The 54669-nt window shown below is 59.7% G+C and carries 52 protein-coding genes, 1 tRNA gene and 2 pseudogenes; 18 read left to right on the top strand and 37 right to left on the bottom strand.

Annotated elements, in window-relative coordinates; all coding sequences use genetic code 11:
* Positions 1-571: 571 nt before the first annotated feature.
* Positions 572-820, bottom strand: a pseudogene (locus FHW97_RS22190) (transposase); the annotation flags it as partial.
* Between the two features lie 244 nt (positions 821-1064).
* Here FHW97_RS22190 and FHW97_RS20665 point away from each other — a divergent pair.
* Complete coding sequence (locus FHW97_RS20665) at positions 1065-2297, top strand: IS110 family transposase (RefSeq protein ID WP_169042067.1); 1233 nt, start codon at positions 1065-1067, stop codon at positions 2295-2297.
* On the opposite strand, the gene FHW97_RS20670 is transcribed toward FHW97_RS20665, so the two are convergent.
* From FHW97_RS20670 to FHW97_RS20685, 4 genes are all read right to left on the bottom strand, one after another.
* On the bottom strand, positions 2264-2485 hold the full coding sequence (locus FHW97_RS20670; protein WP_054132721.1) for a hypothetical protein: 222 nt from the start codon (positions 2483-2485) through the stop codon (positions 2264-2266). The genes FHW97_RS20665 and FHW97_RS20670 overlap by 34 nt on opposite strands.
* A complete protein-coding gene (locus FHW97_RS20675) occupies positions 2485-4116 on the bottom strand; it encodes an IS66 family transposase (protein ID WP_054132720.1) in 1632 nt (543 codons plus the stop codon). Before FHW97_RS20675 ends, FHW97_RS20670 begins: the two co-directional genes overlap by 1 nt.
* Before the next feature lie 63 nt (positions 4117-4179).
* Positions 4180-4527: an IS66 family insertion sequence element accessory protein TnpB gene (tnpB, locus tag FHW97_RS20680; RefSeq protein ID WP_054132719.1), complete on the bottom strand. Its 348-nt coding sequence runs from the start codon at positions 4525-4527 to the stop codon at positions 4180-4182.
* Complete coding sequence (locus FHW97_RS20685) at positions 4524-4901, bottom strand: transposase (RefSeq protein WP_169042068.1); 378 nt, start codon at positions 4899-4901, stop codon at positions 4524-4526. The genes tnpB and FHW97_RS20685 overlap by 4 nt, the downstream gene beginning before the upstream one ends.
* Positions 4902-4991: 90 nt before the next feature.
* Between FHW97_RS20685 and FHW97_RS20690 the strand changes: the two genes are divergently transcribed.
* Complete coding sequence (locus FHW97_RS20690; RefSeq protein WP_156306760.1) at positions 4992-5132, top strand: hypothetical protein; 141 nt, start codon at positions 4992-4994, stop codon at positions 5130-5132.
* A 205-nt stretch (positions 5133-5337) separates the two neighbouring features.
* Here FHW97_RS20690 and FHW97_RS20695 read toward each other — a convergent pair whose 3' ends face one another.
* From FHW97_RS20695 to FHW97_RS20760, 13 genes are all read right to left on the bottom strand, one after another.
* Positions 5338-5928 carry a hypothetical protein gene (locus FHW97_RS20695; RefSeq protein WP_156306757.1) on the bottom strand — a complete coding sequence of 197 codons (591 nt, stop codon included), beginning with the start codon at positions 5926-5928 and terminating at the stop codon, positions 5338-5340.
* Between the two features lie 92 nt (positions 5929-6020).
* A complete protein-coding gene (locus FHW97_RS20700) occupies positions 6021-6392 on the bottom strand; it encodes a TrbC/VirB2 family protein (protein ID WP_156306755.1) in 372 nt (123 codons plus the stop codon).
* A complete protein-coding gene (gene virB11 / locus FHW97_RS20705) occupies positions 6389-7357 on the bottom strand; it encodes a P-type DNA transfer ATPase VirB11 (protein WP_054132717.1) in 969 nt (322 codons plus the stop codon). The genes FHW97_RS20700 and virB11 overlap by 4 nt, the downstream gene beginning before the upstream one ends.
* 1 nt (position 7358) lies before the next feature.
* Positions 7359-8429: a TrbI/VirB10 family protein gene (locus FHW97_RS20710; RefSeq protein ID WP_169042069.1), complete on the bottom strand. Its 1071-nt coding sequence runs from the start codon at positions 8427-8429 to the stop codon at positions 7359-7361.
* Positions 8419-9198, bottom strand: a complete 780-nt coding sequence (locus FHW97_RS20715) for a TrbG/VirB9 family P-type conjugative transfer protein (protein ID WP_054132715.1) — start codon at positions 9196-9198, stop codon at positions 8419-8421. The genes FHW97_RS20710 and FHW97_RS20715 overlap by 11 nt, the downstream gene beginning before the upstream one ends.
* Positions 9195-10022, bottom strand: a complete 828-nt coding sequence (locus FHW97_RS20720) for a virB8 family protein (protein ID WP_082350268.1) — start codon at positions 10020-10022, stop codon at positions 9195-9197. Before FHW97_RS20720 ends, FHW97_RS20715 begins: the two co-directional genes overlap by 4 nt.
* Entirely contained in the window at positions 10019-11227 is a 1209-nt protein-coding gene (locus FHW97_RS20725) for a type IV secretion system protein (RefSeq protein ID WP_054132714.1), read from the bottom strand. Before FHW97_RS20725 ends, FHW97_RS20720 begins: the two co-directional genes overlap by 4 nt.
* A gap of 3 nt (positions 11228-11230) precedes the next feature.
* Positions 11231-13612 carry a VirB4 family type IV secretion/conjugal transfer ATPase gene (locus FHW97_RS20730; RefSeq protein ID WP_054132713.1) on the bottom strand — a complete coding sequence of 794 codons (2382 nt, stop codon included), beginning with the start codon at positions 13610-13612 and terminating at the stop codon, positions 11231-11233.
* On the bottom strand, positions 13591-13824 hold the full coding sequence (locus FHW97_RS20735; protein ID WP_054132732.1) for a type IV secretion system protein VirB3: 234 nt from the start codon (positions 13822-13824) through the stop codon (positions 13591-13593). Before FHW97_RS20735 ends, FHW97_RS20730 begins: the two co-directional genes overlap by 22 nt.
* Before the next feature lie 60 nt (positions 13825-13884).
* The gene (locus FHW97_RS20740; protein WP_255352228.1) at positions 13885-14208 is read right to left on the bottom strand and encodes a TrbC/VirB2 family protein; all 324 of its coding nucleotides are present in this window, start codon (positions 14206-14208) and stop codon (positions 13885-13887) included.
* Positions 14209-14803: 595 nt separating this feature from the next.
* The gene (locus tag FHW97_RS20745) at positions 14804-19087 is read right to left on the bottom strand and encodes an RHS repeat domain-containing protein (RefSeq protein ID WP_171799657.1); all 4284 of its coding nucleotides are present in this window, start codon (positions 19085-19087) and stop codon (positions 14804-14806) included.
* A 1227-nt stretch (positions 19088-20314) separates the two neighbouring features.
* Positions 20315-23584: an RHS repeat-associated core domain-containing protein gene (locus FHW97_RS20755; RefSeq protein WP_171799658.1), complete on the bottom strand. Its 3270-nt coding sequence runs from the start codon at positions 23582-23584 to the stop codon at positions 20315-20317.
* Positions 23585-24733: 1149 nt separating this feature from the next.
* Positions 24734-24994, bottom strand: a complete 261-nt coding sequence (locus FHW97_RS20760; protein WP_231627932.1) for an RHS repeat domain-containing protein — start codon at positions 24992-24994, stop codon at positions 24734-24736.
* 8 nt (positions 24995-25002) lie between these two features.
* Here FHW97_RS20760 and FHW97_RS20765 point away from each other — a divergent pair, with 8 nt between their 5' ends.
* On the top strand, positions 25003-25245 hold the full coding sequence (locus FHW97_RS20765) for a hypothetical protein (RefSeq protein WP_169042076.1): 243 nt from the start codon (positions 25003-25005) through the stop codon (positions 25243-25245).
* Here the strand turns inward: FHW97_RS20765 and FHW97_RS20770 are convergent, their stop codons facing one another.
* The 4 genes and pseudogenes from FHW97_RS20770 to traA form a co-directional block, all read right to left on the bottom strand.
* Positions 25246-25446: a hypothetical protein gene (locus FHW97_RS20770; protein ID WP_082350301.1), complete on the bottom strand. Its 201-nt coding sequence runs from the start codon at positions 25444-25446 to the stop codon at positions 25246-25248.
* Between the two features lie 69 nt (positions 25447-25515).
* Positions 25516-26331 (bottom strand): annotated as a pseudogene (locus FHW97_RS20775) (IS5 family transposase); the annotation flags it as partial.
* Between the two features lie 138 nt (positions 26332-26469).
* Positions 26470-27210, bottom strand: coding sequence for a DUF6118 family protein (locus FHW97_RS20780; protein WP_054132783.1), 741 nt, complete (start codon positions 27208-27210; stop codon positions 26470-26472).
* On the bottom strand, positions 27207-30179 hold the full coding sequence (gene traA / locus FHW97_RS20785) for a Ti-type conjugative transfer relaxase TraA (protein WP_054132784.1): 2973 nt from the start codon (positions 30177-30179) through the stop codon (positions 27207-27209). The genes FHW97_RS20780 and traA overlap by 4 nt, the downstream gene beginning before the upstream one ends.
* Positions 30180-30783: 604 nt before the next feature.
* On the opposite strand from traA, the gene ltrA reads away from it, so the two are divergent.
* The 6 genes from ltrA (at position 30784) to FHW97_RS20815 (ending at position 35420) form a co-directional block, all read left to right on the top strand.
* Positions 30784-32358, top strand: coding sequence for a group II intron reverse transcriptase/maturase (gene ltrA / locus FHW97_RS20790; RefSeq protein ID WP_211183345.1), 1575 nt, complete (start codon positions 30784-30786; stop codon positions 32356-32358).
* A gap of 302 nt (positions 32359-32660) precedes the next feature.
* Entirely contained in the window at positions 32661-32993 is a 333-nt protein-coding gene (locus tag FHW97_RS20795) for a conjugal transfer protein TraD (RefSeq protein WP_054132785.1), read from the top strand.
* 16 nt (positions 32994-33009) lie between these two features.
* Positions 33010-33225 (top strand): conjugal transfer protein TraD, encoded by a 216-nt coding sequence (locus tag FHW97_RS20800; RefSeq protein WP_054132786.1) that lies wholly within the window; start codon positions 33010-33012, stop codon positions 33223-33225.
* A 75-nt stretch (positions 33226-33300) separates the two neighbouring features.
* Entirely contained in the window at positions 33301-33468 is a 168-nt protein-coding gene (locus FHW97_RS20805; protein ID WP_169042295.1) for a hypothetical protein, read from the top strand.
* Between the two features lie 873 nt (positions 33469-34341).
* Entirely contained in the window at positions 34342-34926 is a 585-nt protein-coding gene (locus FHW97_RS20810) for a hypothetical protein (protein ID WP_054132787.1), read from the top strand.
* A gap of 284 nt (positions 34927-35210) precedes the next feature.
* Positions 35211-35420: an AlpA family transcriptional regulator gene (locus tag FHW97_RS20815; RefSeq protein WP_054132788.1), complete on the top strand. Its 210-nt coding sequence runs from the start codon at positions 35211-35213 to the stop codon at positions 35418-35420.
* A gap of 54 nt (positions 35421-35474) precedes the next feature.
* On the opposite strand, the gene FHW97_RS20820 is transcribed toward FHW97_RS20815, so the two are convergent.
* Both FHW97_RS20820 and FHW97_RS20825 read right to left on the bottom strand, forming a co-directional pair.
* A complete protein-coding gene (locus FHW97_RS20820) occupies positions 35475-35750 on the bottom strand; it encodes a sigma factor-like helix-turn-helix DNA-binding protein (protein WP_054132789.1) in 276 nt (91 codons plus the stop codon).
* Positions 35747-36643, bottom strand: a complete 897-nt coding sequence (locus FHW97_RS20825) for an ArdC family protein (protein WP_054132803.1) — start codon at positions 36641-36643, stop codon at positions 35747-35749. The genes FHW97_RS20820 and FHW97_RS20825 overlap by 4 nt, the downstream gene beginning before the upstream one ends.
* 578 nt (positions 36644-37221) lie before the next feature.
* Between FHW97_RS20825 and FHW97_RS20830 the strand changes: the two genes are divergently transcribed.
* Entirely contained in the window at positions 37222-37431 is a 210-nt protein-coding gene (locus FHW97_RS20830) for an AlpA family transcriptional regulator (RefSeq protein WP_054132790.1), read from the top strand.
* Positions 37432-37735: 304 nt separating this feature from the next.
* Here FHW97_RS20830 and FHW97_RS20835 read toward each other — a convergent pair whose 3' ends face one another.
* From FHW97_RS20835 to FHW97_RS20860, 6 genes are all read right to left on the bottom strand, one after another.
* Positions 37736-38368, bottom strand: a complete 633-nt coding sequence (locus tag FHW97_RS20835) for a tyrosine-type recombinase/integrase (RefSeq protein ID WP_054132791.1) — start codon at positions 38366-38368, stop codon at positions 37736-37738.
* 178 nt (positions 38369-38546) lie between these two features.
* Positions 38547-39704, bottom strand: a complete 1158-nt coding sequence (locus FHW97_RS20840) for a PHB depolymerase family esterase (protein WP_054132792.1) — start codon at positions 39702-39704, stop codon at positions 38547-38549.
* A gap of 286 nt (positions 39705-39990) precedes the next feature.
* Complete coding sequence (locus FHW97_RS20845; RefSeq protein ID WP_171793583.1) at positions 39991-41016, bottom strand: sensor histidine kinase; 1026 nt, start codon at positions 41014-41016, stop codon at positions 39991-39993.
* 195 nt (positions 41017-41211) lie between these two features.
* On the bottom strand, positions 41212-41598 hold the full coding sequence (locus FHW97_RS20850; protein ID WP_169042211.1) for a PRC-barrel domain-containing protein: 387 nt from the start codon (positions 41596-41598) through the stop codon (positions 41212-41214).
* Between the two features lie 69 nt (positions 41599-41667).
* The gene (locus FHW97_RS20855; protein WP_022674602.1) at positions 41668-42114 is read right to left on the bottom strand and encodes a PA2169 family four-helix-bundle protein; all 447 of its coding nucleotides are present in this window, start codon (positions 42112-42114) and stop codon (positions 41668-41670) included.
* Between the two features lie 64 nt (positions 42115-42178).
* Complete coding sequence (locus FHW97_RS20860) at positions 42179-42763, bottom strand: DUF4142 domain-containing protein (protein WP_054132794.1); 585 nt, start codon at positions 42761-42763, stop codon at positions 42179-42181.
* A 331-nt stretch (positions 42764-43094) separates the two neighbouring features.
* On the opposite strand from FHW97_RS20860, the gene FHW97_RS20865 reads away from it, so the two are divergent.
* The 7 genes from FHW97_RS20865 to FHW97_RS20895 all read left to right on the top strand — a co-directional run bounded on the left by FHW97_RS20865 (position 43095) and on the right by FHW97_RS20895 (position 47279).
* On the top strand, positions 43095-43352 hold the full coding sequence (locus FHW97_RS20865) for a GlsB/YeaQ/YmgE family stress response membrane protein (RefSeq protein WP_028657400.1): 258 nt from the start codon (positions 43095-43097) through the stop codon (positions 43350-43352).
* 52 nt (positions 43353-43404) lie between these two features.
* On the top strand, positions 43405-44265 hold the full coding sequence (locus FHW97_RS20870) for a transglutaminase family protein (RefSeq protein WP_054132795.1): 861 nt from the start codon (positions 43405-43407) through the stop codon (positions 44263-44265).
* A gap of 227 nt (positions 44266-44492) precedes the next feature.
* Positions 44493-44804 carry a hypothetical protein gene (locus tag FHW97_RS20875; RefSeq protein ID WP_022674598.1) on the top strand — a complete coding sequence of 104 codons (312 nt, stop codon included), beginning with the start codon at positions 44493-44495 and terminating at the stop codon, positions 44802-44804.
* A complete protein-coding gene (locus tag FHW97_RS20880; protein ID WP_156306778.1) occupies positions 44801-44962 on the top strand; it encodes a hypothetical protein in 162 nt (53 codons plus the stop codon). The genes FHW97_RS20875 and FHW97_RS20880 overlap by 4 nt, the downstream gene beginning before the upstream one ends.
* A gap of 2 nt (positions 44963-44964) precedes the next feature.
* Positions 44965-45270 carry a hypothetical protein gene (locus FHW97_RS20885; protein ID WP_148291587.1) on the top strand — a complete coding sequence of 102 codons (306 nt, stop codon included), beginning with the start codon at positions 44965-44967 and terminating at the stop codon, positions 45268-45270.
* 128 nt (positions 45271-45398) lie between these two features.
* Positions 45399-46715, top strand: a complete 1317-nt coding sequence (gene nhaA, locus FHW97_RS20890) for a Na+/H+ antiporter NhaA (RefSeq protein ID WP_156306780.1) — start codon at positions 45399-45401, stop codon at positions 46713-46715.
* Between the two features lie 426 nt (positions 46716-47141).
* Positions 47142-47279, top strand: a complete 138-nt coding sequence (locus FHW97_RS20895) for a hypothetical protein (protein ID WP_156306782.1) — start codon at positions 47142-47144, stop codon at positions 47277-47279.
* On the opposite strand, the gene FHW97_RS20900 is transcribed toward FHW97_RS20895, so the two are convergent.
* Complete coding sequence (locus tag FHW97_RS20900; protein WP_054132798.1) at positions 47280-48479, bottom strand: IS91 family transposase; 1200 nt, start codon at positions 48477-48479, stop codon at positions 47280-47282.
* 4 nt (positions 48480-48483) lie between these two features.
* Complete coding sequence (locus FHW97_RS20905; RefSeq protein ID WP_054132799.1) at positions 48484-49392, bottom strand: tyrosine-type recombinase/integrase; 909 nt, start codon at positions 49390-49392, stop codon at positions 48484-48486.
* A gap of 369 nt (positions 49393-49761) precedes the next feature.
* Here FHW97_RS20905 and FHW97_RS20910 point away from each other — a divergent pair, with 369 nt between their 5' ends.
* Positions 49762-50184 (top strand): DUF4826 family protein, encoded by a 423-nt coding sequence (locus FHW97_RS20910; protein WP_082350281.1) that lies wholly within the window; start codon positions 49762-49764, stop codon positions 50182-50184.
* A gap of 245 nt (positions 50185-50429) precedes the next feature.
* Here the strand turns inward: FHW97_RS20910 and FHW97_RS20915 are convergent, their stop codons facing one another.
* The 5 genes from FHW97_RS20915 to FHW97_RS20935 form a co-directional block, all read right to left on the bottom strand.
* Positions 50430-51905: a serine hydrolase gene (locus tag FHW97_RS20915; protein WP_171799659.1), complete on the bottom strand. Its 1476-nt coding sequence runs from the start codon at positions 51903-51905 to the stop codon at positions 50430-50432.
* Positions 51906-51976: 71 nt separating this feature from the next.
* On the bottom strand, positions 51977-52600 hold the full coding sequence (locus FHW97_RS20920; RefSeq protein ID WP_054132801.1) for a hypothetical protein: 624 nt from the start codon (positions 52598-52600) through the stop codon (positions 51977-51979).
* The gene (locus FHW97_RS20925) at positions 52597-52863 is read right to left on the bottom strand and encodes a PadR family transcriptional regulator (protein ID WP_054132802.1); all 267 of its coding nucleotides are present in this window, start codon (positions 52861-52863) and stop codon (positions 52597-52599) included. Before FHW97_RS20925 ends, FHW97_RS20920 begins: the two co-directional genes overlap by 4 nt.
* 296 nt (positions 52864-53159) lie before the next feature.
* On the bottom strand, positions 53160-54389 hold the full coding sequence (locus tag FHW97_RS20930) for an integrase arm-type DNA-binding domain-containing protein (RefSeq protein ID WP_169042212.1): 1230 nt from the start codon (positions 54387-54389) through the stop codon (positions 53160-53162).
* Between the two features lie 187 nt (positions 54390-54576).
* Positions 54577-54653 (bottom strand) — tRNA-Met (locus FHW97_RS20935).
* Between the last annotated feature and the right edge of the window lie 16 nt (positions 54654-54669).

Raw genomic sequence — 54669 nt, forward strand, 5'->3', positions numbered from 1 at the left:
GCTCAGACCCTCGCCAAGCTCGCCAGCAGTCATCCAGCCAACGCCGTCGGCGAACTCATGCCCTGGATCGCCGTGGCCTGAGAACGTCGCTTACCTTGAGACTTCGCGACTCGGAGATAAGCTACGGAAAAACGGCACAAAAAATCCGCCTCGGGCTGACCTGAGGCGGTTTGGCATGATTGAGAGATGGTTGCGGGGGCAGGATTTATCCGGTCATTCAATAATCCACATATTATTGATTTTTTAAGAATATTCCAATTTCCTTGGACAATACCCCAATTTGTACCCCACTATCGGCCGGATCGTTGGAGCGCCCGAGATGCACGACGAAGCGCTGGCAGGGAACTCTGGCCGCAGGACAACCTCTGTTTCGCAACGTGTACGCTTATGCGTACCCCAGTGGCATTGCCCAAGCCGATCCTTGAGAGAAGGTCGATGCCGCGCTGAAGCCGATGCCGAAGAAAAGCCGCCAACCCGCAGTTACGGAGTTGCGCCGGATGCCGGCGAAGGTGGATGACCTGCCCCCCGCTGGTCCCGCGGTCATAACGAGAGTCCACCGGTTTGTGCTCTGCTACCCAACCTTGGACCGCTCGGGTCTAGAGTTTTCGGCCTGATCCGGGGCCGGAGGGCTGGTGGCTCCGGCCGGGTTTGCCAGCATGAGCGGGGGAATATTCCCGATCGCGCTGTGCGCTCTCTCTTCGTTGTAGTGTCTACGCCAGCGGTCCAGCTTCTCGCAAGCGTCTTCCAGCGACAGGAACCAGTGCGTGTTCACGCATTCGCTGCGTAGCTTGCTGTTGAACGCTTTGATGTAGGCGTTATCCGGCATGATGCATGTCGGTGACTCGTTCCTGAGGTCAGCACGACCTGCTAGGTTCTGCTGATCCGGGCCATGGGGCACCGGGAGCACGGAAAGTGCGGGCAGGCCGTCGCACAGACATGAGCTGCGAGCTCGAGGTCGTTATCTGGCCGCCCCTGCGACTAGCCCGGATGCGCTGCGAGCGCGGATCCGTAATTGTCGTGTCGCCCGCCAGCTCCCTGAACCTTGTTGGACCAAGGAGGAGGCTATGCGGATTGTCGGCATGGACATTCACCGGGTAGCGGCAGAGGCCGTGGCGCTGCTCGATGGTAAGTTGGTGAAGCTCGGCCGCATTCCCATGTTACGCGAGCGCCTGGCGGAGTTCGCTAGGACGCAGCTCACGCATGACGATCACGTCATCGTCGAGGCGACTGGCAACGCTGCAGCCGTGGTCGAGGTCCTTGCCCCGCACGTCGATCGCGTCGTCATCGCCAACCCGAAGCAGGTCAGACTGATTGCGCATGCCAAGGTCAAGACCGATGCGATCGATGCTGCGGTGTTGGCCAAGCTCTATGCATCGGGCTTCCTGCCGGAAGTTTGGGTTCCCGACGGAGCAACACTCGCCCTTCGACGACAGGTGGCCCGCCGCACCCAGCTGATCCGCCAGCGAGTGCGCCTGAAGAACCTCATCCAGTCGATCCTGCATGCCCATCTGATCCCGCCGTGCCCGCACGGCAACCTGACCGGCATAAGCGGCCGGAAGTGGATTGCTGCCCAACGCCTTCCCGAAGACGAACGCGCTGCCGTTCAACGTCACCTGGCCCAGATTGATCTCATCGAAGGGTCCCTCAAGGACGTAGAGGCCGATATAGCCAAAGTGGCCATGGCTGACCCGGCCATCCGACGCCTGATGACGCTACCCGGCGTCGATATGACCGTCGCATCCGGCGTAGCGGCCGCCATCGGCGATGTGCGACGCTTTAACGATCCCACGAAGTTGGTCGGCTACCTCGGATTGAACCCAAGTACGCGTCAGTCTGGTGAGGGGCCTGCCTATCATGGGCGGATAACCAAGCAGGGCCGGGGCCAGGCTCGCGGAATGCTCGTTGAAGCTGCATGGGCAGCAGCGCGTTCGCCGGGCCCGCTACGCGCATTCTTCCAGAGGGTAGCAGCCAAGAGGGGGAAGCCGATCGCCGCCGTCGCCACGGCACGCAAGCTCGCCATGATCATCTGGCATATGCTGACCAAAGGCGAGGACTACATCTGGGTGCGACCGGCGCCGCTGGCCCGCAAGTTCCGCAGCATCGAGCTCAAGGCAGGATTGCCGCCAGAGCACTCCAAGCGTGGTGCGGCCTACGATTACAACATCCCGGAGAGGCGGGCCGCCGAACGGGTGCGCGTTGAGGAGGCTGAGGAAGAGTACGCTGGCTTCACCTCGAGGTGGCGAGCCAAGCCTCGCAACCGGCCTCAGCGGGAGAAGAAAATGCCTGCACCTGCTTGAAAGGGCTTTTCTACAACATCCGTGTCGGTCAGTGCGGTGCGCCATTCGTCCGGACCCAAACCAACGGAGATGATCGAGCCGTAGGTCAGATTATCGTCATTGCTGACGATGGCGTCGATGAGTTCAGGGTGCTCGCCCAGGATGTCGGCGACATAATCGAGCATGAAGACATGGCGGACGGTGGGCATCAGGCAGCAGCCTTTGCTGCCGGCAGCAGCGGGCTCCAATTCCAGGGTAACAATTCGTCGAGCCGGTTGATCTTGTGATCGTTGATGCGCGCCAGCACGTCGGCAAGGTAGGCTTGCGGATCGAGGCCATTCATCTTGGCAGTTTCGATGATGGTCATTGCCCGCGCGAGAGTTTCGGCGCCGGTGTCGGCCCCGGCGAACAACCAGTTCTTTCTGCCGATTCCAATGGGTTTGAGCGCCCGTTCCGCCGCATTGTTGTCGATGGCGACGCGGCCATCCTCGAGGAACAAGCAGAAGGCCGGCCAGCGTGCGAGCGCGTAGCGGAAGGCATTGGCGAGGTCGCCCTTGATGGGAAGTCTGGTCAGTTGGGCCTGAGCCCATGCGTGGAAAGCCTCGACCCTGGGCTTGCTCTGGGCCTGACGCGTAGCGAGCCGATCGGCGGCGCTTTTCCCCATGATCTGCGCCTCGATATCGTAGAGGGCACCGATGCGATCGAGAGCCTCGCGGGCGATTGGCGACTTGGCACCGACCCACAGGTCATGGAAATCACGGCGCAGATGCGCCCAACACGCCGCCTCGCGGAATGGCGCGGTGCCATTAGGTCCCGGCGCGTAAAGTTTGGCATAGCCCTTGTACGCATCGGCCTGGAGGATACCGCGTGCATCGCGCAAGTGCGCGAGCACGTGTTCCTGCTTCCAGTCGGCGGCGAACTTGTAGGCGATACCTGGCGGGGCCAGCCCGGCCCACGGCCGCTGGTCGAGGACATAGGCCCAGATGCGCCCTTTGCGCACGCCTTTGCCGATTTGCCCGCCAACCCCGGCGGTGCGCAGGCTGCGATCGAGCACCCGGATCGGCGTATCGTCGGCATGCAGCAGGTCATGCGCCAGGACGTGACCCTCGATCCGCTCGATCAATGGCAGGATCAGCTTCATGGTACGCCCACACCAGTCGGCCATCGTGCTGTCGGGGATATCCGCGCCCATGCGCGCGAAGATCTCGTTCAGCCGGTACAGCGGCAGGTGATCATCGAACTTGGAGACCAGAATATACGCCAGCAACGAGGCGGTCGCCATGCTGCCAGGGATCGGCCGGCTCGATGCCGGCGCCTGCACCATCCGCTCGCAGGCGCGACAGGACTTCTTGATCCGCGCGATCTCGATGACCTTCAACCGGGCGGCGATCAGGTCCAGCATCTCGCTGACGTCCTCGCCGACCACGCGCAGGGTGCCGCCGCAATCGGGGCAGGCCGCACCGGGATCGAGTTCGCGGCGTTCGCGCGGGGTCTCGGCCGAGACGCGGGGACGGCGGCGCGGCGCCCGCGCTGCCGCCGCGGGCCGGGCCGGTTCGGGCGCGTCATCATCATCGCTTGCCGGGGCCAGACTGGCCTCGGCCCTGGCGATCAGCAGGCCTTCGAGCGCGAGTTCGAGTTGTTCGATCTCGCGCTCGACTTTCTCGGACTTTTTGCCGAACGCCTGCCGCTTGAGCTTGGCGATGCGCAATTGTAGGTCGGCGATATGTTGCTCGAAGACGCGCACCGTGGCCGACAAGGCGCTGTTCTGCGCCTGCAAAGCCGCCACCATCGCCTTGAGCGCGATGGGATCATCGGGCAGTGATGCGGCGATCGATGGCATGCCCACGGGATAGCAGAATTGTCGTCAATCCACCAGAAAAATACCCAAAATCAGCCTGATAGATCACCCAACGCGTGCCGGCGGCGCCCCCCATGACGGCCGCCGCCAGTCGATCCCTTCCCACAGCATGGCCAGTTGCGCCGAGGTCAGCCGCGCCACCGCATCGCCGCTGCCGGGCCAGGGAAACCGGCCCTTCTGCAGGATCTTGTAATAGAGGCAAAAACCCTGCCCGTCCCAGTAAAGCAACTTGATCCGATCGCCCTTGCGGCCGCGGAACGCAAAGACCGCGCCGCTGGCGGGGTTCTGCCGCAAGTGTTCCTGCGCCAGAACGGCAAGGCCCGTGATGCTCTTGCGCATATCAGTCGCGCCACACGCCAGATAGACCCGCGCGCCGGCGCCAGGCCCGATCACGCCGCCCCCAGCACGCGCAGCAACCGGCTCAGCTCGGCATCGCCGATCGTCTCGCGGCACCGTAGTTGCCGGCCGTTGCCCAGAATGATCGTCACCTCGGACGTCGACGCCTCGCACGTTGCGGGCCCACCCGCATCTGCGGGCACAGGCAGCAGCTCGACCGCCACAAACGCCTCGCCGCCGCGGCCAGGCCACACCCCCTTTTGCCGCAAATCCCGCCGCCACTGGTACAAATGCTGCCGCGTCACGTCGTGACGGCGCGCAACATCGCTCACCGTCCAGCCATCAATGCCAACCTCGGACAGGATCGACGCCTTCGCCGCATCCGACCAACGCCGCCGCCGTTCAACATTCAAAACCTCGAGCACCGCCACGCCGGCCTCCATCGCTCATGACGTACATAACGACGTCAATAACGACATGGCTTATCCATGCGAGGCGGTAGCAATCGGGCGGTTACCATCATGCCGGATAATGCCATCGACGAATTACGAAGCATGATCGCCGACGCACGGCGATCTCCTGACGAATGGGAGCAATTCCTGCAGGACCTTGTCTCCGATCCTGCCACCATCGAAATCGTCAAGGCCTACAAGCTGCGGTAACAATCGGGCGATTACTTTTCAGGTGGCAGAGCACTCCCAGCCAGGGAGAGATTACGGCGGAAAACTCTAACTCAAAACGATCCAGTTTTCCGGGATCAGATCAGCGCATCCCCAGCGCCCTTTATAGAGCAACCGTGGCGCTGTGGAATTTGTCCACGCCGCCTAGCCATAATAAAATTTGCAATAAAATATGTTCAGAACATTCTTACTGGGGAACGTAACCTAAAATTCCTTCGTACACGTAACCCGCATTTACACCCTCATCATATGTTTCGGTAGTCAGAAAATCTGTGGCACTGGAATTGTGAAATCGATATAGCGGAACCAATCCTGAAGAGGAGTTGTCAGCCGCATACCCAAAAGCCCCCTCATTACTCAAACCTTCACAGTTCTGCTGAACGGAAATTAAGCGAACCTGATTTGATGCGTTGTAGCAACGGTATAGTGGATGCATTCCAGATGCAGAGAACTTATAAACAAGGAAACCATATCCTTCAAATTTGAACCCAACATTGGCACCCTCTGGATAATAATTTGTATAGAAATGTGAAGGACCTTGATAAAATCTATAAACCAGTAAGCTTGCACCACTCGTATCAACTACAGTTATTACATTTCTATTTTCAGCTTGATCGTAACTATAAGCCTTTTGATTTCCACCAGAATTACCTTGATTTTCTGAATATATCAAACTCCCTTTCGAGTCATAGACATAAGACATATTTTGCGCCGCACTTGCATTATCAATGATATAACAATTAATTAAAACTACCAAAGCAGCGGTAAATTTCTTCATTCTTAATTCCTTTTATTTTGAAAAATTACATATTTTCGGGAAAGAAAAAATTTTAATTTAACTTTTTTCTCAATTTAACCTATATGCCAAAATTATTGCATTGGCACAGATGCGCCAGCGTAGGGATCGAATCCATTAGGAGACAATGCAGGTCTGTTTTGAGAAATCGCAGGCGGAGGTACGAACGTTGTATCTGTGCTGGCAGGCAACGCCGGATGCAGATTTCCGATGATACGAGCGCTGATCATCGGTGCGCCCAGCAACAGGAATATTCCCACAACAACCAAAGCTGCGCGCTGCAAGCGCAACCGTCCCTGAAACAGAGAGAGCCCGACCAAACTTATCGCTACAACACACAGCGCCGTTGCCAAGCTGCCAGACAACACTTCCCGCAGCCAATCTGCTACGACGCCAAAAGCTTGAATGTGGGCCGGTTCAAACAGTGACGCGGTTCCAGCGTTCATGTCCGATTGCTCCAAATGGCGGCGATATGCCGACGCCCAGCTATGCGTTCGAGTTGCACGATCACGTCGACGGTCGATTGCACATAATGGACGATGTTTTCCCAGCTCAATCGCGCGCCCGTCTGCAGAATTAGGAGCGCGAGTTGCTTGATGGCCCCTTCTGGACTGTCGGCATGGATTGTGCTCATCGAGCCAGGATGGCCGGTGTTGACTGTGCGCAGGAATGTATAAGCCTCGCGACCGCGCAGTTCGCCAACGATGATGCGATCGGGACGCATGCGCAAAGCTGCGTTGAGCAGATCGTCCGTGCTCACGGCAGCTTCGCGCAATTCGTTGCGCGCTGCCAGCAATCCAAGGCTGTTGGGCTGGTCCAGGGCGATTTCCGGCGTGTCCTCAATAGCAATCAAGCGCTCCTTGCTATCAATCTCCCGCATCAGCGCATTGAGGAATGTTGTTTTGCCCGTCGACGTGCCGCCTGAGATGAGAATGTTTCTCCGGGCTCTTACGGCCTGGCGCAATCGCGCTGCGTGACCACGTCCAACTTCATGGCCCCTGTCGGACGCCGTCGTTTGCCTTGAGCGAGTTGGCATAAGGCTATCGACCATGGGATAATTGTCCAGCGTCAAGCTCTGTATGACGTGGCGGCGGATAGCTAAAGCCACGCCAGTACGCGTTGCCGGCGGCATCACGACCTGAATACGCGAACCATCGGGCAGGCTCGCGGCCAGCAATGGATGCTCACGGCTGATGCCTTGGTTCGACCAGGCCGCTACCTGCCGAGCCATTCGCAGCAACGCAGCCTCGTCCAGGTCTGCCACTTCGTGCCGCTCGATTTTGCCACCCAGAGTTTCGGTCCAGACTTCGCCAGCCTGATTGACATAAATATCGGTCACGTCGCTCTGATTGAGGAACGGCGCTAGCGGCGCCAGCGACGCGGTCAGATAGTGTCCGGCCCGACCGTGCATATCACGGTCTCTCGTCTATCGACGAAAAATCCAGGTCACGGGCGACGAAGACGGAAACGCTCGCCCCCTGCTTGACCGTCACGGTGCTCCGCACGTTCGCTCCGCCGGTCGAGCCGGTGGTTGGCGTGGTTACCCCTGGCCAGCCGACGATATAAGTGCCGTCGGCCAGCTTGCTGGTAGCCACATTCATGCCAACGTTGAGTGCCGATTGGAGGATTGCCCCACCGTAGCGCTCCAGAAAGTGACTGTTGACCTTACCCTTGACCCCGGCACGGCCAAGCGTATCGGCCGAGGGCGATTGTAGCGCGATCGTCACGCCATCGGGACGGATCAGCCGTGTCCACCGGATCAAGGCGCGGCTTTGTCCGCTGGCGACATCGGACTGATATTCGCCGATGAGGCGGCTGCCACGCGGCACCAGCACTTGCGAGCCGTCAAATCCGCGCACATCGCGCGAGACGATGGCGCGGGCGAGGCCCGGCTTGGTCGTGTCCAAGGCCGTTTCAAGCACGCATTGGATCACGGAACCTTGCGTGACGGTGGTGGCGGGGTTGAGCAGGCGAGTGGCCTTGACGCGCTCGGGACCACTGGTCGGGCTTGCGCCTTCCCCCGCTGCGGATGGAGCCGAGGGTGCACTGGACGGTGGTGGCGGGGCATCGAACACAGTGGTCGGGCCCGTGACTGATGAACCGCCGGAGCCAGACGCAATCGGCGGGTGTAGCGGCGCGTTATCCCATCGCGTACGTGAAGGTGTTGCCGCAACGACCGATGGTGAGGTGGGAAGCATTGTTGGTTGCGCTGTCCCGATGGGCATCGCCGTTGCCGGAGGCATTGCCACGAGAGGTGCTGGTTGTGATTCGGCATAAGGCACCTGAAGATCGGGAAACGCGGTTCCGGGCACCGCCATGTCCTGCGGGGAAGCGCGGGTTGCCGGCGCGTTGAGCGCCTGGCGATGCGCGTCGAGTGTCATGAACAGCATTGCGCCGCCGACCATTGCCGCTGCGCCGAATGCCCAGATGCCAAGATTGCCAGACCGCACCGCAACCTGTGGCCGGATGTCGTCAGTGGCCATTGGCATTCTCCCCCGCCTTGGGACCGGTTATAGTCAGCCGCACGGCTACCGCCTTGTGCCGGTCTATCCGAAAGACCAACTCCGGCCAGACCCGATCGATGGTATAGGCACCATCGCGCATAAACCCGTCGATCGTCATTTCGCGACCGGTCTCGTCCACGGCAAAGACAGCCGGCAACGCCTTGTCTTCCGACCAGCGAATGTAGGTGCGCTGACCATCGTCCGCGATGGAATCAGGCTGAAGCGCCTTATCGCCCGTCACACGATAGCGCTGTGCCGCCGCTTTAGCTTTCGCAGCCTGCAATTGCGGGAGGAACTGGGCTTGCGGGGCGAACTGCCCTTGCGATTGCACAGGCGGCGGCGACGCATTGGCAACGACCGAGAAGCGCAGCATGGTCGCCGCGAACGCATCACTGGGTTCCAACTCGAGCAGATAAGTCCTGCGATCGGTCCGCACGATCATGGTGGTCATAACCGCGCTGGATAGAAACCGCACGGTAAGGCTGCCGGCATCGCGCGCCACGGTCACGGCCCATGGTCTGGCATCGGCCAAGGTCACATTGGTGATATGCTCGTCTTGTCCGAACTGCATGGTCAGCGGCGTGGCCGAGCCAACTCGGACATGGACCATCTCGTCGCGATGCCAGATGGCGGTCTGTATCCGGGAATCGCCCGCACTCGGCACAGGCCAGGCGCGGGCTTGCGCATAGGCGTTCATGGGCACTGCCAGCGCCAGGGTCAGCAGGCATAGTGCGCCGCGCGCGCTCATGGTTTTTTCGCCGAAGCGCCGGCCTTTGCCATCGGAATGACAGGCGGCGGCGCTGAGGTCGCCACGCCGGGTGTGGGCAGGGCAGCGGGCACAGTCGGAACTACCGTTGGTGCAGGCACCCTGAGCGAGGCAGGCGCCGTATCGGGAATGTTCTCGGCATCGCGCCGATAGCGCGTGACCTGGAAGCCGAGCGGATTGATCAGGCGATCCTGCACCGTCATCGGATCACCCGAATAGCGATAGCTGATCACCGCCGCCCAGTCCTGATCTGCCGCCGCAGAAGCCGCAAGATCGGCACGATGCGTGCGGAAGCGCACCAGCGATGTAGCCGGCCCGAGCGAAGACACGCTCTTTACCTGCACTTCGATCTGTGCGGTGCGCGGCAGCGACGCCAAAGGACTGGTGGGATTGGTCGCCTGCGTGGCGGCGATATAAGCGGCGCGCGCCTCGGGCGCAGACCACAGCGCAGTCTTGCGGTAGTTCGCCTTGATACTGCCCAGATCAAAGCTTTCGCGGGCGATCACATATTGCACCAGGAAAGACCGCGTCAGCGCAGCATCGGGAGCGATCGATTGGCGTTCCAACGGCTTGAGGGCTTCGACATAGCCGGTCTGGCGGTCGACCAGCAGCGTGTATGGCTCGACAGTCTTGAGCGGAGCCAAGGCAACCAGCGCAAACGCCTCGGCAATGGCGACGAACGAGGCTCCGCCCGCAACCCACCACGCGATACGCCGCGAACGCTGGTCGCGTGCATCGCGATCTTCAGCCCAGGTCGCTGCCTCGCGATAGTAGGCGTCCAGGTCTTTCTTGCGTTCCGGTTTCATCGTTTCCCATCTCGCCGCTGGCCTGCGGCCGTGACGCGGCGCGTAGCGCGCCGGTACGTTTCTCCAAGTGCGGGTTCACCAGCACGCACGGGTTGCGGCTCTCCAGTGCCGGAACCCGTGGCGGTACGTTCTCGCTCGACCAGGATCGGCACGCGCGCCGGTGGCGCGGCGCCGCCGCTAACTCCCACGCTGCTGCTTTCTGCCATCAAGAGGGCAGGACTATCGCTGACGGTGGTGCGTCCTGAGAAGCGGCCTCGTTGCCCGAAAATAGACGAGCCGAAAACATGCGATCGTGTTTCGCCCGCCACGGCCGGTTGCATATCGGCCCATCCCCGCTGAAACGCCACGCGTCCCAGGATGCTGATCAGTATCAACGCTGCGATGGCGAACGAAAGGGTGATGACCAGCAGTTCGGTAGGCGCTGCGGGCGTGGCATAACCCGCATCGCGCAATTGCAGCGCGCCGGCCAGCCAAGGCTCGAGCACGGCAAGTTCAGCAGCATAGACCACCGTCAAGCCTAGTGACCCGATCAGGCATAGGACCAGACCGCGCGCCCAGCCGGCGAAAAGACCGCGCGTCGCTCCAAGCCATAGCGCCCCGGCCATCACAGGTGCCAGTGCGAGGAGCAACCCCGCAACGAGGCGAATGGCTACCAGCGGCCCCAAAGTGCCGACCAGAAAGGCCACCCTCGCCCACCCCAGGGCGGGATGGTCGTCGAGGGCAATCGCCTTGAACGTCGTGCCACCGTCCGCGACCGGAGCATAGACTTCGCGCCCGGTGCCTTGCGTAGTCAGCGCCATGATCCCGTCGTCGGCCGCCTGAAGCCGCATGGCCATGCCCTGCCCCATGCCCGGCAGCTGGTTGTCGACATGCAAACCGGCTGCCAGTTCGGCCGGGCCATGCAGCACCAAATCATAGATCACGATGCGGAACGCAGGCCAACTGGCCGCCAGCGTAAGGGCAATGCCGACCTTGAGCGACGTGCCGATTAGATCGCTGCCGGACACGCCACACCCCGCCAGCAAGCGGATCGCAAACGTCGCGATGAGCAAAGTGAGCAAAGTCGTGACAACCGTTTGCCCCAGGCCACCCGGTTGAGCCAGGGACTGGAACCCAACCGAACCCAATGTCGTCGCCTGGCAATCCACATGCGCCAGCATCGAGGAAAGAAACTGCTGGCCGGTGGTGACGGAAGGGCAAGCCATCGCTCAAGCCGCCCTTTCCAGCAAAGGCGCCAGCCAATCCTGCGGATCGTCGCCCAGATCACTGCGCAAGGCGTCCAACAGGCGCACATTGGCTTCCCGCCCTGACAGGATCGTGAGGATATCCTTCTGCCCTGAGAGATCGAGCCGCGCCACCACACTGTCGTTACCGTGCTTGATCAGGAAACAGCGCTGGCTGTCAGGCATCGCGCGGATCAGGTCGAACTCGTGCTGGGTCAGGCCAAAGCCGCCGATGTAGTCCTCGGCCCGCGCCTTGGGATTGACCATGAAGATCTGCGTCGCCGCCTGCTCGATGATCGCGCTGGCGATGCGGCTTTCCAGGGCATCCTGCGCGCTTTGCGTGGCAAAGCCGACGATGCCGTTGCGCTTGCGGATGGTTTTTTCCCAATCCTTGATGCGGCGCACGAAGACTTCATCGTCCAAGGCTTTCCAGCCTTCATCGACCACGATGATCGCGGGCGATCCGTCGAGCCGCTCTTCCACGCGGTGGAAGAAGTAGAGCAAGGCCGGCGTGCGCAGCACCGGATCGTCGAGGATCGCAGTCATGTCAAAGCCGACGGTTTCCGCCGCCAGATCGGTGCGGTCCTCGGGATTGTCGAACAGCCAGGCGCGCTCGCCATCGCCCCACCAGGGCCGCAGACGGGACCACAGATCGCGGGCGTGCGGACGGGCATAGCCGCGGAACAGTTCGACCAGATATTGCAGCCGCCGGAATTCTGCAGGCTGGGCAAAGTTGGCGTCGATCGCCGCGCGCACCGCTTCGGCTTCCTCGGCATCGATCCCGCCGGCCAGCAGCGTGATCCATTCGGTCAGGAATGCCCGATTGACCGCCGTATCGGGCAATTGCAGCGGATTGAGCCCGGATGGCAACCCTGCGCGCAGTTGATCGTACTGCCCGCCGATGGCGCGGATGAACAGTTCGGCACCGCGATCCTTGTCGAAGAAGATAATGCGCGGCGTAAACTTGCGCGCCTGGGCAAGCAGGAAATTGAGCACCACCGTCTTGCCCGAGCCCGAGGGGCCGATGATTGTGAAATTGCCCAGGTCGTTCTGGTGGAAATTGAAGAAATAGGGCCCGGCCGCCGTCGTCTCGAACAGGGTGACGGCATCGCCCCAATGATTGCCCTTGGCCTGGCCAACGGGGAAATTGTGCAGGCTGGCAAGCCCCGCATAGTTCCGCGCCGAGACCAGCGCGCGCCGGCCGATATAGCGGAAATTGCCGGGGAACTGTGCCCAGAACGTGGGCTCGAGCGCGATATCCTCGCGTACGCCGACCATGCCGAGATCGCCCAACACCGCGAGCACTTCGGCCACCTGCTTGTCGAGCGTGGCCAGGTTCTCGGCATAGAGCACAATCGTCGCATGATGCTCGCCGAAGGTTGCCCGGCCGGCCGCGACCTCGTCCTTCGCCACGCGCAATTCCTCGCGCAGGCTGACGGCTTCATCCTCGGTCGAACGCATGCGCCGCAGCGCCAGGTTCATCCGCCCGAGGGTTTCCTGTCGATCGACAAAAGCGAAGGACTGGCTGACGGTCATGTCGAATGGCAGGCGATAGAGTTCGTCGAACATGCCGGGCATGCTTTGCCCCGGATAATCCTTGATCGAGACCACCGCGCCGAACAGCCTCGCCTGGTCTCCGGCCTGACCTAGTTCGAACGCATCCTGGCCAAAGCTCACGCGGCGGTACGGCAGATAATGGCCGATATCTCCTTGCGGCAGACCGACCGGGCGTAGATCGCCGTTGTAGAGGCAGGAGAGGAATTCCAGTGGCTCGGAGCGGAAGCCAACGGGGGTATCGTAGACCCGCAACAATTTGGGGCTATAGCTGGAAAGCGCCGCCATCAAGGCATCGCGCGCCGCATCGAGTTGGCGCACTTCGCCGGCGACCTGCGCGCTGGTGCCGCCTGCCTGCTTCTGCCTCTGCAATATGCCGCCCAAGCGCTCGAACATGCCAAGCCGGCCACGGACGGGACGGCGCACAATCGTCAAGAATAGCTCGTTGACGTAAAGTTCGCGGGTTTCGAGCAGATTGCTCCAGCGTACGTGGAGATCCTGGGAAAACGCGTCGCCGAACTGCGCATCCAGATCGGGCTGTACCTTGCGGCGAATGACATGGTGATAGACGGCGAACCGCGACGACCCGATCGCGCGCAGCATCGCGTCGCGCATCTCGGCGCGATAGTTGATGTCCTGCGTATCGGCCGTCTCGAATAGCAAGCCACCCAAGCGGATCGTCTGCATCAGCAGACCGTCGCGCGTCTCGATCGTGACATCGTCGACATGCCGCCCATAGGGCAGATGCACGCCTGCCGAGGCCTCACGCGCAATAACTTTGGGATCGACCGTCAGGGGCGGTAGGAGTTGCATTGCCACAGCTTATGATTGTGCACCCGTGGACACCGGCTGACGCGCAGAATCCACAGCTCGAGGAAGCGCGGCTCATGCCGGCACAGCACCATTCCTGCCAGATGGACCGCCACACAAGCCAGCAATGCCAGAACGGACCGAAAAATCAGGAAAAGCTCGGCACACAGGATGCCGTTGATGACGAAGAAGCTGTAGGTCACCCCGGCAAACATCTGCGGCCGCGTGAGCGCGACAAACACCGTGTCACGGCGGAGGTTGCCCGACACGACGGATCAATACTGCCCTGCGGTCGCTGCAGCGCGGATACCCCCGACGATGCTGGCTGCACCGAACAAGATGAAGCAGCCGAGCACCACGACAGCGCCGTGACGCCAGTTGATACGTCCAGTCAGCATGCCGAAGCCAACGGCCGCAATGGCGATCACAGCAACGACGGTAGCCACGGTCCCCATCAATGTCCCTTGCAACCAACTCACCGCCGATATGAGCACGCCCGAACCCTGTGGATCTCCCGGCACGGCAGCCAGAGCCCGCTGCCCAAGCAGCATCACGAAAACAGCCAACGCAAAGCCAAAGCATTCCATCTGACGCGTCATATTCGTCCCCATTTACCCTGTTGATGACACCCCTTGAAGAAAAGCAATATCTGTCCGACAAAGGGAGACGCTCATAGCAAGATTTACCTCACCCAAGATTTTTACGACACTGATCGCCCCACAAAGCTGGACGCCTTCGCGTAAAAGTTTGACCTGAAAGTCGGACGCCTAGGCAAGAACGGTCAAGCCGTGAATTTTCGGAGACTCCGCGAAATTCTAGGTGTCTGACGAAGATTATTTTAACCAAGATCTAGAATACGCCTCATAAAATCAAAAGCAATTATCTCCGAAAGCAGAAACGGATAATATATTATATAACTATTTATTTCATATAATGAAAAATAAATGACGATCGCGGCATTCAACGTTATGACAGCAAACATAAACAATGAAAACCAAATTTTTCTGATAAATTTCTTATAAATTAGGCAAAATGACACCAAACTAATACTCAACAAAAAAAATACTTTTGGCCATTTGCTATAAAAGTATACACAAAGAATGCTGTATAATCCATACAGGACAGCAACTGATATGATGGCTTGTATGCCAAGATAATTATCGTTGGAAAATATTTTTCGAATGATTTTCATCATCACTTCCCCGCAAGACAGTTCTCATAATCTTCCTTGGCGCTCATAGCGTCTTTGATTGTTTGCGCTCCAGCCAGCAGAGCACCAACTACAGGAACAGCCTTCGCAGCGATTGACCCCTCCTTGGTTGCAAAGCCGACCATTGTAATTGCATAACCGCCGCCTGCAACGCCCAGAGCTCCTTTGTTAACGGTGGCCGCCGAGTAAATTATTGCCCCAGCGGCAAAACCTAGCTGCGTTAAGGCCAGCCCTTGAGAAAATCCTGGGACGGCGCTGGCAACAGTTCCACCAATATCTAGCCCAAGACCAAGCCCGACTTTAGCCGCACAAAACGTTCGACTTTGCCAAAAATTCTTGTTCCCACTTTGGCGTAATCCAGCACTAAAATTAGATGAAAGGCTGAGACTTGATATCGAAATTACTCCGCCAGAAACCGAAATTTTTCCCTTAATTGCTGTGACAACAATAGGCTTGTAGAAACTTGATGAATTTGCCTTATCGATATCATTTGCTGGAATAGCACCACCACCTCCTCCTGTTGAACCGCCTGTTGAATCGCCACTCCCGCTATCTTGGCTTCCATTCACGACGATGTCCACAAGCCCACTGGGATCTGTACCATTAACCGGATCTCCGCCGACGTAGTTATACCAGTTGATCCCATCGTTATATCCGATGGGATCGGTTTGCATGAAGCGACCGAGGCTGGGGGAGTACCAGCGGGCCTTGTAGTAAGCGAGACCAACCTCAGGGAACCAAGCCTGGCCGGTATACTGGAAGCGGCCGATGTTGTTGGCACGCGGAATGCCGAACTCGTCATAGGCATTGGTGCCCAGGACGTTGCCCGAGCCATCGGTCACGGCAATGATCGAGCCGCGCTCGTCGGCCTGTAGGAAGCGCCGATCGGTCAGGCCCGAGCCTTCGTACCACACCACCGGCTCATCCGTGCCAGGGCCTGGCACATAGCGGCGCAGCGTCGCTCCTGAAGAACCCGATACTTCCGCCAGAATGGCTGTGCCATCATAGACAAACCGCGTCGAGGCGGGAGCGTTATATTCGATCAGGCGCCCCGCCCCGTCATAGCGCATCGTCGCGGAGGGACCGGAGGTCATCTCGTTGAGCTTATCGTAGCCGTAGCTTGAGTTGCCCGAAGAGGTCAGGTTCCCACGACCATCGTAGCCAAACGCGACCCCGCCCGCGGCAGTGTACTGGTTCAGCCCGTTGGTCGTATAGGCGCGACTGGTGTTCACGGCTCCGGTCCAAGCGTAGGCATCATTGCTGCGAACGAGGCTAGTAATTTGCGAAGCAGGATTGTAGCCGATCGCAGTCCCGGTCCCGCCCACAGCACCAATGAGATTATCGTAGGCCGTCCCGCCCAGGTCAAGCTTCAGGCCGGCAAGGCGGCTGACACTATCATAGGCATATGTGCGCGTCGTACCGTTGCCATAGGTGACGGAACTGCGGCGTCCCAATGTGTCGTAGCTATAGGACGCCAGGACGCCCACGCCCGAGGTGGCACCATTCTCGCGGATTGCGGTGACATTGCCGGCGAGATCGTAGTCGTATGTGACATAGTTGGTATCGCCCCAGGTCAGGCGAGTCCGGTTGCCGGCAACGTCATAGAGATAGCTGACCGACCCGAATGGCTGCGTCTCGCTGCTCAGGCGGCCCAGGCCATCGTAAGCATAGGACAAATTGACCCCGTCGCCAGGACGCTGCACATTTGTCACTTGGCCCAGCAGATTATAGCTGAAGTTTACCGCGTTTTCGCCGTTCGGCGTGCGCGAGGCCATGCGCCCGAGGTTGTCGTAGGTGAAGGTGATTGTATTGCCGTCGCGCAAGCGACGCTGGGTCACGTTGGAATTGGCATCGTAGGTCAACTGCTCGTAGTCGGTCGTCGAGCTTGAGGCAGCGCCCTGCGTCGGAGAAGGGTAGCGCGTCTGCGACAGGCGATCGAAGCCATCATACACGTAGGTCGTCAGATTGTTCTGACCATCCTTCACCGACGCCAGTTTGCCGTTAGCCGTGTAGGTATTGGTCTGGGTGGTGGATTGGGCAGAAGTGCCCACACCTTCCGTGACCGCCAAAACCCGACCTACCGGATCAAAGCCCTGCTTGGTCACCCGGTCTGCCCCACTGCTGCCTGTCGTCTGGCTTGGCGCACAGCTTGATGCCACCGTGGAGGGAATGGCCGACAGGTTCATGTACTGTATGGCGCAGTACGGCCTGCCCAAGCTGTCGTATACTTGGTCGCTCGCGGCGTAGGTCGTTGTTCCGGCGACCAAAGTCGAGCGCACCGGCCGCTCGTAGGTATCGAGCGTTATGGCGGAGTGATAGCTCTCACTGAAGTTGCTGAGGTCGGTCGCTTGGCTGGGAACCGTTCCAACCGCAGTCTGCGTCAGCACTCCGTCAGCGTTGTACGTATACTTCTTCGCTACGGGCAACCCAGTACCCGAACCGTCCGGATCAGGTCCAATCTCGCCCACAAGACGGCGATCGAGATCATATGAATAAAATGAATTATCGGATCGAGGTCCAGTCAGGGAATTCACGTCACCAGCATCATTATAGGAAAACGATGTAGTTGATGAAACAGACCCTGTCCCATTAGAGTTCGTGTACGATATAGGCAAGGCATTGCTTTTGCTCGACGATGATCCAGACTGATAAGATATCGAAGATCTTATTTCATCACTCGTTCCGGAACATGACGACATACTGACGCATTTAGATATGGCCGCCACACGGTGGATTGGCGCCGCCGCCTGGGTTAATACACCAGTCGCGCTAAGATACCAGGGATAGATATCTTGGTAGGAATAATTTACCTGAGGCCTCACACCATTGCTGGAAGAAGCTGGAAACAATACGGATTTTACAAGACCGGTCGAAGCATCATAGCCGTAATCTGTCTCGTTCGATAGTGCGTCTTTTTCCCACAGAGGCTTATTACAGCTAACCGCATTACTGCAACTTGCGGAAAATCCTTTTGTCAGAACAATATCCGCATCGACCGAAGGATTCTTAGATACTTTCCTTATTTCCGTAACATTTCCACGGGCATCATATGAGTACTTGATATATCCAGTCACCGGAACAGACCCCGAAAATGATCCTTCCGGCATCACAAAATATACCAAACGAGAGTTACTATCATATGTGAAATAATAAGATTTGGCGTTTTCATCTGTGTATTTTGTCGGCAAAATTAAATTTGTGTCTATCGTAATTGATTTTGAACTACCATCAGGATTAGTTATGTTATATAATCTTGTTGCCCCTGAAACGGTATATTGATAATTCCAGACGTTGCCATTTATCGAAACCGAAAATGGATTAGAACCAGTTGTCGTATAATATTTTATATTTTCGTTCGAACTCCCTGCAGTTTTTACCCCTATATAATTTGCGTGATTAGTACCAATGGTCTGATTTCCAAGCGGGTCAGTAACCGTAAAAGTATAATTACCCGCTGAATCCGGTCCGGCATATGCATAATGAACTGTCTGCGGCGCCGAATTGCAGGTATTGTCAGAAATTCCACATGAGTATGATCCAAGATTAACAGCTGATACCGAAGAAAGAACCCCCCAATTTGCATTAGTATCACTATTAACATCAGAAACGTAGCTATATTTTAACATATATCCACGACTATCAGTTACAGATTTTAGTCTATAGTAAAAATCATCTCTGCCTGCAGCGCCAGACCCAGAGTGAACCCGAAAATTATTGTAATCTAAGTTGACAACTCTACCATCTGGATATGATATAGATCTTCCTATTAGAGCTGGCCAATACCCAAACCCCAAATAGTGTGTGTATGACGGACTTGCTTGAAATACAGCGTAAAATTGGTACACTACACCATCTCGGTCTACAAACTTACTTCCGTCAAAAGATGAACCATCCGCGTATTGAGCGACCCAAGCTCCATTTGTATAATTAAATGTATACGCCTTTTCATCAATCATAACTGTAACAGGGGAATTTAGTTTTCCCGTTGTGGCGCTATAAGTTCCAGCGACAGCAATAAGAAAATTTCTGGCATCGGCTGTATACGATGAACGAATAAGCTGGAGGGGAGCGTCACTCGGGCCTATGCTGAGATCGACAATATGCGGACGAACCTGCCCGTTGGAGAGATCGATTCCGTTGCTGTCCACCGTGGAATTATAAGTTGGTGCAGGAGCAGTGCTTTGCGCAACCGCAAGCGCGGGAAACACAATGCAGCTCGCGGCGGACCCCAGCAGCACGGCGTAAAGAGAATTTTCCCGCTTCATCATATAATTACCCCCCCAGAAGACACGCCAAACTAAATCGAAAAAGTCGGAGGAAGTAATTAACTTTCTGTAATTTTTTACAGTATATTACCAATACGTTTCTCGAGCGAGCGTCTGCCAAAATGGTGGTACCAACCCAAGAGACCTAGCTGTCTAATTGTGAGACCTTCTCGCCGACCTCCGCAGCTCACCCGACGTATGGGACGACTTCCTGCACGCCAATTTCGACGATCCCGAAACCATCGAAGACATCAAACGCCACAAGCCGCGGTAACAATCGGGCGGTTACGGACGAATGGCGCACCGCACTGACCGACAATGCCATCGACGAATTACGAAGCATGATCGCCGACGCACGGCGATCTCCTGACGAATGGGAGCAATTCCTGCAGGACCTTGTTTCCGATCCTGCCACCATCAAAATCGTCAAGGCCTATAAGCTGCGGTAACAATCGGGCGATTACAAAAGAACCCCAGCGCTTCACATCATACCCGCACCATCAATTCCCGGGACCAAACATCTAATGTTTTGGACATAATCTCGCAAAGCCAGGCAGACTGCCTCAGGATCGCGGGAGACGGTCGTTTCCAGCACTTTTCCGCCCTTCTCGTCGACGATGCACAGGCATGAGCTTTACAGGGCAACATCTATTCCGACATGCAACTCCATGGTCCGACTCATCGGTTTTCGCAGGGCTCGCCCCGCGCACAAACTACCGTCTCACAGTCCCAGCGTCGCGTTCGCGACACACCTGCACGATTACGAGACCCATGCTTCCGATGTCCTACAAAGACCGGTTCAGCAGTTATAGAAATCCGGCTGCTGACGCTCCTGCCCCGGATACCCCGCTATCCCCCGCAGATATGACTGGATAATCCTTCGATCAGGCTGCGAGCAGATTTCGAACTTATCGGATCGATTGATTTCGTATATCACGCCAAGGTAATATCTACTATGATCCCCCCGCTTAATTCTATTTATAAGCGCTTCATATGTTTCAGACGGCTGCTTAGAAAACGCACCCTCTATGGTCATCTGGGGATTTGCGCCAGAACGCTCCATTATTTCTTTTTGTAGATCAAGGCGCTTCTCAATAGGGAGCGAGGCCGCATATCGGTCCCATTCGGAATACGGCAATTTCTCGATTTGTCGATAAGCAGGAGAGCCACGATCGCACCCAGCTGAGCAACCTACCATCGCCAAGACAAAAAGCCCATGCTTCCAATTTCTTAGAATGGACATGTCTTGTCCAATCCCGCAGCCTTGTAGGCATTGTAAGCGTCTTGGGCGAACTTATCCGCCGCCTGCTCAAACGGCGACGCATCATGGCTGCCAAAAGCAGCATAGGCGAAGGCTTGGTTGAAGGTGCTATAACCTCGAGCACCTTGGCTAGTATGCTGAATTTCGTGGAATTTATGAATCTCAGCCGCTCGGTCCGTTCTTCCAAATATATCTCCTACGAGATATACGTCATTTCCAATAGTAACTGAGTTCTCGGTCAACTCGAAGGGTGATCCCCGGTGTAGCGTGATGTCAGCCGGATTACTTTTAATCCTTCCCCTCAAAAAATCCTGAAGGCACGGTGGCAAACTTTTTTCATCTCGACGCCTGCTTACCACAATAGTTGACCCATTGCTTGATTCAGATTTTTTATCGCCACCTCCTTGTGTTACGGTATCAGTCCTATCATCTACATGTACGCATTCTTTTTCATTGTTGAATTTCGCATCAGAACCCGCCAAAGACGCTCCATATTTACGATACCAGCAAAAATCAAACATTCCGCTAGGATCTGTACCATTAACCGGATCTCCGCCGACGTAGTTATACCAGTTGATCCCATCGTTATATCCGATGGGATCGGTTTGCATGAAGCGACCGAGGCTGGGGGAGTACCAGCGGGCCTTGTAGTAAGCGAGACCAACCTCAGGGAACCAAGCCTGGCCGGTATACTGGAAGCGGCCGATGTTGTTGGCACGCGGAATGCCGAACTCGTCATAGGCATTGGTGCCCAGGACGTTGCCCGAGCCATCGGTCACGGCAATGATCGAGCCGCGCTCGTCGGCCTGTAGGAAGCGCCGATCGGTCAGGCCCGAGCCTTCGTACCACACCACCGGCTCATCCGTGCCAGGGCCTGGCACATAGCGGCGCAGCGTCGCTCCTGAAGAACCCGATACTTCCGCCAGAATGGCTGTGCCATCATAGACAAACCGCGTCGAGGCGGGAGCGTTATATTCGATCAGGCGCCCCGCCCCGTCATAGCGCATCGTCGCGGAGGGACCGGAGGTCATCTCGTTGAGCTTATCGTAGCCGTAGCTTGAGTTGCCCGAAGAGGTCAGGTTCCCACGACCATCGTAGCCAAACGCGACCCCGCCCGCGGCAGTGTACTGGTTCAGCCCGTTGGTCGTATAGGCGCGACTGGTGTTCACGGCTCCGGTCCAAGCGTAGGCATCATTGCTGCGAACGAGGCTAGTAATTTGCGAAGCAGGATTGTAGCCGATCGCAGTCCCGGTCCCGCCCACAGCACCAATGAGATTATCGTAGGCCGTCCCGCCCAGGTCAAGCTTCAGGCCGGCAAGGCGGCTGACACTATCATAGGCATATGTGCGCGTCGTACCGTTGCCATAGGTGACGGAACTGCGGCGTCCCAATGTGTCGTAGCTATAGGACGCCAGGACGCCCACGCCCGAGGTGGCACCATTCTCGCGGATTGCGGTGACATTGCCGGCGAGATCGTAGTCGTATGTGACATAGTTGGTATCGCCCCAGGTCAGGCGAGTCCGGTTGCCGGCAACGTCATAGAGATAGCTGACCGACCCGAATGGCTGCGTCTCGCTGCTCAGGCGGCCCAGGCCATCGTAAGCATAGGACAAATTGACCCCGTCGCCAGGACGCTGCACATTTGTCACTTGGCCCAGCAGATTATAGCTGAAGTTTACCGCGTTTTCGCCGTTCGGCGTGCGCGAGGCCATGCGCCCGAGGTTGTCGTAGGTGAAGGTGATTGTATTGCCGTCGCGCAAGCGACGCTGGGTCACGTTGGAATTGGCATCGTAGGTCAACTGCTCGTAGTCGGTCGTCGAGCTTGAGGCAGCGCCCTGCGTCGGAGAAGGGTAGCGCGTCTGCGACAGGCGATCGAAGCCATCATACACGTAGGTCGTCAGATTGTTCTGACCATCCTTCACCGACGCCAGTTTGCCGTTAGCCGTGTAGGTATTGGTCTGGGTGGTGGATTGGGCAGAAGTGCCCACACCTTCCGTGACCGCCAAAACTCTGCCTATCGCATCCAAATCCTGCCTGGTCACCCGATCCGCCCCGCTAACTCCGGTCGTCTGGCTCGGCGCGCAACTCGATGCGGCAGAACCTGGGATGGCAGACAGATTCATGTATTGAATGGCACAGTACGGTCTGCCCAAGGTGTCATAGAGCTGATCGTTGACAGCATAGGTTGTGCCACCAGCAACAACAGTCGAACGCACCGGACGGTCGTAAGCGTCCAGAGTCACATCTGTATGATAACTTTCGCTGAAATTGCTCAAGTCGATCGCTTGGCTGGGCACCGTTCCGATTGCGGTCTGAACCAAAGTACCATTGGCATTATACGTGTATTTCACCGCCACCGGTTGGCGCGTACCAGAGCCATCGGGATCAGGACCAATCACACCAGTCACACGGCGATCAGCATCGTAGAATGCATAGGAGATCTGACCTGCAAGCGGGCCTGTTGCTGAAATGACGTTGCCGACGTTGTCATAGGCAAAGGTCGTGGTAGCGCTGATCGACCCGTCCCCGGTCGCGACGGTTCGCGAGATCGGCAATAGGTTGTTAGCCACACCAGTGGTCTGGGGGCCGTAGTTGATCGTCGTCCGAATCTCGTCGGCGCTATTGGCGCAAGTGGCGCTTCCCGAAAGCGAGAAAGGTCCCACCCCCGCTGTCCCGGTCAATGCTGTCCCAGCTTGCGTACGGCACGAAGAAATAGACGTCAGCATGTAGACATTCTGTCCGGACGCCACAATCGAGCCGGAGCTGTTCTTGAAATAGGCCTGCATCGTCGTATAATTATAGCGCGTCTGTGGACGCACACCATTAGCATCAGCCGGCCCCGTAACCGATGTCACCAATCCTGTCGAACTATCGTAAGTATAATCGGTTTCGTTTCCTTTGGCGTCCTTCGTCCAATTTGGCTTATCGCACAGCACTCTTGAAGAACAGCTCGACAGATATCCAGATGATTGCACGATGTCCGACAGACCCGATGCCACCTTTGCAACACTCCGCTGCTCGGTCACATTCCCGTTGGCGTCATAAGAATATTTCGTATACCCCGACGTTGGCGAACCAGATGTGATCACGCCTTCGGGAGGAACAACATAAGCCAACAACCCGGAAGAATTGTATTGGTAGGTATTTTTCTGATTCAGTGCATTCTGGAATGTCTGCAATGCGCCCGACGGAATGTCGGCCGTAGCTGTATATTGCGTTGCCCCAGATGCAGATCGCACGCTTGAAAGTGTCGATCCACTAGCGGAAAAAGCGTACGTATAGTTTACGCCATTTTTTGAAAGTCCAGTAACTCTACCGCTAGAGTCATAAGACAATGCAACGGTGTTTGTTGCGTTTGAGCCAATTTGTATAGACGCAACTTTCTGACCAGATGCGTCGCTCTTAATTGTTTCTACACGCCCGGACGGGGTGGTTAAAATCTCTGTATAGACACCAGATGACTGAGTAACATTGTAACTAGCGTAAGGCCAATTTTGCGTAAAAGCAACACAAGATCCACTGGATGAACATGAATCAATTGTATTATTTACGCCATATACTGACGATATGGAAGACCATGATATTTGGCTAGCCCCAGACACTGACAGAGTATTAGTTGCGTATCCAAATTTTAAAGAATAACCTGTAGACTTTGCAACAAGTGACAACCTGATAAAGTTATAGCTATTCGTCACAGTTCCAGCCGCAGACCTGACTGACTGCGTCGTGTAATATAGCGCTTCCGTCGTACCGTCAGCACGAGTAACCTTAGTGCAATATGCAACGTAAGGCCCAACTGGATCATAAAGATTGCGCTGAACCACACTTGTTGTCGGTGGAATTGGAATATCAACGCCAGTAAAAGCTTGGCTAAAGTTGTATATATCACCGTTATCATCGGTATATACAAGTGCAGTTGTGAAAATCCCGCCGCCACCGTCAACATTTACATATTTACCCGTAGAACTATTATATGAAAAATTTATAGTTCTACTGCCAATAATTACCTGGACATTCCCGCCAAGTGTGCCGGTAACAGCGATTGTATAGTTATGAATCCAATATCGATTTCCAGTAATAGTCCTTATATGCTCAAGGCCATTTTGGGAGCCGCCGATAGACAGGACTTTCTCCGAAATTACCGGCAAGCCACTTGAGTAGCTTATACTATTATCATCTGAGTCTAGATTTTTTGGCAAGCCAACAGCAACTTGTGCAAGTGCAGATGGCACGTAGAAGCCTATTGCCGTCGTTATCAGAAGCGTTTTATGAACTGCCTTGACCGCAGATCTACCTTTTCCCGAAAAATTGCGCACGTTTACCAAATTATTCATACCACGCCACCCTCATAAATTTACTAATGGCTTCATACTTATGCGAATAAGCCATTAGCTACCGGTAGTGGTGACGTTTACGCGGTTGTCGGCCTTGTCAGGATTGTAAGATGTATTGAGGCCGTTATTGACTGAGCCAGCGTGGGTAACTTGGACCAACCGGCCGAGAGCATCATACGTGTAGGCGACGGTCTCCGTGGCATGCGCCGGTTTGGCCACAACCAATGCGAAAGCTGCAGCATGCAAAAACGACTTCATCGCCCCACCCCTCCAGTTCGCCGGAAATGTTTCCGGATGATTGCTGTTGGTTTCCATGTTTTGACATGGGAGTCAATCTGGAGTCTTCAAAACTATCCTGTAATCAGCACGTTGAGGGTGATGGCCAGCTGCTTGAAAGATTGCTGGGCGCGGGACTTCCGCATCCAGCAGAGGCGCTGCCTCTACAGTTCGTAAAAGCCTTCAATGGAAACCTGCTGCCGCCAATTGCCGTAACGCCGACGACTTTGTCGACATCGTCAAGGGCGTCAAGCGGCACCCAAAACTGGTTTTATATCAGGGCGCATTGATCAGAACCCGTGGGTCCTTTGACGCAATCTGAGGGGCACGATGCGCCGCAGGTGCTCGAAGAGCTTGTTCCAGGCGAAGCGACTGTAGACGACGATGTCATCGTATAATTTGAAATTTTGGTTCGACAGCCAGTTGTTGCGCACGAACTGCCAGACAATCTCCACTGGATTGAGGTAGGGGCACTTCGGTTGCAGCAGCATCAGCCTAATCTTAGGCGCACGACATGGAAAGCGATTCCGGCAAGATGCATGTTCATCGCGCCGTGCCCAGCAATATGTTGCTGTTCTGTGGCTGAGCATGTGGGTGTAAGCGATGATGGCCCATGCGGTTGAAGAAGCGATGGTGGTTTCCCAATTCTTGGTCAGGCCGCAGCAGCGGCAGAGCCATGCAAAGGTCCGCTCGACCAAACACCGGCGGGGCAGGATAGCGAAGCCTTTGCGCGTCCTAGCGCTTGATGATCTGGATTGGTCAGTCGCCCATGGGCTCCAGCGCCGTCTTCAGCTTGTCCCCGGCGCATCACCACCACGACACGTTCGATGACGGGAAGCGACCAGGCACCGCCTTAAGCACATCGACAGCCCCGTCACGATCCTGAATATCAGCCGTTTGGACCAGAACGGAAATCAGGAATCCAGAGGTGTCGGTGAGGATGTGAAGCTTGCAGCCGTTGATTTTTTACCCGCATCATAGCCGCTATGTCCCCCGGAATAGGTGGTTTTGACAATCTGACTGTCGATCACCCCCGCGCTGCGCGAGGGCTCGCGACCACCGGTCTCGAGCAGGCTCATGACCGACAGCGTGTTGATGGTCTCGAACAGACCGGCGTTGCGCCAGGCGTAAAAATACCGCCCGACCGTCGAAACCGGCGCGTAGCATTTGGGCAGCAAACGCCACGCGGAACCGGCTGACGCCAGATAGACCAACGCATTGACCACATGGCGCATGTCCGTCGTGCGGCGGCGACCGTCCGTCCTGGCCGGCGGGATAGAGGGCGCCAGCAAATCCCATTCCCGATCCTTCATGTCGGATGAATAACGCAGCGCTTTCCGGCTATGGTCTTCCCCAGCCGTATCAGTCCATGCCATGATCCAGGCCATCTCTTTGAAAAGATAACTAGATTATAAAATAAGCGTATTGCTTAGCAAATTTCGGATCGAGGTCTCAGTCGGACCCTATCAAATTTCAGCCATAATTAGGCTAAGGAAGCCACGAAGTGTGCTCCGTCACCGGGCATAACCGACCTTGGGCTGGCTTATGGGGATCACTACCGAGATCGAGCAGCTCACGCCCTTTCGCACCTTCGCTGCACGCTTCTTGCAATCCTCCAACGCTTTGGCATTGCTCGCCCAAACGCTAGCGGCTTCCCGCAAGGCCTGCCACCGCTGCGGATCGGACACCTGCAACATCCGCTCCCCAGCTGCCCAGCCATCACGCTGGAGAAGGCTGGCCGCACGCTCCTCCGGCCAGTGCCAGCTTTCAGGTACCGCTTTGTCGATGAAATCCGGAACAACCCAGCCCAGCAAGAAGCCGGCGATCACACCTGCTGCCGCTGCGATACCCAGCCAGCGCAGTTGCTGAAGCCCCCTCAGGATGGATTGCACGATCTTGTTGATCGTGAGGACGGTGCGATCCAGGTCAATCCGCGCAGCGCCGAAGTGCTGTCGTTCAACCTCACTGGCTTTGGCCGTCGCGTGATGGATCTGGCCGGCAATGGCCTCCGGCGTCAGTTGCAGCGCGGGCCTGCTGGCCAGCGTCTTGATAGCGTGGTTTGCTGCGTCCTGGCGCGCATGGATACGAGCCAGGTCCTCGGTGTAGTCCCGGCTGTGCAGTTCCTGCTGCCGCGCCGCAAAGCCTTCGACAGCGGCGATGAGAACGGCCAGCTTGTGCGTCATCGCCTCGAAGGCCACTTCGGGGCGGTCGAGGTCGGCCTGGGAGTTTGTGCGAGTGGCGGCAGCGTCAGTCACAGGCCCAGCCCCCGGTCACGCCCACGCTCAAGCGAATGGGTCAGTTGCTGGGCGATGGACCTGGTTCTGGCCGCTTCGGTAATGTCATGGCCACTGACGCCCGGCGACCATTCCCGCGACCACTGTTTGCCGATCAGCTGGCTGCCGCGCTTGCTGAGTGCATTGCCCAGTTCGTGGTCCTTCTCCAAGCCCTTGGCCATGGCGCGCATCTGGCCTTCCACCTGCTGGCGTGCCTCACGGTTGCTGGAGCCGCTGAGACTGCCACGCTGGGCCTGCAACTGCTGCCAGGACTCGACGAAGCGGTCGGCGCGCAGTTCGGGATTGGCGCGGATTTCGGCTTCGAGTTTCATAGCACGGATGGCACTGCCGATGCGGCCGGCGGCGGCCTCAGCCATGAGGCCAGGATTGCGCTGGAACGCGGTGTCGAGATCGCGCGCGCTGCCGCCAGGCAGCGCATCGAGCGCCTGAGCCGCACGGGCCTGCGCGGCCTTCTGGTATTCGAGCGCGGGGAGCTGCTGTCCGGTCATGCGGTCGATCTCCGCCGTGGCGCGGGCATAGCGCTCGACCGCCTGGTCGAGGCTGGGCCTGGTCTGGATGTGATGCGCTGCTGCCAGAGCGGGCTTGGTGTGTTCGTGGGTCGCCTGCTGGTCCTGGACCGACGGTCTGGCAAAGCTGGGCACGCTGAGCCGCAGCCCAGCAAAGCGTCCCTGCTTGCGTTCAGTTTGTTCTGTGCCGGCTGGTCGCTGTAAGGCCGGCTCGGCTTTGCGGTCCTGTTCCTGGCCAGTGTAGTCGCGCGCCATGTCCTTGGACCGGTCCCGCGACATGCGCTCGGCCAGCCGCTCACGGTCAGCATAGTCAGCCTTGGCGTAATGCAGCTCGACATGATCACGATGCCGTGAGAGCGCGACATAGGCGCCATGGCGATCGAGCCCTGGCGTTGCCAGAACATGGACCCGGTCGAGCGTGGCGCCTTGCGACTTGTGCACCGTGGCGGCGTAGCCGTGGGTGAGGTCGGCATAGTCCTTGTGGTCAAACGCCACAGTGCGGCCATCGTCGAGCCGCACGGCCATGCCGGTGCGATCAACCCGCTCGATGGTGCCCAACATACCATTCTTCACACCCAGTTCGCGTTCGTTGCGCAGGAACATGATGCGGTCCTGGTCGGCAAACAAGCGGGTGCCGCGGTTGGTCTCGACCGCCACATCGGCACCCAGTGTGCCATGATCGCGCAGGCGATCCCGGGCCTGCGCATTCAGTTCATCGCATTCTGCATTGGTGTGGGTGAGAATAAGCCGGCTGGCCTCGGGATGGGCCTGCCGATCGGCATCCCAGCGCGCGATCAAGGCATCGCGTGCCGATTCGCGGGTGGGTGATTCGACCACCAGCCCAGCGGCATGATAGGCCTTGATGGCCTCGCCAGTCCTTCCCGTGGCCAAGTGCCGCGTGGCCTCGCGCTGCCATTCCTCGGCCTGCCGGCGCACTTCGGTAATCTCGACGGCGCCATACTGCTCGGCCATGCTGCGGAAGGCAGCGCCCGCTTCAATCGCCTGGAGCTGCTGCGGATCACCAACCAGCACGACCTTGGCGCCTTGCTTCTCCGCTTCGCTGATCACGCGTTCCATCTGGCGCGTGCCGATCATCCCGGCCTCGTCGATCACGAGAATGGAATTGGGCCTCAGGGTCTCGCGTCCCTGCGCCCATTGATGCTCGAGACTGGCGATCGTGCGCGAGGCAATGCCCGAGCCGTTTTCCAGGTTCTCGGCGGCAATGCCGGACAGGGCAATGCCGCGCACCTCGTAGCCGGCTTTCTCCCAGGCCTCGCGCGCCACGCCAAGCATCGCGCTCTTGCCAGTGCCGGCATAGCCGATGACGCTGGCAAGACCCCCACGCCTGGTGACATGCTCGAGCGCATGGCGCTGCTCGACCGACAGCACCAGGCCACGCGCTTCGGCGCGGTCCAGCGCGGCGGCGAGATGGCGGTCAGGGACGGCATGATGCCACTGCGCGTCGAGCTTGGCCGTCGCACGTTCCAACCGCTGTTCGGTATCGAGCATGGCGCGCGAGGTGAAGCGCTCCTCGCCGCGTCCGTCAGGACCCAGTCGGACAAGATCGGGCGAGCCTCGCACCGCCGCCAGCACGGCGTCGAACTGGTCCTTCCCCTCGCTGTGGCGGTGCACGAAGGTGGCAAGGTCTCGTGCCGTGAATGTCGCCTGCTGGTGGGTGATGGCATCGAGCGCGATGCCGGGGTTTTCGAAGATCTTCTCGCCATTGCTCCGGGCGATGGCAAAATGCTCTTCCAGCCGCTCGCGGACCAGGCCTTCCTGCGCCATGCGCGCCGCGGCCGGACCGATCTTGTTCTGAGGCTCCAGGTCAATGCCCTGGGCCTCCAGACTGCGATGATCGATCCGCGCGTCGATATCGAGCTGGGCCAGCCGGCCATTAACGTGCTCGGCCCAGGCTTCGCGCCAGTGGGTGAGCAGCTCGGTCTTGTTCCACTCGCGCACTTTGGCGCCGAAGCCATCCGATCCAACTTCGCGCATGCTCAGCATCACATGGGCATGGGGCTTCGCGAGGCCGTCGGGTCCGACATCCCAGTGCACATTGAGATCGGCAACCATGCCCCGGCCGACGAATTCCTTTTGCACAAAGTCCCGCGCCAGTGCGATGCCATCGGCCTGGCTCATCTCACGCGGAATGGCGAACTCGATCTCGCGGGCCAGTTGCGCGTCCTTGCGCACCTCCACCGCTTCGACCTCGTTCCACAGCTTCTCCCGGTTGCGCCATTCTTCCGGCGCGCCTTCGGGCAACATGACTTCGCTGTGTACGACGCCGGTCTTGTTGGAGAAATCGTGGTGCCGGTCGAGCCGCTGATCATAGAGCCGATCGGCCGAGCGATAGGCAGCGGCGGCCACGGCGCTCGAGCCGGCACCGCGAGAAATGACTTTGGCCGAGAAGTGGTAGATCGCCATGGCGACGCACCGTGCGTCAGGTTCTGACGTTGAAAGAAAGGAGGTTCTTCAACTTCATGCTCCTGATGATCTCGTGGGGTGAGATGCCCCGCGCGTCATGTGACGCAGCACGCGACGACAAGCAGATGGGTGAGGTGAACCGGGTGCTTCCGGGGAGCCATAAATCAGCAGAACCCGTCAAAGCCGGACGGGCGGGAACTTCCGATCCCGTGAGCGGTCCGGCCAGCGAGCTTGCCATGGCAAGGGCAACCGAACCGATGGCGGACGCCTCGTCAGAATATGGAACTCGCCGACTCGGAAGTGGGCGGGTCGGTCGGCGGCGCAAGCCGCTGACCGGTGAAGCGTTGGTCCGCAGTGGTCGAATGTGGACTGGAGGCACGCGGCTCGCCGCGCGCCAGCCCCGGCATGGGTTTGCGTGGTGCCGGGGCCGGATTTCACACGGGGTATAGTCGGTGCCTACAGCAAGCGAGAGATCATTGGGGGAACCTGAGAACCTTGTCATCACTTCCGGCGCTTTCGGACGCCGGATGGCTGAAGCGACCAGCGACCGTGGTGAAGAGGGGCGGAGCCTTCGTAGTAGTCTGAGGACGGGAAAGCCGTTTACATGGCGAAGGAAGGCAGTGGATACGGCATGCAAGCAGGAGGCGGGCATATGCCCGGCGCGGTGAATACCGCGTTCGTCCTCGACATGCAGCGCAAGCTGTATCGGTGGAGTAACGAAGACCCACACAGGGTCTTCGACGATCTGTTCAATCTCGTATGCGACCGCAGAACCCTGTCCGAAGCCTGGCAAAAGCTCGCCCGCAATAGCGGCAGCCGGACACCGGGAACGGATGGAATGACGCGGCGCTCGGTCGAGCAGCGCGCCGGTGGCGCCGCAAGGCTCCTCGATGAAATACGCGAGGCGCTGCGCAACGGAACCTATGTCCCGCAACCAGTCAGGCAACGGCTCATCCCAAAGCCCGGCAAACCGGGGCAGTTCCGGCCACTCGGCATACCCACGCTGATCGATCGTGTGGTGCAAATGGCTTTGAAGCTGATTCTGGAACCCGTCTTCGAGGCGGACTTCTATCCGACCTCCTACGGGTTCCGGAGGGGACGCAGCACCCATGATGCTCTGGAACGCATCCAGAAATGTCTTCATCCGTCGAGCCGTGGATCCTCCGTCTACCGGTTCGTCGTCGAGGGCGACATCAAGGGCTGCTTCACCGCAATCGACCACCACGTCATGATGGGGCGCGTGCGACGGCGCATCAGCGACCGCAAGGTGCTGAGGCTGATCCACGCATTCCTGAAAGCGGGCATCATGGTCGAAGGGACTCTTCGTCATCCCGTCACCGGCTCGCCGCAAGGCGGGATCATCTCGCCGATGCTGTCGAACATTTATCTGACGGCACTCGACGAGCGGTACGGACGATGGTCCATCCATCCTCGTGAACCGGGTAAGCGGGCGGCGGCCCGCCGGCTGCTCGATCGCAAGAAGGGCAAGCCGACCTACTATCTGGTCAGATACGCGGACGACTTCGTCGTTCTCGTGGAAGGCACGCGGGAGGATGCGGAAGCGGAAAAGGCCGCGCTGGCGGAGTTCCTGAAAACGGAGCTTCGCATGGAGCTGTCGATGGAAAAGACCCGGGTCACCGACGTCAGGGAAGGCTTCGACTTCCTCGGCTATCGGGTGGCGCAGACCAAGGCGCTCCGCACAGGGCGTCTGGTCGGCAATCTCTTCATCCCGAAGGGCAAGCTGACCGATCTGCGCCACAGGCTCAAGGTCATGGTGAAGAGCATCCCGACCGGACGCCCCCTCGCCTATGTCGTCGACAAGCTCAACCCTATCCTGCTTGGGTGGCGGAACTACTACCGTTACGCCACACTGGCCTGTCGGGATTTCTCCCGGCTCGATAGATGGATATGGGAGCGCGTAGGGCGTTGGCTTCGGAAGAAGCACCGAAAGACGTCGTGGCGAACGCTGCGACATCGCTTCACCACCAACGCTCGGGGGCAACGGCTGCGATGGGCCGATGGGTCCAAACGGCTGCGCATCCTCCGGGAAGGAGGGACAATGCGATACCCACACCGCAGCATCGAGAAACCGAACGGATGGAATGCGGTCCAGAGGCGCGATCAACGCGAGAGCATGAAGGGCTTCTGGGACGCATTTGGTCGCCTCAATTGGGGTTGACGGCCACCCTCGCGTGTCCAAGCGCGCGAGCATGGAGAGCCGGATGCAGGGAAACTTGCACGTCCGGTTCGGCGAGAGGGATGAAGAGACTCGTCACTGTAAAGTGATGGAGCGCTTCATCCCTACTCTTCAGATACGCCTAAAAGCGCACGTCGGCACGACGTATAAGCGCGCCCTCAAAAGATTTCATCATTCTCGGGACGGCAGAATCCCATGAGGTTTCAGGGAATTGGCATTGATCGTCAAGGCCGATAACTGGGAGGCCGCACGGCGCAACAGACCGCCGTCACAGGACACCAGACATGCGCAAGCCCCGCAACTATGATGAGGACCTCAAAGCTCTCACCGCCAAAGCCAAGCAACTGAAAGCACGCAAGCAGAGCCAACTCGGCGAACTGGTCGAGGCAACTGGCGCCGACGCACTGACCATCGAGGAACTGGCGGGCGCGTTGCTCTCGATCGTCGCCATCTCTGATCCGCAACGACGGGAGGGATGGCGCATACGCGGCGCCGCGTTCTTTTCTGGCGAGCGGACCGAACACACGTCTGGCCAACGCGCTGGCGACAACGCGCAACCAGAAGCGCTGCACGACCAGCGCCCGCCATCGCCTGGCCCTGCAACAGGCGCGCCATGACACAAGGGCGTGGCAGGTGAAGCGGCGAGAGCGCACGCGGCAATTGATCGAACTCGGCGGGCTGATCGCCAAGGCGGGGCTCGTTGAGCTGACCGATGATGATCGCGCCGTCATTCTCGGCCTGTTGATCGAGGCGGCGGCAAAGCTGCGTTCTGACGAGACTGGCACCCAACTCACGCTGTGGCGGCGGCGGGGACAGCGGGCATTTGCCGATGCCGGCGACGAAGTTTGAGCAACCGGCAACACCGCTTCCACCGTCCATCGCCAGCGCATTGCCCCGCGCCAGCCACGCCGTCATGGGGAAGGCATGGACGACAAGACCAAGACCCGCATTCTCGGCGTGATCGAACGCGCACCGCAGTGGCTTCGCAACGATCTGGCCGCCAAGGATCCGGCGGCATGCGCAAGGGCGGAAGAGGCGCTGGCCGCGATGCTCATCGATGCGATTGGAGAAAGTCAGGCGGCGGCCGACTGAACGGCCGCGCCAAGCAAGTAGCCACTTCGTGTCGGCACATCCTATAATGCAGCGGCACGTTGGCGGCAGATAGAAGTGCTGACGCCCGCACGGCTTGCTGAATGTCAGCCAAACGTCAGGCAGGATCCTGCTTGCTCAAATCACCATCCCGTACCGTAACCTTTGGCTGTCTTATAACAGGGGCGCCGAACCGATTCTAATCAACAGACAACACGGCTGTTTGGAGACGTCGTCGTTCGATCGGGCGACAAACGGATTGCTCTCCTAGACTGCTCCGCTGATCTCTTCCCGGTGTCACCACTTCGGAGGAAACCAATTCACAGACGCGCGCTATCTGCTAAAGCTTTTGCTGTACCGGCAGTCACAGGTTACGCGACACGTCTTGTGACTGCCGGTGCAACTGCGGACCGCAGGGCTCCCGTCAATTCGCGGCGAAGATTTCCAATGCGCTGAGCGATGGGGCCGGCGAGACGCGCAGGGCTTGAGAACGTCTGCCCGCCCGCAGCTTTGACAATGGGCTGGCCGGTCGAGAGCTTCCTACTTTCGTCGCCCAAAGCGGACGGAGCAGACCCGCTTTTCCATAATTCACGCAAAAACTTGGCGCGCGGATTGGCGTCTGGTATCGTGGGAACGCGCTGCGCAAAAGGCGGCGCCGGGACTGGTAATCCCGCCAATGGCTCAACTCGGAAAACATGGTTTTCCGGGGTGCCGCCGCGCATGTCCAAACCTTCGGGTTAAAGGCGGCGGCGCATGTCATTGGCATGTTACCAGCTCCGGCGGCTCCCGCGCGCAAACGTGCGGGAGCTCGGGGTCAGTCCGCGTGATGACCTGAGCCCTTCCGCTCCCCGCTTCTGACGCGGACCGGAGGTACATATGGACACGATCGTTCCTGCTACTTCATCCCACCTTGGCGCCCCCGCGCTTGGCGCAGCCATCATCAACTTGCCGAGCGAGAATTCTGAACTCGGTGCGCTGTGGCGGCGTTATGATGCTCAACCCGTCCGGCTCCTACGCACGCGCGAAGGCCGAGCGCTAAGCCTGGACCGTTATCAGCGCGCGGGCGAGTTCATGGGGTCGCTGGCCTCGCCCATGGCCGATGACACTGCCTATCTGTTCTACTCGGCCGGCATCGTCGCGCAGCTGGCGATGTCGTCGCATCTGCTCGACGTGGGTTTCCCAGACGCGTGGTGCGCCAAGTACATCGGCCTCCATGTCGATCGTTCCCTGGCCTACGCCAACGCCACTGGCTTCGGCTACGAGGACACGGACACCCAGCGGCTGATGGATGTGCTCTCGCCCTACTGGAAATGGAACGACCTCAGTCGGGCGCACGGCATCAAGCCTGACACCGGAGGCTTTGCCGCCCGCGAGGTTCGCGACATCATTACCGCGCTGGTGGACCATGTCGCCGAGGTGACCGGGCACGGCCGACGCAAGCAGCGCCGGGCGCCGTCCTGATCGGTCTCGCCGCGCGAGGCTGATTCGCGCGGCAAGATCGGTTGCGAGCAGTAGATCTCGTGATGCCGCTGACCTCGGCGGTTTTGCCAACCGCGCAGCCCCTGCGCGCAAAATTTTTTTGGTGTTCGTGCGAGATCGTGCCGGTGCGCTTCGGTATACCGGGCTGCGTGCTCGCGGCAGATGCCGCATTCCCTGAATTCTCAGGCGCTTGCGCTTTTCCCGTAACGCCCCAATTCTACTCGTGGCCGGCCAATCCAACCCATCAAACTGGAAGGATGTGCCACATGAATACCGCCTCGCCCAATTCGTTCGTGCGTCTGCCCCAGGTGCTCAAGGAAACCGGGCTCTCGCGCGCGACGCTCTATCGCAAGGTCCAGGATGGGACCTTCCCCAAGCAGTCGCGCATTGCCACGCGCTGCGTGGGCTGGCGCCGCAGTGCGCTCGACCAGTGGCTGCAGAACCCGATGTTCTATTCCGTCGACGACTTTACCTGATGGGACCCACACAACGGTGCCGCCCAATGGCTAGCCATCGGGCGGCCTGAATTTTCACCACGGCCACCAGCGCTGCCACCAGTGCCCATAGACCGCGCGGGCCAGGGTGGAGAGGGCCTTGGCCAGTTCGGCCTGCACCGCCTCAACACTTATGCCATGGTACTGGGCCAGCTCGCCATAGCTGGCGCCCTCGAAGCGCACGGCGGCGAAGATCGCCCGCTGGCGCTTGGTCATGCGGCGCAAACCACGCTGGCCCCGCCGCCAGAACGCGCGGGGCGATATGGTCGGCAGGACGGGCGTACCCCATTCGGGCGGGAGGGGCGAGTTCATGGCCGGTCCTCCCCCCAGGCCAGCAGGAAGTCGGCCGCCTTGCTCGCTGCACTGGCCGCGCGGAAGATCGCCTTTTCGTCGGCGCACAGCACTTCGAGCCAGGCACCGATGTAATCGGCGTGCCGCACGGTCGGGACAATGCCCAGCGCCGCACAGGCAAAGGCACTGGCCATTTCCGCCACCATTTCCTCTTTTGCATAGGACGCAGAGCCAAACTTGCCTGTCTGGTCCCGGTCCAGCCGGGACGTGTGGCCTGTCGCATGACCGAGTTCGTGCAGGGCCGTGCGGAACCAGTTGATCGGCTCGAGGAAGGCAGCCTGGGGCGGCACTTGCACCACGTCATGGGTGGGGGAGTAGAAGGCTTCCCCGCCGCCGATGCGGAACGTCACCCCGCTGCCCTGGATCACGCGATCCGCACCAGCAATCGCCAGTTCGGGCGCAATCGGTGCCACCGGGGCAATCATGTCTTCGGGCAGGCCCTCGCACTGGTCGAGGTTGAACACGGTAAAGCGCTTGAGAAAGGCCACGGTGCGCGCTTCGCGGTCTTCGTCCCTGGCCTTGGCGGCTTCCTCACGCGGGGTGAAGCGATCGGCATAGCAGACCACCGTGCCCTTCTCGCCGCGCCGGACATGGCCCCCGGCTGCTTCGGCCTGGCGATAGGTCAGCCAGCGCTGCGAGGAAAAGCCCTGCTCGATCGCAGAGGTCCAGAGAATGAGAACATTTATTCCGGAATAGGTCCGGCCAGAACCGGCATTGTGGGGCAGCGTGCAGGGACAGCGGCTGGCGTCCCATGGCTGCACCCAGGGCAGGCGCCCGGCTTCGAGTTCGGCAATGATCCGGGACGTCACCTCGGCATAGAGGGACTGGCGTTCATTCGCGTTCACGGTGCTCATGATCTTCAAGCTCCTTAAACCGCCATGGCCCGGCGCCGGGGTGGCGAGGGGGCGGCAGGAGCGGACCGACAGCCCCGCATCAGGCGGCGGGGTGCATCCGAAGGAGCGCAACAGCGTGGAGCACCCGGCCCCGCGCAGCGGGCCGGGTTGCACCCCGTCGCGGCGGGGCTACAGGGCCGTGACGCCCCCCGTCACCCTGGAGCCGAGGCAAACACCGCCGCGCGCCCAATAAGCGCGGCGACAACCGGAGGGGAGCTGAAGGCGTACCGACAGGGCCGGCCAGATGGCCGGGCCAAGTGTCAGCGATCGTACCGGCTCTGCCGACGAGACGGCACCGCCGGCTCGGCTGGAACGCAGCGGAAGGAGAGCGCGGTCAGGCCGAGACGGCCTGAGACACAATCTGCACGACCATCAAAATTTCTTTTTCGCAGCCTAGCGTACAATCGGCGGCGCCGGCGCAATCAGGCGTAGATTCAGCGCTTTGGCACCGTTTTCGGCACTCTTGACGCCGACCGTAGACCAGCAAATCTCACAGCGAAGGAGCAAGACAACCAACCACAGCACAGGAAGACCACGCCATGACCGAACAGCCCCCGGACCGCATCCTGCGTCTCAATGCCGTGCTCGATCGCACCGGCCTGACCCGCGCCACCCTCTACCGCAAGATCCAGGCGGGCACGTTTCCCAGACAGGTCCGCATCGCCACGCGCTGCACCGGCTGGCGGGAATCCGCCATCCGAGAATGGATGCGCAATCCCATGTTCTATCGGGTCGACGAGGCCAGGTAGCGGTGCATTCCCAATGCGGCCTCCAACACCGGCGCGCGGCGGTGATCTGCCAAAAGCGGCCCATCGGGAATGCCGGGGATTGAGGACGATCCGGAAGGGCAGGTTACAAAATGCAAACGGCGGAAAGCTGCCGTTCCAACGCCGAAGCGCTGGGGGCAGCACCCGACCAAAGTCGGACTTCCGCAGATCTTCCAGTGATGACGGCTTTTGACCAACTCTGCCGTTCGATAAGCGGCTTGGGAAGGGCAGCAATTTTCCCAAGCGCGTTAAAATGGCCCCTCGCGGGACGCGAGGAGCCATCGAGTCAGATTTCGGTGTTTTCGGCTAAGGTGAGCGCGTCTTCCACGTCGATCCCGAGATAGCGCACCGTATTCTCGATCTTGCTATGACCGAGGAGGATCTTGACGGCGCGAAGGTTGCCGGTTGCCCGGTAGATTATTGATGCCTTCGTCCGGCGAAGTGAGTGCGTGCCGTACTCGTTTCGCATCAGACCGACCCCTGTCACCCATTCATCGACGAGCCGGGCATACTGTCGGGTGCTGAGATGCCCATTATGATCAACCCTGCTCGGAAAGATATAGTCGTCCACCGTGCCGCCCCGCCGCTCAAGCCAGGCCAGTAGACTGGCCCTAGCGTCTGGAAGCAGCTCGAATTGAACAGGCCGACCTGTTTTCTGCTGCATCACGATCGCACGCGTTCGAATTTGTCCGCCGCTGACAAGGTCGCCGATCTTCATCTGCACCAAGTCGCAGCCCCTGAGTTTGCTGTCGATCGCCAGATCGAACAGCGCTCGATCTCGCAAACGGCGGCGCTGATTTAGGTAAAATCGAATCTCCCAAATCTGCTTCGGTTTCAGTGCACGCTTAGCGCCAACGGCCCTTCCGGCATTCCAGACCTGGCGCTTGGTGGCGGTGAGTTCAGTTTCAGGCGATTCCATGATCGTTCTCCGATGGCCACAGTGGCCGCTCGAAGAACGCTTTGGCGCTCGATAAACAGGAAGACCCACGGCGCCTAGCGACCCCCTGAAGCCGTTCCCGTTCCCGCTTGAGTGGATGACCGGCACGAAACCGTCACAGATCCAGTGGGTCATGGCGTGCGTTGAGTTTTGTGAGCCGCTAACGCATGAGCCCGGCTGCCCGAAGTGCATCCTCAATTACTTTGCCCACTCCGCCGATTGCGGGCACGTCGATCAGCGGGCGCGCCGTCGGGACACCGGCACCTGGGGTCTCATTCACCGCGTTCGATCCAAATGTGAGAGCAAGGCTTTGTCTCGTAGGTGCCGCTTCGGCAGGTCTAACATGAACAGCATGCTTATCGCTACCCACTAAACCCCAGAATCGGCAGATGTGTCGTGTGGAGCAAATGCTGGCTTCGAGCATGTAGGCACCGCTCTTGCCGCAGCCGTTCTCGCCCGCTGTGTCGAGCGGCGTACCATGGCCCATGCCGGTGATGCTGTATTCCTCGATTACCTCATGGCCAGTGGCGTTGCACCAGACGCGCCTGGGATATCCATCGACGGCCTCGGTCCGCGCGGGATCGACACCGACCCCATGCAGAGCACGCCACTGGGCTATGATGGCGTCGGCGTTGTTGGGGTTCACCGTTGGGTCCGCGCTGCCATGCCAGATCGAGAGGGTAGGCCATGGACCCGGATGATCGGAGGCGCCGCGAACCAGCGCCGCAAGCTCCGCTTCACGCGGGACGCTGTGCCCGCGCATGCGATCAAAAGCTTGCGGGATCGTGCTCGCGCAGCCGTAGGGCAGGCCGGCGATGATCGCGCCGCCGGCGAACACCTCCGGATAGGTCGCCAGCATGACCGAGGCCATCGCCCCTCCCGCGGAGAGGCCTGTGACGAAGATGCGCGCCGGATCGATCGGGTGGGCACCGGCGACGGCGTCGATCATCTTACGGATCGAAAGCGCCTCGCCGGAACCACGGCGGCTGTCCTCCGGCGAGAACCAGTTGAAACACAGATTCGGGTTGTTACGCCGCTGCTGCTCAGGAAACAGGAGGGCAAAGCCGTACCGATCGGCCATCTCGGACCAGCCCGCCCCCACGTCGTAGCCAGCCGCCGTCTGGGTACAACCATGCATGACGACGACGAGGGCTGCTCCATCGCAGAGAGTTGGCGGTACATAGATATGGGCTTGGAGAGCCCCAGGGTTCGAGCCGAAATTCGGAAGGCTTTCGAGGCGGCCGCGGGGCACTGCACTCATATCGGCCGCATTACGCAGTGAAGCAAGCCGTGCTATAGTGTCGGAGAGTTTGCGCATGACAATCACCTTGGATGAAGATAGCCTGCGAAGGCGTGGTTATGACCATCTTGCCGCACCGCACAATGAATGGGGTGTCAGACCATTGATGCAAGGCACCCAAGTACTTCTTTCAGTCCGGTTGCGAAGAATCGTCCGAGTTTCCGACGCTGACAAGTCGGACCGGCGGTCGACACCCGCGCGGCTTCACCTCCAACCGGGGGACGTCAACGTGTCATCGAACAGGGCCGGCTTGCCGTAGGTGATCTCATGTTGTGCGATCTCAACCTGCGTTGCGAGGGCTGTCTTAGGACGATGGAGATTTTGTATGCGTAACCGAAACGGTCGTCCCTGGGTATCCACCCTCGGTCTCAACGGTCGCATGCAACTGACTGGCCAAAGCTTCGACGATGCTGGTGCCCAGGCCCGGCTTCGCATCGGCCAGCGTCTCGGGCGTGCCAATGCCGTTGTCGCTGACCGACAAGGTCCAGCCGACATCGTGCATGTGATAATCGACGAGAATCCTGCCATCGCGCCCTCCGGGAAACGCATGCTTGAGTGCATTGATGACCAGCTCGGTGACGATCAGCCCCAGGCTGACCGAGATGTCGGCATTCACGCTAGTGCCGTCGGCGGTGACCACGATCAACACCTTGTCATGATCGTGGATCATCGAGGCGCCCAGGCTTTTGCACAACTGGGTCAGATATTCACGCAGTTCTACCTCGCCCAACCTTGATGCCGCGAGTTGCTGCTGCAACGTCGCGATCGACATCACCCGATTGTGCGCATCGTGGAGATGCCCGCGCGCTTCGTCCGATTGCACCCGGCGCGCGCTCTGCATGAGCACGCTCGCAATGATCTGGAGGCTGTTGGCAACGCGGTGCTGAAGCTCCTGGAGCAGGATCGCCTTCTCGCGGAGCAAGTCATCCTTGAGCTTCACGCTGAGCCGGGCTTCGGTGACGTCGGAAATGGTCAGGAGCAGGCGGACATGATCCGCCTCGCCATAGTCGAGCTTCTGGGCGCCCAGAACGAGGCGCCGCGGCGGCGCCTCACCCTTGAGATCCATTTCGTAGGCTTCGATCCTGGCATGGCCCGAGAGGGTAGCGCCGAGCAGCGAACGAAGCTGGGGTACGTTCCACTCCCCCGCGCCGAGCGCAAACACCGACTGCCCGCTGACACGCGACGGATCGAGACCGAAAGCGCGGTAAAAGGATGTGCTTCCGGCGATGACGGTGAAGTCCCCGTCGAGCAACAACGCGGGCGCGGCGGAAGATGTCAGAATCGCCAGCGCGAGGCCGTAAGCGACATCAGGGTGGACGGGCGGATTCATGATGAAGGCCCCCTTTCCGGGGAAACCAGAAAGCCCGCGGTGATGAGGGCTGTATCCGGCAATCGCGAACAGCGCGCTTCTTTGAGGAGCGCATGAACTCGAAACCGCATCATAGCACGATTGCGCGCAAGCCCGGCATCTATTCGACGCCGGGCAGATGTCGCCGTCCCTGAACCCGGACAAGGCCGGTCCGGATCAGCCATTGGTTGCCGGCGCTGTCCCATAATAGTCGATCACGCGCCGACCATAGGTTTCGTCGAACACGGGCGCCGAATCCGGCCGGAAGCTGGGCGCGCCTTCCAGCAGGCGCTTGTCTATGGCCGCCACATATCCGCCCTCCGTCTCGCTGTAGTGAAACGCCGACCAGGGAATGGGGTGATAGCTCTGCCCCAATCCGAGAAATCCCCCGGTGGACACGATGACATAGGCGAGCTGTCCGGTCCGTTCATCCAGAATTAGCTTGGCGATCGTGCCCAGCTTGTCGCCATCGCGGCCCAGGACGGCCTTGCCGCGAATGTCGTCGGCGGAGGTCAGGACAACAGCGCCCACAGGCGCGGCCGGTGCTTCTGCATTGGTGGCCATGGCCTGGCTCCTTTCGGTAATAAAAAGGGGCGGCAAGCCCATGCGGCCGCCGCCCCCGGAAATGCATTCTCAGGCAAGGCTGTGCTTCAAATCGCGCATCTGGTCGTGCCCGGCCTTCACCGACACGAAAGCGTCGCGAATGACGTCACGCGTCGCGGGTTGAAGCTCGGCGTCCTTCGACGCCTTTTCGAACTTCGCCTTGATATGATCCTCGCCGCGTTCGACTTCGTCGATGATCGCCTTGTCGTTCTTGCCGGTGAGGGCCTGCTTGAGGTCCATGAAGCTGCGATGCGCCGCGCCCAGGAGGCTGGAGCTATCCTCCGGCTCTCCACCAAGGTTGCGCACTTCCGCCTGCAGGGTAGCGACGATCTGTCCGCGATCATGGACGAAACTGGTGAACAGCGTCGCAAAGCGCGTGCTCTTCGCGTCTTCGGCGGCGTCCTCGAAGCCTTTCAGGCTGTCGAGGGTCGTGGTGATCAGTCCGTTCAGAACCGAGATGTCATGCTGGTCGTTCATGTCCGTATCCTTTCCGATAGCGTCAGGAGCCGGGAGATCTGCATCTCCCGGCCCGTTGTGACGGTCAGTTTCCCGAGAGCGCCGAAGGCAGCAGCGCGCCGCCCTGCTGCAGCTGCTGCTCGATGATGTGCACGCCATTGCCGGCGACCTGTTTCAACGACTGGTCGGCGCCATCTTCGGCATATCCCTTGTACGTGGCCCAATTGCCCTGCTGAACCTGGGCGGACTGGGTGAGGTACAGGTTGTCGAACGAACTGCGCGGCGTGCCGCGAAGCATTTTGAGCATCGAGGCGCGCTCGGCCGACAAGCGCGTGGTGGGCTTGGCGATCTTGCGCTGATCGTTGTTCAGCGAGGCGAGCAGCGTCTGCTGGGAGGTTTGCGACTCCGAGATGATGCGCTGGGCATAGGCCTTTACATCGCTGCGCTGTGAGCGTGCGAGGCTGAGCCGGCTTGCCGCGATCTGAAACTGGTTGGCATCGGATGCGGCAGCCGAGAAGGCCGGAGCATCAAGGCCATGGACCGGCCCGACGCCTACATTCACGCTGGAATAGCTGCCGGTCATGGCAGGTGTGGCGGACTGGGCGGAGGTGACTGCGGGGACGGCGAGCATCGCCGTGCCGAGCAGGAGGGAGATCATTGTCAGTTTCATGGTAGTGTTCCTTGCAGGCGCAATCCCACCGGTCATGCCGGTAGAAAAGCCACGCCCGCTCTTTGGCAGGAAGCGCACCTTCCAAGATGGACAGGTATCGCTTGGAGCTATCTGACAACGATCAAAAGTGGATATCGTTGCGTCCATCCCTTCAATATTTGCATAAATATCTGCTTACATCTGACAACCGTGACAAATATTAGGATAAATATTTCATATGTTAAATATTTAACGGGTTGTGGAACGATTATATCGGATCGACCGTTCGCATAATTCCGGTTGCGATATGTCGATAAGGCCCGATCGTCTTCTGGATCACAGGAGAATGATTATGGGAATTATCATGTGGCTCATCGTCGGCGGCGTGATCGGCTGGCTCGCCAGCGTGATCATGCGCACGGACGGCCAGCAGGGCATCATCCTCAATATCGTGGTGGGCATCGTCGGCTCCTTCATCGGCGGCCTGATTTTCGCCAAGGGCGACATCAACAACGCGCCGCTCACCGTCACGACGTTCCTGGTCTCGCTCGCCGGGGCCATCGTACTGCTCGCGATCGTCAACCTGATCCGCCGCGGATCGCTACGCTGAGCTTCTCATCCATGGGGCTGTCGCGGCGATGCGGCGCCGGCGTTGAAGTCCTTTGAGCACGCTCACCATCCGGCATCGCACGTCCTATTATTACCGGCAGCCGGTGCAACTTGGTCCCCACCGGCTGATGCTGCGCCCGCGCGAAGGGCATGACATCGACCTTGCGTCCTTCGATCTAGACATCACGCCCGATGCCGGCATTTCCTGGGCGCGTGACGTGGCGGGCAATGCGGTTGCGACGGCGATCTTTCCATCCATCACCGACCGCCTGGTCATCGAAAGCCGGTCGGTTCTCCGCGTCGGCGCGGTGGCGTGGCCGGTGTTCGCCATTTCCGCGTCGGCGATCGCCTATCCGTTTCGATACAGCGACGACGAATGGACGGACCTCGGCAGCCTGGCCGTCATGCAGTATCCGGACGCGAACCACCGGCTGCACGACTGGGCGCAAGGGTTCGTGCGCGGGAACCCGACCGACACGCTGGCCCTGCTCAAGGACCTGAGCGCGGGTGTTCCCAGCTGGATCGCCTATCAGGCGCGAGACGATGAAGGCACCCAGTCCCCCGTGGAGACGCTGAATCGCGGCGGGGGATCCTGCCGCGATTTCGCGGTGCTTTTCGTCGAGGCGGCGCGCAGCCTCGGCTTCGGCGCGCGGATCGTCTCGGGCTATCTCGACAACCGGGCGGAAACCCTCGTCGGCCAGGATGCGGCCGGGTCCACGCACGCCTGGGCGGAGGTCTTTGTACCCGGTGCTGGCTGGATCACCTTCGACCCAACCAACCGCAGCGTTGGTGGTTTCAACCTTGTGCCTGTCGCGACCGGTCGCGCCATGCACCAGATCGCACCGGTCAGCGGCAGCTATGCGGGGCCAGCGAAAATGCTGGACCATATGAGCGTGGAAGTCGAACTGCGCTGACCAGCCATGCGCAGTGGATAAGAGCGTATCTTGCCAAATGGGCTCTCCGCCTATGGTATTTCGCCTTTGCACACCCCATATCGAAGTTACCGCACTCCAAATGCCCAGGGCTCGAATGCGGCCGAGAGACAGTTCGCGCTCCCGCTCGTTGACGGAGACGAACGATGTCCTTTTTATCCAGTAGCATAACGAGTACGGACAGAGCGGAACTTCCACTCAATCTTCCCATGATCCCGCAATCCAGTGGTGCGCAGGGTGACGCCGCGCGATCCCTGCGTGAGGACAATTGGGAGAATGAGGGCGGTCACGTCGCCGGAGCGAAGTTCCCGACCGCAACCCCCGCGCTTTCCGCCAGCGATGTCGAGACGCTCGAAGCTCAGGTTCGTTGCATGGAAAGCAAGCTGGCCAGCGATTTTGCCGATGGGCGGGTAGGGACGCGTTACAACACCTATGCACATCGCTCACGCGTCCTTCGCCAGCAAAAGGCCAAGCTTGAAGCAGCGTGGGCCAGTGTTCAGTCGCAGGAGCAACCAGGATGAACGATCCTTCTGAACTGGAGGGAGCCGCTGCGGCCGAGCAGATGGCTCATTACGAGATCACTCGCGTTCCGGTCGATCAGTATCGTTACAAGGATTATCGCTACTCGAAGCTGAGCGACGCAATTGCTCAGGCCAGACGTGACGGGAAACCCTCCTGATCTTGGCCACCAAGGCATCGAAGCTTTTGAAAGGACGTTCCATGGAGCTTTCATCGACCTTTTGCCGGATGCAGGAGAATGTCCAGCGCGATCGCGCGACCAATGCGGTGTTGGAGAACATCCGCCGCGTGGCCGAGAAAGCGGCCAACGCATGGGGCGCCGTGGCCCTTGCCGCCGAACAACGCGAAGCATGTCGCGAACGAACGCGCATCATTGCGGACATGGCCGCTCTTCAAAATGAGAGGATACCCAGCGAAGAGGACAGGCTGCTCAGCGAAAACCCGGACAGGGGGTTCGAAAGCCGCTAAATTGAGCCACCAAAAATCGGAGGAGATCTATCGCTTGTACGTTAGCATCCTGTGACCGGCGATCACGGCATGCAGGCATGCCGTTCCTGAATACTACAACCCTTAGGCCGCAGTTTGAAGAGGGCGAGATGATCGATCCCGCAAATCCAGGCCTGCCGCACGAGTTTGCCGACCGAATAACAAAGCCGTTCACGCAGTTCCTCAGGGTCGAGGCCGCAGCCGGGGGATTGTTGCTGGTCGCTACGATAGTCGCATTGAGCGTCGCGAATACGACTTGGTCTGGGCAATTCCTGGCCTTCTGGGAGATGCAGATCGGCCTGCAGATCGGCTCGTTGGACTTTCCCCGTTCAACGGGGCACTGGATCAACGACGGATTGATGACCTTCTTTTTCTTCGTGGTGTCCCTGGAGATGAAGCGCGAGTTCGCTCTGGGCGAATTGCGAAACCTGCGAACGGCGGTCCTTCCTTTCGCAGCTGCGCTGGGCGGCATGATGGTGCCTGCTTCGATCTACATTGCGATTCTGGCCGGAAAAGCCGGCACGCACGGCTGGGGAACGGTGATGGCGACCGATACGGCGTTCGTCATCGGGGGACTTGCGCTCTTTGGTTCGCGCGTTCCCCACAGCTTGCGCCTGTTTCTCATAGCCTTGGCGATCTTTGATGACATCGGCGCCATCCTGGTCGTGGCGATTGGTTACGGAAACGCCTTGAATTTCGTCGCAATCGGTCTTGCGTTTATGGTCCTGAGTGTAATCGTCATCGCCGCTCGTCTGGGCATCCGAAGCATCCCGATATACTTTTTCTTCGGAGCCGCGTTTTGGCTGTGCCTTGACGCCTCCGGCATCCACGCGACGATCGCCGGTGTCATACTCGGGCTAATGACCCCGGCGCGAATCTGGGTGGGTGTGCCGCGTCTGCGCGCCATCCTCGGGAACGTCCTGGAACCGCGCGATCATGAGTGGAGTGGCGACACATCAGATCGCCGCGAACTTGTAGAAGCGGGCCGAGCTATCAGTGAGTCCCTATCGCCGTTGGAGCGGTTGGACATGATGCTGCACCCCTGGGTGGGGTTCGCGATCATGCCTCTCTTCGCCCTGGCCAATGCGGGGGTCGCGTTTTCGACGTCCGACATCCAACCTGTCACAGTCGCGATCTTTGTCGCGCTGGTCTTCGGCAAGCCCATAGGCGTTCTGCTCTTCAGCTGGCTGGCGCTGCGTTCGGACCTTGCAACGCTCGGAGCAGGCCTGAACTGGTCTTTCCTTACAGCCAGCAGCTTATTGACCGGGATAGGCTTCACTATGTCCTTTTTCATTGCGAACCTCGCTTATCCTTCGACGCTGCTGGTTGCGGCGAAGCTGGGAATTCTTCTTGCCTCACTCGCATCGGCTGTCGTGGGCCTGTTGGCCGTTTATTGGGTGACGCGGCACAAACGAGGGAATGCCTAGTGACCATCCAACGATAAGTTCGGGCAGGGAGCTAGACTCTTTGGTCGGCGGCATCTTTGCCGGCTATGGCTATAGGATCATGCCCCAGATGATGGTCGACGAAGAGGCGCGTTTTAGCGTCGGCACGGATGATGCCATGTCGGCGGTGCCGCTAGTGGCAGTGAGACCAACTTCAGTCTACTAAAAATGATATTCGAAGTAGCCTCAAGCGGCTGCTCTTGCCGCAAGCCGTCATTCAAGCGACGAGCGGAGAATGGCGGCTTCGTCGAAGGGTTTCGGGCGCCGGCAGGCGTACGAAAGTCTTACAAGTATGACCCGCGGTGAGGCTCGCACACGTCTATGGGTAAAAGGGCTTTGGTGTGGATTGGGGTGACTGAAGCAAGCCCACCGGCCAGCCCGTGATGGGCGGAACAGCATGGAAGTCAGATGACCATTGTGCTCGAAGCGCCGCTGATCCTGCTGGCGATGAGCCCAGTTTTGACTGTGCTGGCGGCGTCGACACACCTATCCCCATTGGCCGAGGCGCAACGTTCACGGCCATCATGCAGGGTAAGCCATGCCTGATCATGGCGTGTTCTTTCGGGTCGGCGGCGCCGATTGCGGCGGAGCGCGGGGCTGGCACCAGCGGGCGAACGTTTCGATGATGGTCATGTGCCCGCCGCAACATGGGCATGGCGGGCGATGATCGGTCGGTACGTCGGGGTCGGTGTCGGTCTCTTCAATCTGCGCGGCGACGCCAAGCAGCCTGCGGGCCAGCGCCATGGCCTCCTTGTGGGTTGAACTGGCAAGCAGGCCGTAATGCCGGATGCGGTGGAAGCCGCGCGGCAGGACGTGGATCAGAAAGCGGCGGATGAACTCGTCGGCTGCCAGCGTCATGACCTGCTGGCGCTTGCCACCGTCGCGGCGATAATCCTTGTACCGGAACGTCACGCCGGTCTCGTCGAACCCGATGAGCCGCCGGTTCGAAATGGCAACGCGGTGCGTGTAGCGCGAGAGATAGGCCAGCACCGCCTGCGGGCCGGCAAAGGGCGGCTTGGCATAGACCACCCAGCGCTTCTTCCGGATGGGCGACAGATGCCGCAGGAAGGCCTTGCGCTGTGCGAGGCCAGCCAAGGTGCCGAAGAAGCCGAGCCTTCCCGCGTCGAACAACGCCAAGAGGCGCGTGAGGAACAGCCGGCGGAACAAGGCCCCCAGCACGCGCACAGGCAGCAGGAATGCGGGGCGCGACGAGATCCAGCGCGTGCCCCCGAGCGCGATGCCGCCGCCGGGCACGATCATGTGCACATGCGGATGGTGCGTCAGCGCCGATCCCCAGGTGTGAAGCACGGCGGTGATGCCGATACGTGCGCCCAGGTGCTTGGGATCGGCGGCGATGGTCAGCATCGTGTCCGCGGCAGCGCGGAACAGCAGGTCATAGACCACCGCCTTGTTCTGCCAGGCAATGTCGGCGATCTCGGCGGGCACGGTAAACACCACGTGGAAGTAGCCGACCGGCAACAGATCGGCCTCACGCGCGGCCAGCCAGGTACGTGCGGCGGCGCCCTGGCACTTGGGACAGTGCCGGTTGCGGCACGAGTTATAGGCGATCCGCCAGTGCCCGCAGTCGTCGCAGGCCTCGACGTGACCGCCCAGCGCGGCGGTGCGGCAATTCTCGATGGCCGTCATGACCTTGAGCTGGCCGAGGCTGAGATGCCCGGCGTGGGCCGCCCGATAGGCGGGCCCGGCGCTACGGAAGATATCGGCGACCTCGAGCGAGGTGCGCACCGGCTCAGCCGGGAGGAGCCACCTGCGGCTCGAGCAGCGTCGTCAACTTGTCCAGCGGACTGATGACCGCGCGCACCGTTCGGGTTGCGACCGTGGTGTAGAAAGCGGTGGTCTCGAGGTTCGCATGCCCGAGCAGCGCCTGAATGATCCGAATATCGACGCCGTCTTCCAGCAGATGCGTCGCGAAGCTGTGGCGCAGGGTATGTGGGCCGACACGCTTTTTGATACCCGCAGCTTCGGCAGCATCGACAACGATCCGATGGAGCTGCCTGGTGCTGAGCGGCTTGAGATTGTGCATGCCTGGGAACAGCCAGCCATCGGCATGCATGACGCCTTGCTTGCTGCCGACCGTCCACCACTCGCGCAAAAGGGCAAGAAGGTCAGCGGGCAGGAGCGCATTGCGATAGCGCCCGCCTTTACCGCGCTCCACGCGCAGGAGCATGCGCTTGCTGTCGACATCGCGGACCTTCAGCATCGTGACTTCGGCAGCGCGCAAGCCAGCACCATACGCAACGGACAGTGCAGCCTTGTGCTTCAGGCAGTTGGTCGCGCCGAGGAGAAGCACGACCTCGTCGCGGCTGAGGACAATGGGCAAGGAGCGCGGATTCTTGACCGTATAGAGCTTGCGGGACAGATCCGGGCGATCAATCGTGTGAGTGAAAAAGAAACGCAGCGCAGAAACGATGCTGTTCATGGTCGGGATGCCAACACCCGCCTCGCGCTGTTCGACCTGGAATTGCCTGAGTTCTTCTGCCGTCGCGGTATCGGGGGGACGCCCAAGATATGTGGCGAACCTCGCGACATGCCGCACGTAATCGAACTGGGTCTTCCGCGTGAACCGGCGCATGTTCATGTCTTCGATCATGCGCTGACGCAGTGAAGTGACGGGGGCATCAGACTGAACATTGGTCATGGTACGACTCCTCGGTTGAAAGGAGCCGCAATCGTCTGCCTACATGGCCCACACCTCAACTTAGACCAAGACCGCCGATTACTGGCCAGACCTCAAGGCAGGCACCACTCCCGCGCCAGCGGGTTCGTACAAGTCCCAGCCCTCGTCATTCAATAGCCCCACGGCGACGGTGAACGAACGACGGGTTCCGACGCAACAGACTGGGTCCCTGAACGTCCGGAATTAAGGCGGCAGCCACCCGAGCTTAACGCGGGCGCGCTGACGGCGACTTTCGCCATCCACGCACAAAAATCTGCCGTTCCGGACTTGGTGCTCATGGCGGTATTAAATCGGCTTGACCTGTGACTATGGCTAGCATCTAAATTCGCCATGACCGACGAAGATGAAGAACGCTGGTGTGCCGAGCAACGATCCAATGTTGTGACTTATCTTGCTGGCGAGAAGTGCGCCTCGACAAGTGTGGGCGAATGGCCTGCTTGGTACATGCCGCCGATGCTGTCGGTTTGGGCTGTTGAAAGCGCAGAACATCCCGGTTCGGTCGGATGGTGGGCTGTATCAGGTGATTTGCCAACGGACTACACGGAATGTCGCGGCGAGCGACACCCACGACAAGGTTTGCGTGACATCGGGCAGCGTTGGCAGATTGCAGCGGAAAAATGGCTAAAGGGCGAGACTTTCGACAGCTGGCAATTGGGGAACGGCAAGTGCCACACAGAGTTGGCTCCTCTTCTCGCAGCTCGCGCGAAAGCACTTCTGGAGATTGTTGCGGATGATGAGAATTGGGATGAGTAAATAATATCCGCCCCCCAATTTGGGGCCATCAGGGCTATTCGGGGCGCGCGCAGAACTGGTCAATCGTTGGCTCGCCCCTTTTGATGAACGAAAGCAAGGTTTCGTAGTCGGCATCCAGCCCAGCGAATGTCTGGATTGGCGGCGATGCTGGAAACAAGCAGGGCAAGAGTTTGGCTGCAAGCCGGACCGGTCTTTTCGGATTGAACCATCACATCGATGAAAAAAGATTCACGCCGTTCGGTTGTCTATGCTGGCGTCTTCGAGCGTACCAGCTTCATCGGAGGGCCGCCCTCGATAATGGTGCAGCTCGAAAAATCCGGTGCGAATTTACAGGTGATGCCCATCGTTTCGGACCGGAAGCTGACGGGCGACAAGGCCATCAGCCGCTCGAAGGCCGGGGCTCCGGCGAGCCTGCCAAACAAGCCTTCCGGGCGCGCTTCGAAATCGACCTTGAGCCCACCGCCCTCGAAATGGCCGGCCGCTCTGGAAAGCTCGGCGAGCGACAGCGTCTTTTCCCCGGTTGCGGGGGCTGCGATCTCCGGCCAGCCATAATCGGTCGCGACGGCACGCACGACGTCTGCGGTCAGGCGTCGGCCATCTCCGCCATTGGTCATAACCACGATGCCTTCGCCTTTCCCGCGATAGGCGATCATGAAGGATTCGAACCCCGGATTGACGCCATCATGGCCAAAGCGCGGAGCCTCGTCGGGATAGAGCGCCAGCCCGAGGCCCCAATTGTCCTTGACCGGTGTCATCATCTCCCGCGTCATCGCTGGCGAAAGGCGATGCCCGTTCTCACCTGCGGCAGAGGCCTGCAGATCGATCAACACGCGCGCCAGGTCGCTCGCGCTGGTCCACAAGCCCGCCGGTGCGAGCTGGGGCATGACCGCGTAATGGCCCGCAATCGTTTTGCCCCAGGCCGAACCAAACGCCATGTCGGCCCGGATTTTCGGCGATGGCGGCATGGCAAAGGCGCTGCGCGTCATGCCGAGCGGACCGAGCACCTCGCGCTGGGCAAGTTCGGCGAAAGGCATGCCGCTGACGTCCGAAAGGGCCAGTTGTGCCACCATGTAGCCGCCGCCCGAATATTCAAACTGGCCACCTGCGGGCAGCACGCTGCGCACGGGCTGGTTGTCCGCAGGTGGCAACCCGTCCAGAATCTGGACGACCGTGGGGAGCACATCGCCGGGCCGATATGCCTGATCGAAGCCATGGACGCCAAGACCGGCCGTGTGGCTGAGCAACTGGCGCAGGGTGATGCCATGCGGCGCCAGCTTGTCGTCCTTCGGCATCTGCCAGGAGCGAAGCGCCTCGTTGATGTTGCGATCCAGCCCGATCTTGCCTTGCTCAACCAGCCGCAATGCGATGATTGCTGTGATGACCTTGCTGATGGAGGCGGCCTGGAAGGTGGTGTTCGGGGTGACCGGCGCGCAGCTTTCAAGATCGCGCAGGCCCCAGCCGCGCGCCCAGGCGATCTTGCCCTCATGGATCACCGCGACGCTGATTCCCGGCACATCGTACCGGCGCATGTCCTCGACGAGCGTGAGCGGCTGCTCGCCCGGCCTGATGACCGCCGGACGCAAGCTGGTTTCGACATAGGCGGTGTGCGCATTGCTGGGTCCGCCGATGGCGATGGAAGGCGCGGCACACGCCTTGGGCGCAGCTTGCGCGATGGCGGGGTAGGCGGCGATCGTGCCCAGCAACAGGGCGCAAAAGGTCATTCGTGCTTGCGGCATCGTCTGGGTCTCCAGCGTCGGGGGAAGGGAGGCGCGGCTCCCCGAGCATGACAGCGTTACGAAGGCGGCAGGCTGAGATCTTCGTGCCACCGGCAAAGGCCGGCGATCAGCCCCAGTTCGATCCCCAGCACCACGGCCAGCGTGATGGCCTGGCTGACGTCGAGGAACATGCAGCCCATAAACAGGATCAAGGTCGTGATCGCGGCCAGATTGGCGACGCCGGTCGAGGTCGCGCGCCGCCAGTCGCGCTCAAGCATCAGCCAGGCGAGACGCAACTGTCCCCCTCCGGACAGCAGCAGCAGCAAGCTCAGCGAGGGTGCAACCACCCGATAGGCGCCGCCAATGATAAGCTTTTGCGCGACGGCCATGCCGGCACCCGGTCCGCCCTTGCCGCCGAACAGATGCGGCAGGCCAAGCAGCGCGGCGCTGATTTCCATGGCCGCGATGGGGACCATCACGGCGATTGCCAGCGTGTAATTGGTCAGGACGAACCGCCCTTCCTGCGCCATCGGCATCTGGCGCAAGGCGCCGATCAGGCATCCGATCGCGAAACTCAACCCGCGTCCGTCCTCGGCGGCGATATCGAACTCCTCCCACATCGCCTGCGCCCATTCACGCCGGGCTTCTCCAAGACACTGGCAGGCCAACGTCATCAACGCGCGGGAGAAGGCAATCATCATATCCCGGCGGCCCTGGGTGAGAGTGGGGCAGCGCCGGGCGCAAGCTCCTGCATCAGCGCGTAGCCTTTGGCGGTCAGGCGGTAGGCGTGGCGTGCTGGGCGGCCGGGCTGAACGGGCTCGCGCCATTCCGCTTCGACCAGCCCCTGGTCGGTCATCCGCATCAGCAGCGGATAGAGCGTGCCCGAGAGCAGGCCTGTTTCCTTCATCAGATCATAGCCGTGGTGCCACTGCCGGTCCGACAGGGCCTGCAGCAGGGAGGTCATCTGCTTTGAAGGGCGACGGTTTCGTATCATTCGCTATGATCAACATATGTAGATTTAAGAGTCAAGCGCTGTTGAACTGCTCGGGGAGACGAAGGTGCTGGCAGGCAAACCATGGCCGACGGCGTTGAAAAATGTCAATCAAGGGGTGCACAACCTGACTGAACGAATGGTCAGTTTCGACGATCAAGATCGAGATACTGGACGGCCGTTTTTAGGGCGGGAACCGCCCCCCCCCTTTCGTCATGATGGGGTTACAGTAACCGATCGCTGATCCGCATTTTGCCAGCAGGCGCATGTCAGGGCGTGTGAGCTATTTCGAAACCTTCAACGTGGAGGGTGCCGTTTTGCTTCAAGAAGCCAAACACGTGATCGGCCCACTCCTGCAACATGCGCCGGCGCGGTGACAGGTACAACGCGCTGTTGTAGGCGCTGCGGACATCATCGCGGTCGGTGTGGGCAAGTGCCATCTCGATCCAATCGGCACGATAGCACTCGGCTTCATTGGCCCAGGTGGAGGCCAGACCGCGGAAGCCATGGACTGTCTGTCGACCGCGATATCCCATGCGGTAACAACCGTAGATCATGGTGTTCTGAGAAATGGGCTGGCCCAGCTTGTCACCGCCGAAGACGTAACCACTCGTCGAATAGATCCTGACGTCGCTGAGCAACGACACGACCTGACGCGACAGCGGCACAAGGTGCTCGCGTTCCATCTTCATCCGCGCCGCGGGCACGCGCCACAGCGGCTCGGGCCCATCGAGTTGCTCGAACTCGTCCCAGCGCGCAAGGCGGGTCTCGTTGGTCCGGGCCCAGGTCAACAGCGTGAACAGCAACGCCGCACGGGTTACGGCGCGACGGCGCGGATTCTCCTCGCCGTCATAGCTGTCGATTGCCCGAACCAGCGCAGGCAGCTCCTGCAGCCCCACCCGCGCCATGTGCCGGACGCGCGGCTTCGGCTTTAACAGATCAGACAGATATGCCGCCGGATCCTGATCAGCCCAGCCTTGCGGGATCGCGAAGCGATAGATTTGACTGACGTGCTGCTTGATACGCCGGCTTACGTCGAGCGCGCCGCGCGCTTCCACGGCCCGAACCATGGCCAGCACGTCGGCACTGGTGATCGACCGCAGCGGCCGATTGCCGAGCACGGGGAACGCATCACGCTCAAGTCGTGTCATCAGTCGCTTGGCGTGGCCTTCGTCGAGATTGCCCTCGCGGTTCTCATGCCAGGCCCGCGCCGCCTGCTCGAACGTCTTGCCGGCTGGCGACTTGTTGCTGGCGCCAGGGTCCCTCCCTTGCCCCAGCGCCACCCTAGCTTCGGCGCGGCGTAGCCGCGCCTCGGCAAGGCTGAGATCGGGATAGCGGCCGAAGGAGAGCAGCTTCTCCTTGCCGTCGAACCGGTACTTCATCCGCCAGAGCTTTGAGCCGTTGGGCCGGACGAGAAGGTACAGGCCCTCGCCATCGGCGAGCTTGTAGTCTTTCTGCCGCTTGGTCGCGTAGCGGACTTCGAGTTCCTTGAGCGCCATCTGGGGGTACTCCGCTGGGGTTGCGGCGATTACCCCATAAAATACCCCCAAATGCAAATCGACGTCTTGGCGTTCGATGGGGTCCGGAGAGCCATCCTGAGAAGGCGCGACTCGGATGTAAGGCACGGAATAAAGACACAAAAAATCCGCCTCGGGGTATCCTGAGGCGGTTTGGCATGTTGTTGTATGGTTGCGGGGGCAGGATTTGAACCTGCGACCTTCAGGTTATGAGCCTGACGAGCTACCGGGCTGCTCCACCCCGCGATGCGCTGCGGCCCCG

The sequence above is a fragment of the Novosphingobium sp. SG754 genome (genome assembly GCF_013149315.1).
GTDB classification, from domain to species: Bacteria; Pseudomonadota; Alphaproteobacteria; order Sphingomonadales; family Sphingomonadaceae; genus Novosphingobium; species Novosphingobium capsulatum.

Bases quoted from the DNA above. Each gene is read 5' to 3' on its own strand.
- virB11 (WP_054132717.1), bottom strand. From the start codon at position 7,357: ATGCACGGTCGGGCCGGACACTATCTGACCGCGTCGCTGGCGCCGCTA.
- FHW97_RS20865 (WP_028657400.1), top strand. From the start codon at position 43,095: ATGGGAATTATCATGTGGCTCATCGTCGGCGGCGTGATCGGCTGGCTC.
- FHW97_RS20710 (WP_169042069.1), bottom strand. From the start codon at position 8,429: ATGGCCACTGACGACATCCGGCCACAGGTTGCGGTGCGGTCTGGCAAT.
- FHW97_RS20905 (WP_054132799.1), bottom strand. From the start codon at position 49,392: ATGACCAATGTTCAGTCTGATGCCCCCGTCACTTCACTGCGTCAGCGC.
- FHW97_RS20860 (WP_054132794.1), bottom strand. From the start codon at position 42,763: ATGAAACTGACAATGATCTCCCTCCTGCTCGGCACGGCGATGCTCGCC.
- FHW97_RS20830 (WP_054132790.1), top strand. From the start codon at position 37,222: ATGACCGAACAGCCCCCGGACCGCATCCTGCGTCTCAATGCCGTGCTC.
- nhaA (WP_156306780.1), top strand. From the start codon at position 45,399: ATGATCGATCCCGCAAATCCAGGCCTGCCGCACGAGTTTGCCGACCGA.
- FHW97_RS20720 (WP_082350268.1), bottom strand. From the start codon at position 10,022: ATGAAACCGGAACGCAAGAAAGACCTGGACGCCTACTATCGCGAGGCA.
- FHW97_RS20855 (WP_022674602.1), bottom strand. From the start codon at position 42,114: ATGAACGACCAGCATGACATCTCGGTTCTGAACGGACTGATCACCACG.
- FHW97_RS20925 (WP_054132802.1), bottom strand. From the start codon at position 52,863: ATGACCTCCCTGCTGCAGGCCCTGTCGGACCGGCAGTGGCACCACGGC.
- FHW97_RS20715 (WP_054132715.1), bottom strand. From the start codon at position 9,198: ATGAGCGCGCGCGGCGCACTATGCCTGCTGACCCTGGCGCTGGCAGTG.
- FHW97_RS20930 (WP_169042212.1), bottom strand. From the start codon at position 54,389: ATGGCGCTCAAGGAACTCGAAGTCCGCTACGCGACCAAGCGGCAGAAA.
- FHW97_RS20895 (WP_156306782.1), top strand. From the start codon at position 47,142: ATGACCATTGTGCTCGAAGCGCCGCTGATCCTGCTGGCGATGAGCCCA.
- FHW97_RS20695 (WP_156306757.1), bottom strand. From the start codon at position 5,928: ATGAAGAAATTTACCGCTGCTTTGGTAGTTTTAATTAATTGTTATATC.
- FHW97_RS20815 (WP_054132788.1), top strand. From the start codon at position 35,211: ATGAATACCGCCTCGCCCAATTCGTTCGTGCGTCTGCCCCAGGTGCTC.
- FHW97_RS20700 (WP_156306755.1), bottom strand. From the start codon at position 6,392: ATGAACGCTGGAACCGCGTCACTGTTTGAACCGGCCCACATTCAAGCT.
- FHW97_RS20810 (WP_054132787.1), top strand. From the start codon at position 34,342: ATGGACACGATCGTTCCTGCTACTTCATCCCACCTTGGCGCCCCCGCG.
- FHW97_RS20835 (WP_054132791.1), bottom strand. From the start codon at position 38,368: ATGGAATCGCCTGAAACTGAACTCACCGCCACCAAGCGCCAGGTCTGG.
- FHW97_RS20880 (WP_156306778.1), top strand. From the start codon at position 44,801: ATGAACGATCCTTCTGAACTGGAGGGAGCCGCTGCGGCCGAGCAGATG.
- FHW97_RS20820 (WP_054132789.1), bottom strand. From the start codon at position 35,750: ATGAACTCGCCCCTCCCGCCCGAATGGGGTACGCCCGTCCTGCCGACC.
- FHW97_RS20840 (WP_054132792.1), bottom strand. From the start codon at position 39,704: ATGCGCAAACTCTCCGACACTATAGCACGGCTTGCTTCACTGCGTAAT.
- FHW97_RS20665 (WP_169042067.1), top strand. From the start codon at position 1,065: ATGCGGATTGTCGGCATGGACATTCACCGGGTAGCGGCAGAGGCCGTG.
- FHW97_RS20845 (WP_171793583.1), bottom strand. From the start codon at position 41,016: ATGAATCCGCCCGTCCACCCTGATGTCGCTTACGGCCTCGCGCTGGCG.
- FHW97_RS20730 (WP_054132713.1), bottom strand. From the start codon at position 13,612: ATGCAACTCCTACCGCCCCTGACGGTCGATCCCAAAGTTATTGCGCGT.
- FHW97_RS20765 (WP_169042076.1), top strand. From the start codon at position 25,003: ATGGGAGTCAATCTGGAGTCTTCAAAACTATCCTGTAATCAGCACGTT.
- traA (WP_054132784.1), bottom strand. From the start codon at position 30,179: ATGGCGATCTACCACTTCTCGGCCAAAGTCATTTCTCGCGGTGCCGGC.
- FHW97_RS20760 (WP_231627932.1), bottom strand. From the start codon at position 24,994: ATGGAAACCAACAGCAATCATCCGGAAACATTTCCGGCGAACTGGAGG.
- ltrA (WP_211183345.1), top strand. From the start codon at position 30,784: ATGGCGAAGGAAGGCAGTGGATACGGCATGCAAGCAGGAGGCGGGCAT.
- FHW97_RS20825 (WP_054132803.1), bottom strand. From the start codon at position 36,643: ATGAGCACCGTGAACGCGAATGAACGCCAGTCCCTCTATGCCGAGGTG.
- FHW97_RS20735 (WP_054132732.1), bottom strand. From the start codon at position 13,824: ATGTTTGCCGGGGTGACCTACAGCTTCTTCGTCATCAACGGCATCCTG.
- FHW97_RS20725 (WP_054132714.1), bottom strand. From the start codon at position 11,227: ATGGCTTGCCCTTCCGTCACCACCGGCCAGCAGTTTCTTTCCTCGATG.
- FHW97_RS20745 (WP_171799657.1), bottom strand. From the start codon at position 19,087: ATGATGAAGCGGGAAAATTCTCTTTACGCCGTGCTGCTGGGGTCCGCC.
- FHW97_RS20690 (WP_156306760.1), top strand. From the start codon at position 4,992: ATGCCGGATAATGCCATCGACGAATTACGAAGCATGATCGCCGACGCA.
- FHW97_RS20920 (WP_054132801.1), bottom strand. From the start codon at position 52,600: ATGATGATTGCCTTCTCCCGCGCGTTGATGACGTTGGCCTGCCAGTGT.
- FHW97_RS20915 (WP_171799659.1), bottom strand. From the start codon at position 51,905: ATGACCTTTTGCGCCCTGTTGCTGGGCACGATCGCCGCCTACCCCGCC.
- FHW97_RS20770 (WP_082350301.1), bottom strand. From the start codon at position 25,446: ATGCTGCTGCAACCGAAGTGCCCCTACCTCAATCCAGTGGAGATTGTC.
- FHW97_RS20670 (WP_054132721.1), bottom strand. From the start codon at position 2,485: ATGCCCACCGTCCGCCATGTCTTCATGCTCGATTATGTCGCCGACATC.
- FHW97_RS20795 (WP_054132785.1), top strand. From the start codon at position 32,661: ATGCGCAAGCCCCGCAACTATGATGAGGACCTCAAAGCTCTCACCGCC.
- FHW97_RS20875 (WP_022674598.1), top strand. From the start codon at position 44,493: ATGATCCCGCAATCCAGTGGTGCGCAGGGTGACGCCGCGCGATCCCTG.
- FHW97_RS20910 (WP_082350281.1), top strand. From the start codon at position 49,762: ATGACCGACGAAGATGAAGAACGCTGGTGTGCCGAGCAACGATCCAAT.
- FHW97_RS20805 (WP_169042295.1), top strand. From the start codon at position 33,301: ATGGACGACAAGACCAAGACCCGCATTCTCGGCGTGATCGAACGCGCA.
- FHW97_RS20740 (WP_255352228.1), bottom strand. From the start codon at position 14,208: ATGACGCGTCAGATGGAATGCTTTGGCTTTGCGTTGGCTGTTTTCGTG.
- FHW97_RS20675 (WP_054132720.1), bottom strand. From the start codon at position 4,116: ATGCCATCGATCGCCGCATCACTGCCCGATGATCCCATCGCGCTCAAG.
- FHW97_RS20850 (WP_169042211.1), bottom strand. From the start codon at position 41,598: ATGGCCACCAATGCAGAAGCACCGGCCGCGCCTGTGGGCGCTGTTGTC.